54 protein-coding genes, 1 tRNA gene and 2 pseudogenes (1 of these 57 only partly in view) are annotated in these 55,074 nt (G+C 66.4%); 34 read left to right on the top strand and 23 right to left on the bottom strand.

What is annotated here, in order from left to right; genetic code table 11:
• The 9 genes from rplO to AC3WQR_RS09515 all read left to right on the top strand — a co-directional run.
• On the top strand, positions 1 to 213 hold the 3' portion of the coding sequence (rplO, locus tag AC3WQR_RS09555) for a 50S ribosomal protein L15 (RefSeq protein WP_056576982.1). It extends 219 nt beyond the left edge of the window; the window shows 213 of its 432 coding nt (coding positions 220-432); its start codon lies off the left edge, out of view; its stop codon occupies positions 211 to 213.
• Positions 214 to 240: 27 nt separating this feature from the next.
• Positions 241 to 1,554 carry a preprotein translocase subunit SecY gene (gene secY / locus AC3WQR_RS09550; RefSeq protein WP_056576979.1) on the top strand — a complete coding sequence of 438 codons (1,314 nt, stop codon included), beginning with the start codon at positions 241 to 243 and terminating at the stop codon, positions 1,552 to 1,554.
• Between the two features lie 66 nt (positions 1,555 to 1,620).
• Positions 1,621 to 1,734, top strand: a complete 114-nt coding sequence (rpmJ, locus tag AC3WQR_RS09545) for a 50S ribosomal protein L36 (RefSeq protein ID WP_013544106.1) — start codon at positions 1,621 to 1,623, stop codon at positions 1,732 to 1,734.
• Positions 1,735 to 1,757: 23 nt separating this feature from the next.
• Positions 1,758 to 2,123: a 30S ribosomal protein S13 gene (gene rpsM / locus AC3WQR_RS09540; RefSeq protein WP_013544105.1), complete on the top strand. Its 366-nt coding sequence runs from the start codon at positions 1,758 to 1,760 to the stop codon at positions 2,121 to 2,123.
• A 12-nt stretch (positions 2,124 to 2,135) separates the two neighbouring features.
• Complete coding sequence (gene rpsK / locus AC3WQR_RS09535) at positions 2,136 to 2,540, top strand: 30S ribosomal protein S11 (protein ID WP_009124825.1); 405 nt, start codon at positions 2,136 to 2,138, stop codon at positions 2,538 to 2,540.
• 130 nt (positions 2,541 to 2,670) lie between these two features.
• Positions 2,671 to 3,294, top strand: a complete 624-nt coding sequence (rpsD, locus tag AC3WQR_RS09530; RefSeq protein WP_056576976.1) for a 30S ribosomal protein S4 — start codon at positions 2,671 to 2,673, stop codon at positions 3,292 to 3,294.
• A gap of 142 nt (positions 3,295 to 3,436) precedes the next feature.
• On the top strand, positions 3,437 to 4,426 hold the full coding sequence (locus AC3WQR_RS09525) for a DNA-directed RNA polymerase subunit alpha (protein WP_056576973.1): 990 nt from the start codon (positions 3,437 to 3,439) through the stop codon (positions 4,424 to 4,426).
• Positions 4,427 to 4,521: 95 nt separating this feature from the next.
• A complete protein-coding gene (gene rplQ, locus AC3WQR_RS09520; protein WP_056576970.1) occupies positions 4,522 to 4,920 on the top strand; it encodes a 50S ribosomal protein L17 in 399 nt (132 codons plus the stop codon).
• Between the two features lie 18 nt (positions 4,921 to 4,938).
• Positions 4,939 to 5,015 (top strand) — tRNA-Met (locus AC3WQR_RS09515).
• A 203-nt stretch (positions 5,016 to 5,218) separates the two neighbouring features.
• Here AC3WQR_RS09515 and AC3WQR_RS09510 read toward each other — a convergent pair.
• Genes AC3WQR_RS09510 through AC3WQR_RS09485 form a run of 6 tightly spaced genes read right to left on the bottom strand, consistent with a single transcriptional unit; the run spans position 5,219 to position 12,162 of the window.
• Positions 5,219 to 5,617 carry a RidA family protein gene (locus AC3WQR_RS09510; protein WP_056576966.1) on the bottom strand — a complete coding sequence of 133 codons (399 nt, stop codon included), beginning with the start codon at positions 5,615 to 5,617 and terminating at the stop codon, positions 5,219 to 5,221.
• Complete coding sequence (locus AC3WQR_RS09505; RefSeq protein ID WP_492741846.1) at positions 5,614 to 7,242, bottom strand: AMP-binding protein; 1,629 nt, start codon at positions 7,240 to 7,242, stop codon at positions 5,614 to 5,616. The genes AC3WQR_RS09510 and AC3WQR_RS09505 overlap by 4 nt, the downstream gene beginning before the upstream one ends.
• 4 nt (positions 7,243 to 7,246) lie before the next feature.
• The gene (locus AC3WQR_RS09500) at positions 7,247 to 8,440 is read right to left on the bottom strand and encodes an acyl-CoA dehydrogenase family protein (RefSeq protein WP_492741845.1); all 1,194 of its coding nucleotides are present in this window, start codon (positions 8,438 to 8,440) and stop codon (positions 7,247 to 7,249) included.
• Between the two features lie 5 nt (positions 8,441 to 8,445).
• Positions 8,446 to 9,300, bottom strand: coding sequence for an enoyl-CoA hydratase family protein (locus AC3WQR_RS09495; protein ID WP_354347742.1), 855 nt, complete (start codon positions 9,298 to 9,300; stop codon positions 8,446 to 8,448).
• Positions 9,297 to 9,776: a MarR family winged helix-turn-helix transcriptional regulator gene (locus AC3WQR_RS09490; protein ID WP_101491458.1), complete on the bottom strand. Its 480-nt coding sequence runs from the start codon at positions 9,774 to 9,776 to the stop codon at positions 9,297 to 9,299. Before AC3WQR_RS09490 ends, AC3WQR_RS09495 begins: the two co-directional genes overlap by 4 nt.
• A 1-nt stretch (position 9,777) precedes the next feature.
• Positions 9,778 to 12,162 (bottom strand): bifunctional salicylyl-CoA 5-hydroxylase/oxidoreductase, encoded by a 2,385-nt coding sequence (locus tag AC3WQR_RS09485; RefSeq protein WP_492741844.1) that lies wholly within the window; start codon positions 12,160 to 12,162, stop codon positions 9,778 to 9,780.
• A 118-nt stretch (positions 12,163 to 12,280) separates the two neighbouring features.
• Between AC3WQR_RS09485 and AC3WQR_RS09480 the strand changes: the two genes are divergently transcribed.
• Positions 12,281 to 13,549 carry a class I SAM-dependent methyltransferase gene (locus AC3WQR_RS09480; RefSeq protein ID WP_062474832.1) on the top strand — a complete coding sequence of 423 codons (1,269 nt, stop codon included), beginning with the start codon at positions 12,281 to 12,283 and terminating at the stop codon, positions 13,547 to 13,549.
• Positions 13,550 to 13,566: 17 nt separating this feature from the next.
• Positions 13,567 to 13,896, top strand: coding sequence for a DUF1840 domain-containing protein (locus tag AC3WQR_RS09475; protein WP_062474835.1), 330 nt, complete (start codon positions 13,567 to 13,569; stop codon positions 13,894 to 13,896).
• 18 nt (positions 13,897 to 13,914) lie between these two features.
• Here AC3WQR_RS09475 and AC3WQR_RS09470 read toward each other — a convergent pair whose 3' ends face one another.
• Together AC3WQR_RS09470 and AC3WQR_RS09465 are read right to left on the bottom strand one after the other, a co-directional pair.
• Complete coding sequence (locus tag AC3WQR_RS09470; RefSeq protein ID WP_492741843.1) at positions 13,915 to 14,952, bottom strand: Bug family tripartite tricarboxylate transporter substrate binding protein; 1,038 nt, start codon at positions 14,950 to 14,952, stop codon at positions 13,915 to 13,917.
• Positions 14,953 to 15,023: 71 nt separating this feature from the next.
• The gene (locus AC3WQR_RS09465; RefSeq protein WP_492741842.1) at positions 15,024 to 15,953 is read right to left on the bottom strand and encodes a LysR family transcriptional regulator; all 930 of its coding nucleotides are present in this window, start codon (positions 15,951 to 15,953) and stop codon (positions 15,024 to 15,026) included.
• 123 nt (positions 15,954 to 16,076) lie between these two features.
• Between AC3WQR_RS09465 and AC3WQR_RS09460 the strand changes: the two genes are divergently transcribed.
• Positions 16,077 to 16,850, top strand: a complete 774-nt coding sequence (locus AC3WQR_RS09460; protein WP_095950399.1) for an SDR family oxidoreductase — start codon at positions 16,077 to 16,079, stop codon at positions 16,848 to 16,850.
• Here the strand turns inward: AC3WQR_RS09460 and AC3WQR_RS09455 are convergent.
• The 11 genes from AC3WQR_RS09455 to AC3WQR_RS09405 form a co-directional block, all read right to left on the bottom strand.
• On the bottom strand, positions 16,838 to 17,287 hold the full coding sequence (locus AC3WQR_RS09455; RefSeq protein ID WP_492683425.1) for a MarR family winged helix-turn-helix transcriptional regulator: 450 nt from the start codon (positions 17,285 to 17,287) through the stop codon (positions 16,838 to 16,840). The two genes, AC3WQR_RS09460 and AC3WQR_RS09455, sit on opposite strands and share 13 nt — an antisense overlap.
• 21 nt (positions 17,288 to 17,308) lie before the next feature.
• The gene (locus tag AC3WQR_RS09450; RefSeq protein ID WP_492741841.1) at positions 17,309 to 18,271 is read right to left on the bottom strand and encodes an alpha-ketoacid dehydrogenase subunit beta; all 963 of its coding nucleotides are present in this window, start codon (positions 18,269 to 18,271) and stop codon (positions 17,309 to 17,311) included.
• Complete coding sequence (locus tag AC3WQR_RS09445) at positions 18,262 to 19,284, bottom strand: thiamine pyrophosphate-dependent dehydrogenase E1 component subunit alpha (protein ID WP_492741840.1); 1,023 nt, start codon at positions 19,282 to 19,284, stop codon at positions 18,262 to 18,264. The genes AC3WQR_RS09450 and AC3WQR_RS09445 overlap by 10 nt, the downstream gene beginning before the upstream one ends.
• A 385-nt stretch (positions 19,285 to 19,669) precedes the next feature.
• Complete coding sequence (locus AC3WQR_RS09440) at positions 19,670 to 20,110, bottom strand: Mor transcription activator family protein (RefSeq protein ID WP_492741839.1); 441 nt, start codon at positions 20,108 to 20,110, stop codon at positions 19,670 to 19,672.
• A gap of 16 nt (positions 20,111 to 20,126) precedes the next feature.
• Positions 20,127 to 20,306, bottom strand: coding sequence for a hypothetical protein (locus AC3WQR_RS09435; RefSeq protein WP_492741838.1), 180 nt, complete (start codon positions 20,304 to 20,306; stop codon positions 20,127 to 20,129).
• Positions 20,303 to 20,923 (bottom strand): DUF3164 family protein, encoded by a 621-nt coding sequence (locus AC3WQR_RS09430; RefSeq protein WP_095950404.1) that lies wholly within the window; start codon positions 20,921 to 20,923, stop codon positions 20,303 to 20,305. Before AC3WQR_RS09430 ends, AC3WQR_RS09435 begins: the two co-directional genes overlap by 4 nt.
• Before the next feature lie 11 nt (positions 20,924 to 20,934).
• Positions 20,935 to 21,321: a hypothetical protein gene (locus tag AC3WQR_RS09425; protein ID WP_159274835.1), complete on the bottom strand. Its 387-nt coding sequence runs from the start codon at positions 21,319 to 21,321 to the stop codon at positions 20,935 to 20,937.
• Positions 21,318 to 21,743 (bottom strand): hypothetical protein, encoded by a 426-nt coding sequence (locus AC3WQR_RS09420; RefSeq protein WP_139700593.1) that lies wholly within the window; start codon positions 21,741 to 21,743, stop codon positions 21,318 to 21,320. The genes AC3WQR_RS09425 and AC3WQR_RS09420 overlap by 4 nt, the downstream gene beginning before the upstream one ends.
• Positions 21,740 to 22,159, bottom strand: coding sequence for a hypothetical protein (locus AC3WQR_RS09415; protein ID WP_492741837.1), 420 nt, complete (start codon positions 22,157 to 22,159; stop codon positions 21,740 to 21,742). The genes AC3WQR_RS09420 and AC3WQR_RS09415 overlap by 4 nt, the downstream gene beginning before the upstream one ends.
• Positions 22,159 to 22,311 (bottom strand): hypothetical protein, encoded by a 153-nt coding sequence (locus tag AC3WQR_RS09410; RefSeq protein WP_185993763.1) that lies wholly within the window; start codon positions 22,309 to 22,311, stop codon positions 22,159 to 22,161. The genes AC3WQR_RS09415 and AC3WQR_RS09410 overlap by 1 nt, the downstream gene beginning before the upstream one ends.
• A 112-nt stretch (positions 22,312 to 22,423) precedes the next feature.
• On the bottom strand, positions 22,424 to 22,687 hold the full coding sequence (locus tag AC3WQR_RS09405) for a helix-turn-helix domain-containing protein (protein WP_447747975.1): 264 nt from the start codon (positions 22,685 to 22,687) through the stop codon (positions 22,424 to 22,426).
• Between the two features lie 167 nt (positions 22,688 to 22,854).
• On the opposite strand from AC3WQR_RS09405, the gene AC3WQR_RS09400 reads away from it, so the two are divergent.
• From AC3WQR_RS09400 to AC3WQR_RS09300, 21 genes and pseudogenes are all read left to right on the top strand, one after another.
• On the top strand, positions 22,855 to 23,577 hold the full coding sequence (locus AC3WQR_RS09400) for an XRE family transcriptional regulator (RefSeq protein ID WP_235944289.1): 723 nt from the start codon (positions 22,855 to 22,857) through the stop codon (positions 23,575 to 23,577).
• Between the two features lie 225 nt (positions 23,578 to 23,802).
• Positions 23,803 to 24,267: a lysozyme gene (locus AC3WQR_RS09395; protein WP_492741836.1), complete on the top strand. Its 465-nt coding sequence runs from the start codon at positions 23,803 to 23,805 to the stop codon at positions 24,265 to 24,267.
• Positions 24,264 to 24,914 (top strand): hypothetical protein, encoded by a 651-nt coding sequence (locus AC3WQR_RS09390; protein ID WP_492741835.1) that lies wholly within the window; start codon positions 24,264 to 24,266, stop codon positions 24,912 to 24,914. The genes AC3WQR_RS09395 and AC3WQR_RS09390 overlap by 4 nt, the downstream gene beginning before the upstream one ends.
• Positions 24,911 to 25,183, top strand: a complete 273-nt coding sequence (locus AC3WQR_RS09385; RefSeq protein WP_235944287.1) for a hypothetical protein — start codon at positions 24,911 to 24,913, stop codon at positions 25,181 to 25,183. Before AC3WQR_RS09390 ends, AC3WQR_RS09385 begins: the two co-directional genes overlap by 4 nt.
• Before the next feature lie 174 nt (positions 25,184 to 25,357).
• Positions 25,358 to 25,837: a hypothetical protein gene (locus AC3WQR_RS09380; protein WP_307695125.1), complete on the top strand. Its 480-nt coding sequence runs from the start codon at positions 25,358 to 25,360 to the stop codon at positions 25,835 to 25,837.
• 66 nt (positions 25,838 to 25,903) lie between these two features.
• Positions 25,904 to 26,833, top strand: a complete 930-nt coding sequence (locus AC3WQR_RS09375; RefSeq protein ID WP_095950411.1) for a hypothetical protein — start codon at positions 25,904 to 25,906, stop codon at positions 26,831 to 26,833.
• A gap of 63 nt (positions 26,834 to 26,896) precedes the next feature.
• A complete protein-coding gene (locus AC3WQR_RS09370) occupies positions 26,897 to 27,247 on the top strand; it encodes a hypothetical protein (RefSeq protein WP_492741834.1) in 351 nt (116 codons plus the stop codon).
• Positions 27,248 to 27,264: 17 nt separating this feature from the next.
• The gene (locus AC3WQR_RS09365) at positions 27,265 to 27,615 is read left to right on the top strand and encodes a DUF1799 domain-containing protein (RefSeq protein ID WP_143599196.1); all 351 of its coding nucleotides are present in this window, start codon (positions 27,265 to 27,267) and stop codon (positions 27,613 to 27,615) included.
• Between the two features lie 88 nt (positions 27,616 to 27,703).
• Entirely contained in the window at positions 27,704 to 29,737 is a 2,034-nt protein-coding gene (locus AC3WQR_RS09360; protein ID WP_492741833.1) for a phage tail length tape measure family protein, read from the top strand.
• Positions 29,734 to 30,357, top strand: a complete 624-nt coding sequence (locus AC3WQR_RS09355) for a hypothetical protein (protein WP_095950415.1) — start codon at positions 29,734 to 29,736, stop codon at positions 30,355 to 30,357. The genes AC3WQR_RS09360 and AC3WQR_RS09355 overlap by 4 nt, the downstream gene beginning before the upstream one ends.
• Entirely contained in the window at positions 30,354 to 30,977 is a 624-nt protein-coding gene (locus tag AC3WQR_RS09350; protein ID WP_492741832.1) for a hypothetical protein, read from the top strand. The genes AC3WQR_RS09355 and AC3WQR_RS09350 overlap by 4 nt, the downstream gene beginning before the upstream one ends.
• A complete protein-coding gene (locus AC3WQR_RS09345) occupies positions 30,974 to 31,390 on the top strand; it encodes a DUF6950 family protein (RefSeq protein ID WP_139700579.1) in 417 nt (138 codons plus the stop codon). Before AC3WQR_RS09350 ends, AC3WQR_RS09345 begins: the two co-directional genes overlap by 4 nt.
• Positions 31,378 to 38,115 carry a phage tail protein gene (locus AC3WQR_RS09340; protein ID WP_492741831.1) on the top strand — a complete coding sequence of 2,246 codons (6,738 nt, stop codon included), beginning with the start codon at positions 31,378 to 31,380 and terminating at the stop codon, positions 38,113 to 38,115. Before AC3WQR_RS09345 ends, AC3WQR_RS09340 begins: the two co-directional genes overlap by 13 nt.
• Before the next feature lie 4 nt (positions 38,116 to 38,119).
• Positions 38,120 to 38,743 carry a DUF4376 domain-containing protein gene (locus tag AC3WQR_RS09335; RefSeq protein ID WP_492741830.1) on the top strand — a complete coding sequence of 208 codons (624 nt, stop codon included), beginning with the start codon at positions 38,120 to 38,122 and terminating at the stop codon, positions 38,741 to 38,743.
• On the top strand, positions 38,740 to 41,301 hold the full coding sequence (locus AC3WQR_RS09330) for a phage head spike fiber domain-containing protein (RefSeq protein ID WP_492741829.1): 2,562 nt from the start codon (positions 38,740 to 38,742) through the stop codon (positions 41,299 to 41,301). Before AC3WQR_RS09335 ends, AC3WQR_RS09330 begins: the two co-directional genes overlap by 4 nt.
• Positions 41,302 to 41,599: 298 nt before the next feature.
• A complete protein-coding gene (gene xylF, locus AC3WQR_RS09325; RefSeq protein WP_370680807.1) occupies positions 41,600 to 42,622 on the top strand; it encodes a D-xylose ABC transporter substrate-binding protein in 1,023 nt (340 codons plus the stop codon).
• A 138-nt stretch (positions 42,623 to 42,760) separates the two neighbouring features.
• Complete coding sequence (locus AC3WQR_RS09320; RefSeq protein WP_159274820.1) at positions 42,761 to 43,951, top strand: sugar ABC transporter permease; 1,191 nt, start codon at positions 42,761 to 42,763, stop codon at positions 43,949 to 43,951.
• A gap of 1 nt (position 43,952) precedes the next feature.
• Positions 43,953 to 44,756 (top strand): ATP-binding cassette domain-containing protein, encoded by an 804-nt coding sequence (locus AC3WQR_RS09315; RefSeq protein ID WP_492741828.1) that lies wholly within the window; start codon positions 43,953 to 43,955, stop codon positions 44,754 to 44,756.
• Position 44,757: 1 nt separating this feature from the next.
• Positions 44,758 to 45,924 carry an ROK family transcriptional regulator gene (locus AC3WQR_RS09310; RefSeq protein ID WP_492741827.1) on the top strand — a complete coding sequence of 389 codons (1,167 nt, stop codon included), beginning with the start codon at positions 44,758 to 44,760 and terminating at the stop codon, positions 45,922 to 45,924.
• 360 nt (positions 45,925 to 46,284) lie between these two features.
• Positions 46,285 to 46,539 (top strand): annotated as a pseudogene (locus tag AC3WQR_RS09305) (helix-turn-helix domain-containing protein); the annotation flags it as partial.
• A 121-nt stretch (positions 46,540 to 46,660) separates the two neighbouring features.
• Positions 46,661 to 47,836: pseudogene (locus tag AC3WQR_RS09300) on the top strand (IS3 family transposase).
• 6 nt (positions 47,837 to 47,842) lie between these two features.
• Here the strand turns inward: AC3WQR_RS09300 and AC3WQR_RS09295 are convergent.
• The 3 genes from AC3WQR_RS09295 to AC3WQR_RS09285 form a co-directional block, all read right to left on the bottom strand.
• On the bottom strand, positions 47,843 to 49,435 hold the full coding sequence (locus AC3WQR_RS09295) for a DUF6531 domain-containing protein (protein ID WP_492741826.1): 1,593 nt from the start codon (positions 49,433 to 49,435) through the stop codon (positions 47,843 to 47,845).
• Complete coding sequence (locus tag AC3WQR_RS09290) at positions 49,428 to 50,021, bottom strand: contractile injection system protein, VgrG/Pvc8 family (protein WP_492741825.1); 594 nt, start codon at positions 50,019 to 50,021, stop codon at positions 49,428 to 49,430. The genes AC3WQR_RS09295 and AC3WQR_RS09290 overlap by 8 nt, the downstream gene beginning before the upstream one ends.
• A gap of 266 nt (positions 50,022 to 50,287) precedes the next feature.
• Entirely contained in the window at positions 50,288 to 51,538 is a 1,251-nt protein-coding gene (locus tag AC3WQR_RS09285; RefSeq protein ID WP_492741824.1) for a helix-turn-helix domain-containing protein, read from the bottom strand.
• 143 nt (positions 51,539 to 51,681) lie between these two features.
• Here AC3WQR_RS09285 and AC3WQR_RS09280 point away from each other — a divergent pair, with 143 nt between their 5' ends.
• Positions 51,682 to 53,814, top strand: a complete 2,133-nt coding sequence (locus tag AC3WQR_RS09280; protein ID WP_095747139.1) for a PQQ-dependent dehydrogenase, methanol/ethanol family — start codon at positions 51,682 to 51,684, stop codon at positions 53,812 to 53,814.
• Positions 53,815 to 53,884: 70 nt separating this feature from the next.
• On the opposite strand, the gene AC3WQR_RS09275 is transcribed toward AC3WQR_RS09280, so the two are convergent.
• Complete coding sequence (locus AC3WQR_RS09275) at positions 53,885 to 54,868, bottom strand: helix-turn-helix transcriptional regulator (protein WP_095950425.1); 984 nt, start codon at positions 54,866 to 54,868, stop codon at positions 53,885 to 53,887.
• Between the last annotated feature and the right edge of the window lie 206 nt (positions 54,869 to 55,074).

Below are 55,074 nucleotides of genomic sequence, written 5' to 3'. Positions count from 1 at the left end.
AACGCCGAAGTCACGCTGACTGCTCTCGAGCAGCTCGGCCTGGCCGAAGTCGATGTCCTGGCGCTGAAGCAAGCCGGCCTCGTGGGCCAGCTCGCCAAGGTCGTCAAGATCATCAAGACCGGCGAACTCACCAAGGCCGTCAAGCTGACGGGCGTGGGTGCGACCGCTGGTGCCAAGGCTGCGATCGAAGCAGCCGGCGGCAGCCTCGCCTGATCACCTTCGGACTGAAAGAAGTTCTTCGTGGCAACTAACGCGGCAACGATCGCAAAAACAGGCAAGTTCGGCGACCTCCGTCGTCGGCTCGTCTTTTTGCTGCTCGCGCTCGTGGTCTACCGGATTGGCGCGCACATTCCTGTGCCGGGTATCAACCCGGACCAGCTGGCAGCGTTATTCCAGGGCCAGCAGGGCGGCATTCTGAGCCTGTTCAACATGTTCTCGGGCGGGGCGCTGTCGCGTTTCACCGTGTTCGCGTTGGGGATCATGCCGTACATCTCGGCGTCGATCATCATGCAGCTGATGACCTACGTGCTTCCGACCTTCGAGCAATTGAAGAAGGAAGGCGAGGCCGGTCGCCGCAAGATCACGCAGTACACGCGCTATGGCGCGCTCGGCCTGGCTCTGTTCCAGTCGTTCAGCATCGCAGTGGCCCTCGAATCGTCGGCCGGTCTGGTGATCGCCCCCGGTTTCGGCTTCCGCCTGACCGCCATGGTGAGCCTGACGGCAGGTTCGATGTTCCTGATGTGGCTCGGCGAGCAGATCACCGAACGCGGCCTGGGCAACGGCATCTCGATCCTGATCTTTGCAGGTATCGCGGCCGGTCTGCCCGGTGCGATCGGCGGCCTGGCTTCGCTGGTGACGACCGGTGCGATGAACCCCATCGTTGCGCTCTTCATCATCGCTGTCGTGGTGCTGGTCACCTACTTCGTGGTGTTCGTGGAACGTGGTCAGCGCAAGATCCTCGTGAACTATGCGCGGCGCCAGGTTGGCAACAAGGTCTACGGCGGTCAGTCGTCGCACCTGCCCCTGAAGCTGAACATGGCCGGTGTGATTCCTCCGATCTTCGCGTCGTCGATCATTCTGCTGCCGGCAACGGTGGTGGGCTGGTTCAGCGCTGGTGACGGTGGCTTCCGCTGGATCAAGGACATCGCCAGCGCACTGCGTCCGGGCGAGCCGATCTACGTGCTGCTGTACGCCGCTGCGATCGTTTTCTTCTGCTTCTTCTACACGGCACTCGTGTTCAACAGCAAGGAAACGGCCGACAACCTGAAGAAGAGTGGTGCGTTCATTCCTGGCATTCGCCCGGGTGACCAGACCGCTCGCTATATCGACAAGATTCTGGTTCGCCTGACGTTGGCTGGCGCGGTGTACATCACCTTCGTCTGCCTGCTGCCCGAGTTCCTGATCCTGAAGTACAACGTGCCGTTCTACTTCGGTGGTACCTCCCTGCTGATCATCGTGGTCGTCACGATGGACTTCATGGCCCAGGTGCAAAACTACATGATGTCCCAGCAGTACGAATCGCTGCTGAAGAAGGCGAACTTCAAGACATCGTAGGGCTGTGAGTTTCAGTATTGAGTCCGGGCGGTAGACCGCCACGTTAAACAGTTTTAGGAGAATGAAATGAGAGTTTCGGCTTCGGTCAAAACCATCTGCCGTAATTGCAAGGTCATCCGCCGTAAAGGTGTGGTGCGTGTGATTTGCACCGACCCGCGCCACAAGCAGCGCCAGGGTTGATTGAAGAGTATTAGAGGACGCACATGGCACGTATTGCTGGCATCAACATCCCGCCGCACAAGCACGCTGAAATCGGCCTGACCGCCATTTTCGGTATCGGTCGCACCCGCGCCCGTCAAATCTGCGAAGCGAGCGGCATCGAATATTCGAAGAAGATCAAGGATCTGACCGACGCCGATCTCGAAAAGATCCGCGACCAGATCGCTCTGTTCACGATCGAAGGCGATCTGCGTCGCGAGACGACGATGAACATCAAGCGTTTGATGGACATCGGCTGCTATCGCGGCTTCCGTCACCGTCGCGGCCTGCCGATGCGCGGCCAGCGCACGCGCACCAACGCCCGCACCCGCAAGGGTCCGCGCAAGGCTGCGCAGTCCCTGAAGAAATAAGGATAGACAAGCATGGCTAAAGCACCTGCAAACAACGCCGCACAGCGCGTTCGCAAGAAGGTTCGCAAGAACGTTGCGGACGGTATCGCCCACGTGCATGCCTCGTTCAACAACACCATCATCACGATCACCGATCGCCAGGGCAACGCCCTGTCGTGGGCTTCGTCGGGTGGCCAGGGCTTCAAGGGCTCGCGCAAGTCGACCCCGTTCGCTGCGCAGGTCGCTTCCGAAGTGGCCGGCCGTGCTGCTGTCGAACAAGGTATCAAGAACCTCGACGTCGAGATCAAGGGCCCCGGTCCTGGTCGCGAGTCGTCGGTGCGCGCACTGGCTGCGCTCGGCATCCGGATCAATTCCATTGCCGACGTGACGCCCGTTCCGCACAACGGCTGCCGTCCCCAGAAGCGTCGCCGCATCTGATCGTCAGTCCGCAAGGCGCAGCCAGCTTTCGAGCGGCTGCGCATTTGTTTTTTCACTAAGCCCACCGCCATCGGCACATCCGCCGACGGCTCCCGCAGGCAACTGCGGCAGATGACACCAAGGAAATACCGTGGCACGTTACCTCGGCCCCAAGGCCAAACTTTCCCGCCGTGAAGGCACCGACCTGTTCCTGAAGAGCGCCCGCCGTTCGATCCAGGACAAGGCCAAGTTCGACTCCAAGCCCGGCCAGCACGGCCGCACCTCGGGTCAGCGCACCTCCGACTACGGTCTGCAGCTGCGTGAGAAGCAGAAGGTCAAGCGCATGTACGGCGTGCTCGAGAAGCAGTTCCGCCGCTACTTCGAAGAAGCCGATCGTCGCCGTGGCAACACCGGCGCCAACCTGCTGTTCATCCTCGAGTCGCGCCTGGACAACGTGGTCTACCGCATGGGCTTCGGCTCGACGCGCGCCGAAGCACGCCAACTCGTGTCGCACAAGGCGATCACCGTGAACGGCCAGTCGGTCAACATCCCGTCGTACCTGGTCAAGACCGGTGACGTGATCGCCGTGCGCGAAAAGTCGAAGAAGCAGAACCGCATTGTCGAAGCGCTGCAACTCGCCCAGCAAGTCGGCATGCCGGCTTGGGTCGATGTGAACGCCGACAAGGCCGAAGGCACCTTCAAGAAGGTCCCGGATCGCGACGAATTCGCAGCCGACATCAACGAATCGCTGATCGTCGAACTGTACTCGCGTTGATTTTCTCTACCCGCCTGCGCGTCTTTGCGCCGGCGGGAGATTGATATTGTTGTTCACGTTCCTGCTCCGCACTCTGTTGCGGATCAGGCGCTTCACCAGCCTTACCGGTGTAACGAGCCGGGGGTATTGAGAGGAAGTCTGCATGCAAACCACCCTGCTGAAACCCAAGACCATCCAGGTCGAGCAACTTGCCGCCAACAAGGCCAAGGTCACGCTCGAACCTTTCGAGCGCGGCTACGGCCACACGCTCGGCAACGCGCTGCGTCGCGTTCTGCTGTCGTCCATGGTCGGCTACTCGGCCACCGAAGTCACGATCGCTGGCGTTCTGCATGAGTACTCGTCGATCGACGGCGTGCAGGAAGATGTCGTCAACATCCTGCTGAATCTCAAGGGCGTGGTGTTCAAGCTCCACAACCGCGACGAAGTCACGCTGAGCCTGCGCAAGGACGGCGAAGGCCCGGTCCTCGCATCGGATATCCAGACCCCGCACGACGTCGAGATCATCAACCCCGACCACGTGATCGCGCACCTGTCGCAAGGCGGCAAGCTGGACATGCAGATCAAGGTCGAAAAGGGTCGCGGCTACGTGCCTGGCACGATGCGCCGCTACGCGGACGAGCCGACCAAGTCGATCGGCCGCATCGTCCTCGACGCATCGTTCTCGCCCGTCAAGCGCGTGAGCTACACCGTCGAAAGCGCCCGTGTCGAACAGCGTACCGACCTGGACAAGCTGCTGGTCGAGATCGAGACCAACGGTGCGATCAGCGCCGAAGATGCCGTTCGCGCATCGGCTAAAATCCTGGTCGAGCAGCTCGCCGTGTTCGCGCAGCTCGAAGGCGGCGAACTCGCTGCATTCGATGCACCCGCACCGCGCAGCGCCCAGCAATTCGATCCGATCCTGCTGCGCCCTGTCGACGAACTCGAACTGACGGTGCGTTCGGCCAACTGCCTGAAGGCCGAAAACATCTACTACATCGGTGACCTGATCCAGCGCACCGAGAACGAGCTGCTCAAGACCCCGAACCTGGGTCGCAAGTCGCTCAACGAAATCAAGGAAGTGCTCGCCTCGCGCGGTCTCACCCTTGGCATGAAGCTCGAAAGCTGGCCGCCGGCTGGTCTCGACAAGCGTTGATTTGAATTTTTGAGAAATCGGCCCCCTGAAAAGGGCCAGTGCACCGGACAGTACCTGACACGGCTGTCTGTTTTTATAAAGTAAAGGAAAGCACCATGCGTCACGGACACGGACTCCGCAAACTCAACCGCACCAGCTCGCACCGCCTCGCGATGCTGCAGAACATGATGAACTCGCTCATCGAGCACGAAGTCATCAAGACCACGGTCCCTAAGGCCAAGGAACTGCGCCGCGTCATCGAGCCGATGATCACCCTGGCCAAGAAGCCCACGCTCGCCAACAAGCGCCTGGCCTTCGACCGCCTGCGCAGCCGCGACAGCGTCGTCAAGCTCTTCGGCGAACTCGGCCCGCGTTTCGCAGCGCGTCCGGGCGGCTACACCCGCATCCTGAAGATGGGTTTCCGCGTGGGCGACAACGCGCCGATGGCGCTCGTCGAACTGGTCGACCGTGCTGAAATTAAAGATGCTGGCGCCGAGCAAAACGCCGCTGAATAAGCTATAATTTATACTTGCCGCGCGATGGAGCAGCCTGGTAGCTCGTTGGGCTCATAACCCAAAGGTCGCAAGTTCAAATCTTGCTCGCGCAACCAATTTAAAAGGCCCTTTGAGAAATCAAAGGGCCTTTTTCTTTGGCCGAATTCTTTTGGAAATTTCTGGTCGAAATTCGGCACAAAAAAGCCCTCGCGAAGAGGGCTTTTCTGTTTCTGGACCCGCCCCGCAAAGAGGCCGGTTTCGAGAACGTGCGCCGCAGCGGCGCCTGAAGACTGCGCTGACGCGCAGCCCAAGCGCAGGATCAGTCCGGAATGACCGCCGTCACCTCGATCTCCACCTTCGCGCGGTGCTCCACCAGCGCCGCCACCTGCACGCAGGTCATGGCCGGGAAGTTGCGGCCCAGCGCGTCGCGGTAGACCGGGCCGAGCTCGGACAGGCGCCGGCTGTACTCGTCGCGGTCCGTCACGTACCAGGTCATGCGCACCATGTGCTCGGGGCCGGCACCGGCTTCGCGCAGCACCTCAGCAATGTTGCGCAGCGCCTGGCCGCACTGGTCGATGAAGTCGTCGGATTCGAACTGCTGCTGGGCATTCCAGCCGATCTGGCCGCCGACGAACACCTGGGTGCCGCGCGCCGCGATGCCGTTTGCATAGCCCTTCGGGGGCAGCCAGCCCGGGGGCTGAATGAGTTTGTTCGTCATGATGGTGTGTTGCTGTTGAGTTGTCTCAATTTGAAGCGCTGGAGTTTGCCGGTTTCGGTGCGCGGCAGCGCCGTCACGAACTCGATCTCCCGCGGGTACTTGAAGGGGGCGATGGTGGCTTTCACGTGGTCCTGGAGGGCCTTCGCCATCGCCGCGTCGCCGGTGTTGCCGGGCTTGAGCACGCAGAAGGCCTTCACGATCATGCCCCGGTCAGTGTCGGGCTTGCCGATCACGCCGCACTCGGCCACGGCCGGGTGCTTGAGCAGCGCATCCTCCACCTCCGGGCCGCCGACGTTGTAGCCGGCCGTGATGATCATGTCGTCCGCACGCGCCTGATAGAAGAAGTAGCCGTCGTCATCCTGCACGAAGGAGTCACCGGGGTAGTTCCAGCCGTTCTTCACGTAGTCGGCCTGGCGCGGATCGTCGAGGTAGCGGCAGCCGACCGGGCCTTGCAGCGCCAGCTTGCCGACCGTGCCGCGCGGCACTTCGTTGCCCTGGTCGTCGACCACCTTGGCCGTGAAACCCGGCACCGCCTTGCCGACGGCGCCGCGGCGCACCTCGTCGCCGGCGGCCGAGATGTAGATGTGGAATACCTCGGTGCCGCCGATGCCGTCGAGCATCTCGATGCCGGTGGTCTCCTTCCAGAGCTGGCGCGTGGCGTCGGGAAGCGCCTCGCCTGCGCTCACGCAGATGCGCAGGCTCGGCGCCCCGTGCTGTCGGACGAAGGGCGCCATCTGGCGATAGAAGGTGGGCGCGGTGTAGCAGATGGTCGCGCCGACCTCGTTGATGAGCTTCACGAGCGCTTCGGGCGAGAAGGCGCCCTCGGGAAAGTACACCGAAGCCCCGGCCCACATCGGGAAGATCAGCAAGCCGCCGAGCCCGAAGGTGAAGGCCAGCGGCGGCGTGCCGACCACGATGTCGTCGCTGCGCGCGCGCAGCACGTGGCGCGGCCAGGTCTGGCACATGGCGACCACGTCGCGGTGCGTGGTGACGGGCGCCTTGGGCTTGCCCGTGGTGCCCGAGGTGAAGGCGAGCAGCGCGATGTCGTCGGCCGCCGTGGGGCAGGCGGTGAACACGCCGCTCTTGCTTGCCGCGCGGCCCGACAGCGAATCGGGCGCGTCCGGCTGGTTGAAGGCAACCACCGTCGCGAGCACCGGGTGCGCCTGCTGCGCGGCCACCAGCTCCTCGAGCAGGCGGCCTTCGCACAGCGCGGCCACGGGCTGTGATTTCTCGATGATCTCGCCGAGCTCCTTGGCGCGCAGCAGCGGCATGGTCGCCACTGCGATCAGCCCGGCCTTGACCACGGCCAGCCACGACAGCGCCATCCACACCGAGTTGCCGCCGCGCAGCAGCACGCGGTTGCCGGGCACGAGCCCGAGATCCTCGACCAGCACCTGGGCAATGCGGTTCACCTCGATGCCCACCTGGGCGTAGGTGAGCACGCCGGCGGGCGAACGCAGCATCGCCCGGTCGCCGAAGCCCTTGGCGACCGCCTTGTCCAGCAGCTCCTCGACCAGGTTCAGCTGGTCGGGGAACTGCAGTTCGGGCAGGTCGTAGCGAAAGACCGGCAGCTGCGCGGCAGGCGGCAGGCGGTCATGAACGAAGCGATCGACTTGGGCAGACACGGTTTCACCCCCGCAAAACGGATTTGCCGATGATCAGTTGCTGGACTTCCGTCGCGCCTTCGTAGATGCGCAGCGAGCGGATGTCCCGGTACAGGCTTTCGATCTTGGTGCCGACCTTCACGCCGAGGCCACCATGCATCTGCAGCGCCATGTCGATCACGCGGCTCGCGTTCTCGGTGGCGCACATCTTGGCCATGGCCGCAGCGGCCGACACGTCGCCGACCGCCGGCGCGCCGCGGCGCTCGGCGTCGTCACGCATCCAGGCGGCGCGGTAGGTGAGCAGTGCGGCGCTGTCGATCAGCGCGGCCATCTCGCCGAGCTTGGCCTGCGTGAGCTGGAAGTCGGCCAGCGTCTGGCCGAACATGCGGCGGCCCTTGGCATGCGCGATGGCTTCGGCGAGCGCGCGGCGCCCCATGCCGAGCGCGGCCGCGGCGACCGAGGCTCGGAAGATGTCGAGCGTGCGCATCGCGAGCTTGAAGCCGCCGTTCAGCGTGCCCAGCTGCGCCGCGCGCGGCACGACGCAGTTGTCGAAGCGCAGGGTGGCCAGCGGGTGCGGCGCCATCACGTCGATGTGGGCCGAGGTGTCGAGCCCCGGCGTCGTCGCGTCGACGATGAACACCGTGATGCCACGCGTGCCGGCCGTGGGGTCGGTCTTGGCGAACACGCAGTAGAAGTCGGCGATGCCGCCGTTGCTGATCCAGGTCTTCTCGCCGTTCAGGCGCCAGCCGTCGGCGGTGGGCTCGGCGCGCATCGCCATCGCCGCCACGTCGGAGCCGGCCTCGGGTTCGCTGAGCGCGAAGGCCGCGATCTTCTTGCCCTTGCCGACGGCCGTGAGGTACTGCGACTGCTGCTCGGGCGTGCCGTCCAGCGTGATCGCACCGCTGCCCAGGCCCTGCATCGCGAACGCGAAGTCGGCCAGTGGCGAGTGGTAGCCGAGCGTTTCGCGCAGCAGCACGAGCGCGCGTGAATCGAGGCGCTCGAGCGCGCCGCCGGCACTGCCGGGCACCGCGTAGCGCAGCCAGCCGGCGTCGCCGAGACGGCGCACCCATTCGCGGCAGGCCGCGCGGTCGTCGCGCTCATCGATCTCCTGGGCGGCACACCAGGGCAGCAGGTCGTTGGCGAGCGCGCGGTGCGCGTCGTCGAAGAACGGCAGCGCGAGGTGCGCGGTCGACGGTGGGGCGGGGATCTTGGTCATCATGCGCGTCAGTCTCCGCCGAACACCGGCTTGCGCTTGGCCGCGAAGGCCTCGTAGGCACGCTTGAAGTCTTCGGTCTGCATGCAGATCGCCTGCGCCTGCGCTTCGGCCTCGATGGCCTGGTCGATGGTCATCGACCATTCCTGCGACAGCATCGTCTTGGTCATGCCGTGCGCGAAGCTCGGGCCTTCGGCCAGGTCGCGCGCGACCTTGGTGGCGGCGTCGAGCAGCGAGGCGCTGTCGTGCAGTGCGTTGAAGAAGCCCCAGGCCTGGCCTTCGTCGGCGGTCATGGCGCGGCCGGTGAACAGCAGTTCCGAGGCGCGGCCCTGGCCGATCACGCGCGGCAGCAGTGCGCAGGCGCCCATGTCGGCACCGGCCAGGCCCACGCGGGTGAAGAGGAAGGCGGTGCGCGTGGCGGGCGTGCCGTAGCGCAGGTCGCAGGCCAGCGCGATCATCGCGCCGGCACCGGCGCACACGCCGTCGATCGCGCCGACGATCGGCTGCGGGCAGTTGCGGATGGCCTTCACGAGGTCGCCCGTCATGCGCGTGAACTCGAGCAGCTCGGGCATGCGCATGCCGGTCAGCGGGCCGATGATTTCATGCACGTCGCCGCCCGAGCAGAAGTTGCCGCCGGCACCGGTGACGACGATCACCTTCACGTCGGTCGCGTAGGTCAGCGCGCGGAACAGGTCGCGCAGCTCGGCGTACGAGTCGAAGGTCAGCGGGTTCTTGCGCTCGGGGCGGTTCAGCGTGATGGTGCCGACACCGGCTTCGTAGCGCCAGGCAAAGTGCTCGGCTTTGTAGTCGGCCTTGGGTTCGAATTGCGCGCGCATGGGATTGCTTGCGCCGATGTAGTGCTTCATGCGGTCTCCGCCAATTGGCTGCTGTGGGAATGTTGCTTGACCTTGCCGAGCAGCTTGTGAAGCTGCGCGATCTCCTTGGGGTTGAGGCTCGAGAAAGCCTCGACGATCCAGTCTTCGTGCTGTTGCGCCATCTCGTTGAAGAGCTTGCGCCCGCGCGGTGTGAGGCGCACGCGCCAGGCGCGGCGGTCGCCCTCGACGTTGATGCGCTCCACCAGCCCTTCGGTCACGAGCTGGTCGGTGATGCCGGTGACGTTGCCGCCCGTGACCATCATGCGGCGCGAGAGTTCGTTCATCTTCAGGCCGTCGGGCGAGCGCTCGAGCTGCGACATGAGATCGAAGCGCGGCAGCGTGGTGGCGAACTGCGCGCGCAGTCCGTTGCGCACCTGCTTTTCCACCAGCTGCGTGCAGGTGAGCATGCGCAGCCAGAGGCGCAGCGCCTCCGGGTGCTCGCTGTGGGCGCGTGCTTCGAGGTCCATGTCAGTGGGTCTCTTCGGTGTCGGCCGCGCGGCCCGCGGCAGCGGTGGCCGCGGCGATCTGCTGCTGCTTGGCGATCTCGCGGTACATCTGGTCGCGGCCGCTCAGGTACTGCTTGGGCCAGTCGACGTCGCGGCTTTGCAGCTTGGCGGCTTCGTGCAACGTCCAGGCCGGGTCGGCCAGGTGCGGGCGCGCCACGGCGCACAGGTCGGCGCGGCCGGCCGCGATGATGCTGTTGGCCTGGTCGGCGTCGGTGATGGCGCCCACCGCGATGGTCGAGATGCCGACCTCGTTGCGGATGCGGTCGGCGAACGGCGTCTGGTACATGCGGCCGTACACGGGCTTGGCGGCGCGCGTGGTCTGGCCCGAGGACACGTCGATGAAGTCCGCGCCGGCCTCCTTGAGGAGGCGCGCGACCACCACGGCGTCGGCGTCGGTGTTGCCGCCGGGCGCCCAGTCGTGCGCCGAGATGCGCACGCTCATCGGCTTGTCGGCCGGCCACACGGCGCGCATCGCGCGGAACACTTCGAGCGGGTAGCGGCAGCGTGCTTCGATGTCGCCGCCGTACTCGTCGGTGCGCAGGTTGGTGAGCGGGCTGATGAAGGCCGACAGCAGGTAGCCGTGCGCGCAGTGCAGCTCGAGCCAGTCGAAGCCGCACTCGACCGCGCGGCGCGTGGAATCGACGAACTGGTCGCGCAGCGTGTCCATCTCGGCGCGCGTGATCGCGGCCGGCAGCTGGTTCTGTTCACCGTAGGGCAGGGCGCTCGCGCCGAGCACGGGCCAGTTGCCGCTTTCGAGTGGCTCGTCGGTGCCTTCCCAGCCCACGCGGGTCGAGCCCTTGGGGCCGCTGTGGCCGAGCTGGATCGCGATCTTGGCGCTGGACTGCGTGTGCACGAAGTCGACGATGCGCTTGAACGCGGCCTGCTGCGTGTCGTTGTACAGACCCGTGCAGGCCGGGGTGATGCGGCCTTCGGGCGTCGGGCTCGTCATCTCGACGCAGACCATCGCGGCGCCGCCGAGCGCGCGCGCGCCCAGGTGCACCAGCAGGAAGTCTTGCGGCACGCCATCGACCGCGCTGTAGGTGGCCATCGGCGAGACCACGATGCGGTTCTTGAGTTCGAGCCCGCGCACCTTCAGCGGCATCAGCATCGGCGCCACGGCCTTGCCGCCCGCCAGCCACTGCTCGTAGCCGCCGAGCCATTGCGTGTCGCGCACGCGCAGGTTCTCGTGGCTGATGCGCTGCGAGCGCGTGAGCAGCGAGTAGGCGAACTGCTCGATCTCCATGCCCGTGTAGCGCGGCACGTTCTCGAACCACTCGGTGGAGTTGCGCGCGGCGTTCTGGATCTTCAGCACCTCGACGCTGCGGCGTGCTTCATAGCCTTCGAGCACATGGTCGACGGTGCCGCCCTGCGCGAATTCGTTGGCCAGGTCGATCGCGTCCTCGAGCGCGAGCTTGGTGCCCGAGCCGATCGAGAAGTGCGCCGTGTGCGCGGCGTCGCCCATGAGCACGACGGGCACCGAGCGGCCGTCGACGTCGATGCGGTGCGTCCAGCGCTCGCACACCACGCGCGGAAAGCGGATCCAGTTGGCCGAGCCGCGCAGGTGCGTGGCGTTGCTGATGAGCGCGTGGCCGCCCAGGTACTTGGCAAACAGCTTCTCGCAGAAGGCGATGGCCTCGGGCTGTTCCATCTGGTCGAGGCCGTGGGCCTTCCACACGGCTTCGGGCGTCTCGACGATGAAGGTGGAGGTCTTGTCGTCGAACTGGTAGGCATGCGCCTGGAACCAGCCGTGCTCGGTCTCCTCGAAGGCGAAGGTGAAGGCGTCGAAGGTCTGGTGCGTGCCCAGCCACACGAAGCGGCAGTTGCGCAGGTCGATGTCGGGCTTGAACACGTCGGCATAGCGCTGGCGGATGCGGCTGTTGAGGCCGTCGCTGGCAATGACCAGGTCGGCCTTGTACTGCGCGGCAATGGCCTGGTCGTCGGTGGCGTCGGTTTCGAACACCAGCTCCACGCCGAGTTCGAGGCAGCGCTCCTGCAGGATGTTCAAGAGGCGCTTGCGGCCGATGCCGCAGAAGCCGTGGCCGCCCGAGCGCACCTGGCGGTCCTTGAAGAAGACCTGGATGTCGTCCCAGTGGTGGAACTCGTTGCCGATGAGCGCGGCAGTCGGGCCGTCGGCTTCGCGCAGGTTGCCCAGCGTCTGGTCGCTGAGCACCACGCCCCAGCCGAAGGTGTCGAAGGGGCGGTTGCGTTCGACCACGGTGATCTGCAGCGCCGGGTTGCGGGCCTTCATCAGCAGGGCGAAATACAGGCCGGCTGGACCCCCACCGATGCACAGGATGCGCTGGAGGTCCGAGGCGGGCGCGAGGCGGGGGGAGGTCAAGCTGTTCATGGTTGAATAGTTTAGGCATAAACAATCTGTTGTCAACGAGGGCTTCTCTGCAGAGGCCCTGGGCCCGCGCGGCGCGTGATGTCATGCAAATCCTTGGAAAAATCAATACCATGGACGCATGCAACACTTGATACCCAAGATCGAGTCGCAGCTGGCCTCGCTGCCCGTGCCCATCGCACTGGAGCTGCCCGACGGGCGCCGGGTCGCCCAGGCGGGTTCACGCGTGACGCTGGCTTTCAAGGAGTGGTCGGTGCTGGCCAAGCTGGCCGGCCGGCAGGTCGGGGCCATCGGCGAGGCCTACGTCGAGGGCAAGGTGCAGATCGAGGGCGCCATGCGCGACCTGATCGACGCCACCGTCGGCCTGTTGCCCGGCAACCCGGCCGAGACCGACACCACCTGGTGGAGCCGCCTGCAGCGCCGCGCCAAGTCGCGCGGCTCGCACTCGCTGCGCAAGGACGCCGCGCAGATCGAGTTCCACTACGACGTCTCCGACGATTTCTACGCGCTGTGGCTGGACCCGCGCCGCGTCTATTCATGTGCCTACTTCCGCACACCCGAGCTCACGCTGGCGCAGGCGCAGGAGGCCAAGCTCGACCACATCTGCCGCAAGCTCATGCTGCAGCCCGGCGAGCGCTACCTGGACATCGGTTCCGGCTGGGGCGCGCTGCTGCTGTGGGCGGCCGAGCACTACGGCGTGGACGCCACCGGCATCACGCTGTCGAAGAACCAGCACGCGCATGTGCAGCGGCTCATCGAAGAAAAAGGCCTGCAGGGTCGCGTGCGCGTGGAACTGCGCGACTACCGCGAGCTGCCCGACGACCAGCCCTTCGACAAGATCTCGTCGGTGGGCATGTTCGAGCACGTGGGCGCGGCCAACATGCCGACCTACTTCCACAAGATCCACACGCTGCTCAAGCCGGGCGGGCTGGTGCTCAACCACGGCATCACCTCGGGCGAGCTGAACTACCGCCAGCTCGGCGCGGGCATGGGCGACTTCATCGAGAAGTACATCTTCCCCGGCGGCGAGCTGCTGCACGTGACGCACGTGCTGCGCGAGACCGCGGCGGCCGGGCTGGAGATGGTCGACACCGAGAGCCTGCGCCCGCACTACGCGCGCACGCTGTGGGCCTGGTCGGACGCGCTCGAGGCGCAGCTCGATGCCGCGCGCGAGGTGCTGGGCCGCAGCGGCGGGCGCCAGGGCGAGAACGCCGAGCGCATCCTTCGCGCCTACCGCCTGTACCTCGCGGGCTCGGCGATGAGCTTCGAGCAGGGCTGGATCTCGCTGCACCAGATGCTGTCGACCAAGCCCGACGGCAAGGTCGAACACGGTGCCTTGCGCGGTGCGCAATCGGTGTACCCTTTTGCCCGTGACTACATCTACAAATAAGTGAGGACACCACCACCATGCTCTACCGCTTCAAATCCCGGGCCGCCCCAGACTTCGTGATGCTCGAGGTGCACGCGCGCCAGCTGCTCGACATCGTCGGCAAGCCGGCCGCGCCGCAGGGCATCATCACGGTCGAGCAGATCCCCAGCGCCATCGCTGCCCTCGAAGCCGCACTGGCGCTCGAAAGCAGCAAGCCTGCGCCGCACAACCACGACGAACACGTCGTCGAAGGCCACGACGCCGACGCCGAGAAGCAACATGTCGGCCTGCACCAGCGCGCCGCACCGCTGCTGCACATGCTCAAGGACTCACAGGCCGAGAGCAAGGATGTGACCTGGGGGACCTGAGCCCCCCGGTCCGGACGATCAGTCCACCTTCGCGCCCGAATCTTTGACGACCTTCGCCCACTTCACGTGCTCACTCGCAATGAGCTTCGTGAAGTCCGCCGGCGAATTGCCGCTCGGGATCGCGCCCTGGGCCAGCATCTTTTCCTTGATCGCCGGCGTGCCCAGCGACTTGGCCACTTCCTGCTGGATGCGGTTCACGATCTCCGGCGACGTGCCGGCCGGCGCCAGCAATCCGAACCATGAGCTCGCCTCGTAACCCTTGAGCGCGGGGCCGCCGGCTTCTGCCACCGTCGGCACATCGGGCAGCGCGGGCGAGCGCTGGGCGCTGGTCACGGCCAGCGGCGTGAGCTTGCCGCCCTTGATCTGCGCCATCGACGAAGGCAGGTTGTCGAACATCAGGTCGGCGCTGCCGCCCACCAGGTCGAGCAGCGCCGGGCCCGAGCCCCGGTACGGGATGTGCGTCATGAAGGTGCCCGTCATGCTCTTGAACAGCTCGCCCGCCAGGTGGATCGACGTGCCACTGCCGCTCGAGGCCATGTTGAGCTTGCCTGGGTTGGCCTTGGCGTACTTGAGGAAATCCTGCACGTTGCGGATGTTCAGCGACTTGGCTTTCTCGGCGTTCATCTCCATCACGTTCGGCACCGCGGCCACCAGGGTGATCGGCACGAAGTCCTTGATCGGGTCGAAGGGCAGCTTGGGGTACAGCGCGCGGTTGATGCCGTGCGTGCCCACCGTGCCCATCAGCAGCGTGTAGCCGTCGTTGGCCGAGCGCGCGACGATCTCGGCGCCCACGTTGCCGCCGGCGCCCGCGCGGTTGTCCACGATGAACTGCTGGCCGAAGGCCTTCGAGAGCTCGGGCGCCATCGCGCGCGCCAGGATGTCGGTGGTGCCGCCGGCCGCGAAGGGCACGACGATGCGCACCGGCTTGGTCGGCCAGGTGGCCTGCGCGTGCGCCGCGCCGCCCAGCAGCGTGAGGGTGGCCGCCGCCGTGGCGACGAGCGCGAAGCGGCGGGTGGAGGACGTGACGGAAGAAGAAGAGCGGGAGATGGAAGTCATGCGCGCCTTTGTACAGGGGGGCGCCAAAGGCGTCGCGAGTAAAAACCCCGGCCTTCGATGGACATCGCCGCTCAGCCCACCTGCATCCGCTGCGCGAAGCGCGCCTCGCGAAAGCGCGCCAGCACGAAGTCGACGAACACCCGCGTCTTGGGCGGCAGCAGCTTCTTGCTCGGGTAGTAGATCCACACGGCGCCCGAATCCTGGTACCACCCGGGCAGCAGCCGCACCAGCGCGCCGCTGCGCAGGCCGCGTTCCACGAAGGGCATCGGCAGCATCGCCACGCCGAGCCCCAGCAGCGCCGCCTGCGCGATCGCCTCGGGGTCGTTGAAGATCGCGCGCGGGCGCGCCGGCAGGTCGACCATGGTTTCCTCGCCGTTCGCGTGCCGCAGCGTCCAGGGCCGCAGCCGGCCCGTGGGCGAGGAGCGGCGCAGCAGCACGTCGAAGCGCGCCAGCTCGGACGGGTGCGCGGGCAGCGCGCGCCCCGCCAGGTAGGCCGGCGCCGCCACCGCGACCACGTGGATGCGTGCCAGCTCGCGCGCCACCACGCCGGGCGACAGCGCGATGCCGCCGCCGATGGCCGCGTCGAAGCCCTCGCCGACCAGGTCGACCTGCTGGTTGTCGAAATGCCAGTCGGGCACGATGCCCGGGTAGCGCGCCAGGAAGTCGCCCATGAACGGCAGCACATGCTCGCGCCCGAAGGCTTGGCCCATGCTCACCTTCAGCGTGCCCGAGGGCTGGCCGTCGTCCTGCGCGAGGCCGGCCACCGCGTCCTGCAGCGTGGCCAGCGCGCCGCCGACCTGCGCCAGGAAGCGCTCGCCGGCCTCGGTCAGCGTGAGCCGGCGCGTGCTGCGCTGGAACAGCCGCACGCCCAGCCGCGCCTCGAGCCGCGCCACGTTCTTGCTGACCGCCGCGGGCGTGAGCCCCAGGCGCCGCGCGGCCGCCGAGAAGCTGCCGCCCTCGGCGCTTTGCACGAAGGATTCGAGGTGATTGAGCGGTTCCATGCCGCCATTCTGGCGTTCATCTTCAACTTTGGGTTGAATCTGATCGGGCCGATTGATGGCTACCACGAAGGGAATGGAATTCCGACACTGAAGGCCTTCCTCCTCCAACTGATCGGAAAAATCATGGCTTCCACCTCTGTTTCCTCCTCCTCTTCCCCCGTCCTGGCCGGCAAGGTCGCCTTCGTCACCGGCGGCTCGCGCGGCATCGGCGCCGCCATCGTGCGCCGGCTGGCGCGCGACGGCGCGGCCGTGGCCTTCACCTACGTCAGCGCGCAGGCCGAGGCCGACAAGCTCGCTGGCGAGATCCAGGCCGCCGGCGGTCGCGCGCTGGCCATCCGTGCCGACGCCGGTGACGCCGCCGCGCTGACGGCCGCCATCGCCCAGGGCGCACGTGCCTTCGAGCGGCTCGACATCCTGGTGAACAACGCCGGCGTGTACCTCGGCGGCGAGCTCGACACCTTCTCGCTCGAAGACTTCGATCGCACCATCGACGTCAACGTGCGCGCCACCTTCGTGGCCGTCCAGGCCGCTGCGCGCCACATGGGCGACGGCACGGGCCGCATCGTCAACATCGGCAGCATCAACGCCGAGCGCGTGCTGGACGCGGGCGCCAGCGTCTACGCGATGAGCAAGGCCGCCATCGTCGGCCTCACGCGCGGCCTGGCGCGCGACCTCGGCGCGCGCGGCATCACGGTGAACAACGTGCAGCCCGGCCCCATCGACACCGCCATGAACCCCGCCACCGGCCCGCGCGCCGCCTCGATGCACGACGTGATGGTGTTGCCGCGCCACGGCCGCGCCGAAGAAATCGCCGGCATGGTCGCCTACCTCGTGGGCCCGGACGGCGGCTTCGTCACCGGCGCCAACCTGAGCGTGGACGGCGGCTACACCGTCTGATCGGCCGCGCCGGGGTCGGGCGCGCGCTCCACCGCGCGGATCAGCGTGTCGAGCGTGTCGCTCAGGCGGGCCAGCTCGCCCGCATCGACGCCCGCGAACAGCTCGGCCTCGCGCTGCCGGCCCAGCGCGCCGACGGTGGCGTGCAGCGCCTTGCCGGCGGCCGTGAGGTACAGGCGGCTGCAGCGCTGGTCGGTCGGGTCGCTGCGGCGCTGCACGCGCTGGTGGCGCTTCAGGCCCGCCAGCGCGCGGCTCACGGCCATCTTGTCCAGGCCGGTGAGGTCGGCGACCTGCGTGGCGCTGAGCCCCGGCTGCGCGGCCAGCACGGCCATTGCGCGCCACTCGTTCAGCGTGAGCTGGTGCTCGCGCCCCACGCGCTCATGGAACGGCCGCGCCGTGAGGTTGACGACCCGCACCAGCTTGAAGAAGAGCGGGTCCATGGCCGTTCGTGCTTTTGTGGTTCAGCCGGCCAGCTTCTTCGCCGCCGCCACGATCGCGTCCACGCCGACGCGCGACTGCGCCTCCAGCACCGGCGCGTAGCCGACCGGAATGCGCGGCGCGCCCAGCCGCGCGACGCGGCAGCCCGTGGCCTCGGCCGCGCTCGCGGCGATCTCGGCACCGAAACCCGCGGCCTGCACCGCCTCGTGCACCACCAGCAGCCGCCCCGTGCGCGCGCACGACGACAGCACCGTCTCGCGGTCCCAGGGCCACAGCGTGCGCAGGTCGATCAGGTCGACCGCGATGCCCTCGGCCGCCAGCGCGTCGCAGGCCGCGGCGCAAGGCTGCATCTGCTTGCTCCAGCTCACGAGCGTGAGCGCGTTGCCCTCGCGCACGCGCGCCGCCTTGCCCAGCGGCACGGCCAGCGTGTCGTCCACCTCGCCGCGCAGGCCCCACAGCGTCTTGTGCTCGATGTAGACCACCGGGTCGCCGCACTGCAGCGCCGCGCGCAGCAGGCCGTGGTTGTCCTGCGGTGTCGACGGGCTCACCACCACCACGCCCGGCAGGTGCGCGAACCAGGCCTCGAGCGACTGCGAATGCTGCGCGGCCGAGGCGTCCCAGATGCCGCCCGGCATCCGCGCCACCAGCGGCACGCGGCCCTGGCCGCCGAACATGAAGCGGTTCTTCGCGGCCTGGTTCACCAGCTCGTCCATGCCGCACAGCGCGAAGTCGACCACGCGCATCTCGACCACGGGGCGCAGCCCCGCGAGCGCCATGCCCACGCCGGCGCCCATGATCGCGGCCTCGCTGATCGGCGTGTCGATCACGCGCTCGGTGCCGTACTGCTGCTGCAGCCCCTTGTACTGGCCGAAGATGCCGCCGCGGCCCACGTCCTCGCCGAGCACGACCACGCGCGGGTCGGCGTCCATCTCCTGCTGCAGCGCGCGCACGGCGGCTTCGGAATAACTCAGCGTCGTCACAGCCATTGACCTGCTCCCGTGGTCTGCACGTCGGTGAAGGCGGCGCTCGCCTCGGGCCAGGGCGCCGCGTCGGCCACGGTGAGGGCCGTGTCCACTTCGTCGCGCGCGGTGTTCTCGATGGCGTCCAGCGTCGCGGCGGCCACGCCGGTGTCCAGCAGGTGGCCGCGGGCGCGCGCGATCGGGTCGGTCTCCAGCGCGGCCGCCAGCTCGGCCGGATCGCGGTAGGCCGCGAGATCGACCGACACATGGCCCTTCACGCGGTAGGTGAGCGCATGCAGCAGGCGCGGCCCCGCGCCGCTGCGCACCTCGGCCACCAGCCGCGCGGCGGCGGCATGCACCGCGAACACATCGTTGCCGTCGACCTGCGTGGCCGCGATGTCCATCGACGCGGCGCGCGCCGAGGCGCCGTCGCCGGCCGTCATCGGGCCGCTCGCGGTCGTGGCGCTCCAGCGGTTGTCCTCGCAGACGAAGAGCACGGGCAGGTCGTACACGCGGGCCCAGTTCAGCGCTTCGAGGAACGGGCCGCGGTTGATCGCGCCATCGCCGAAGAAGCAGACCGTGATGTCGTCGCTGCGCTTCAGGAGTTTTTGCGCATGCGCCGCGCCCACGGCGATCGGCAAGCCCGCCGCGACCACGCCGTTGGCGCCGAGCATGCCCACCGAGAAATCCGCGATGTGCATCGAGCCGCCCTTGCCGCCGTTGAAGCCCGTGGCCTTGCCGAACAGCTCGCACATCATCCGCGTGAGGTCCGCGCCCTTGGCCAGCGTGTGGCCGTGGCCGCGGTGCGTGGAGGTGAGGTAGTCGCTCGCGCGCAGGTGGGCGCACACGCCCGCTGGCACCGCTTCCTGCCCGGTCGACAGGTGCAGCGGCCCGCGCACCTTGGCGGCGCCGCCCGCCTGCTGGCCGTAGGCGCTGACCCCGCCCTGGCTGGCGGCTTCGGCGGCGTTCTCGAAGGCGCGGATGCGCACCATGACGCGGTACAGCGCCTCGCCGGCGCCTGGGGGGTTGCTCGGGTCCATCTTGTCTCCAACGCCCTGGGGGTCGGCGCTTTGAGAAAAATCGTATCAACCGAGACGGATTCGACCTACCGGGCTAACCCTTCGACCCCCGCCCGGCCCCTTTTTCGGGCGCGGGCTTCCTGCTCTCTTCTCTATTTATTCTTCTTATTTAAGTTAGTAGTAGTAGATAAGGGTAAACCCGCCCTGTGGACAGGGCACTTTTTCCCTTGCCTGACAACAACTTGTCACACCCCAGACACTGTGTGCTCCTGTGCTTTCGCGGTGCTATCAAAACAGGAACAACTTGGGCGGGGTCGCTCCCGCTGTGGATAACAGGGGGCTTGTCCGGAAACTGTCCCCAGAGTTTTCCTGTGAGGAGGCCGGGCCCTGCCGCCCGGCCTCCGGGTCAGAGCGAAATGTCCGCGACGATGCGTGAGACCTGGCGTTCCACGAGGCTGTGTTCCGCGGCCAGCGCGCGGATGGACTTGCCCGTGCTGTAGTCCGTGCGGATCTGTTCGTTGCGGATGGCGTCGAGGGCCCGTTGGGCCTTGGGCAGCACGAAGCGAAGCCCCGTGCCGTCGACGGCGTACTCGGCGCTGAGGGCGCGCAGGTTGTCGAAGCCGATCAGCGCGGCGAACGGATGGTCGGGGGCCGGGTTCGCCGGAATGTAGATCCGCAGGCCGCCGTAGCGCGCGACGAAGGACATGGTGGCCGACAACCCGATCAGGCGGGCGAACTCCCGCAACCGGGGCGGCAGCAGGTCGCGCGCCGGCGCGGCCCTGCGCGGCCACGGCGCGATCGTGTGCGTTGGAAACGGCACGGTGCTGACGAACTCGGGAGGGCTCATGGGATGGGGCTCCGTTTCAGATGTCGGTGGGACCGATCTGCACCTTGGCGGGCGGGCGCTCCCGCATCGCCGAAGGCTCGATCAGGCCCGCGGCTTCGAGCTGCGGCCGGCACGCGTCGCAGGCGATCTCGTGCAGGCTGGCGCCGGGCGCCATGCACCAGGCGCAGAAAGAGGGCTCGGTGATGCGCATGCTCATACGGCGGCCACGTCCAGGTTGATCGGCGTGTACTCGCCGGTGACGTCGTTGCGCTCGTAGAAGCGGATGTAGGGCTTGGTGCTGGCGATGCGCATGCTGTCGCCGATCGCCCTCATCGCCTGCTGCCACTTCGCGTCGGCGATGTCGTGCCGGCGCAGGCCGAGTACGCGGGCGGTGCTGATCTTGCCCTGCTGGTCGACGTGGAATGCATCGTTCACCAGCACCTTGATGTTGGCGTTGCTGCCCTTGCTCCAGCTCTGGATGCACTCGTCGATGAGCGCCTTGGCCGCCTGCAGCCGTTCGTCGAAGACGACGGTGTCCTGCATCCGGCGTTCCACCTTGTGCTTGCCGTCGAAGCTCACGAGCGTGACGTTGCCCTTGCGGCCGCCCTGCTTCACGTCGTAGGCCGCCAGGCTGCGCTCAATGAACGCGTGCACCGCGTTCATGGCGGCCACCTTGAAACCGATCAGCGCCGCGCTCTGCTGGCGGGCCTGCTCGCAGAGTTCGCTGACGACGGCATGGCGGTCCTTGTCGATGGGCTTGATCTTCGACACCGGGATCAGCGCGTCGTTGGCGTCTTTCCAGTAACCCGGGTGGTGTGCGATGGCTTCTTGCATGGAATGTCCTCTCAGGAGTTGGCGTTGTTCTTTGGGGTGTCGTTGTCGGAAAGGGCGAGCTGCCCGAGCAGGGCCGCCAGCGACACCTGGCGCAGCCGGCTTTCGATGCGCAGGCCGGAGACAGCGCGGCTGCGCAGGTAGCGGCAGGTCTCGTCGAGCTCGGCCGCCGTGGCGGCCATGAAGTAGCCGGTGTCAGGCTTGCCGCAGATGTGCTCGCCCTGCAGCCGCAGCGCGGCGACGTGTTCGCGCGCGCGGCGTTCCTGGGCGGGCGCCGGTGTCGAGCGGCCGGTGATGCGGGCGACGAGATCGCGCACGTGCAGGCCGTGCGCGCGCCCGACGCAGGTCCGCAGTTCGGCCAGCACCTGGGCGGCGGTGAGGGTCGGGTCGGTGCTGCTCATTGCGCGGACCCCCAGTAGCCGAACCGCGTGCCGAGCAGCAGGCTCGGCACCCGCGTGAAGTCGAGCGCGCCCGGCCGCACCACGGGGCTGTGCACGGGCATGTAGACGCTGGTGTCGAGCCGCGTCACGCGGCGCGCCGAGGCCATGCGCTCGGCCACGGGCCCGGGGCCGCATCGCCAGCGCCGCCGGCCGCCGACCGTCACGGCGTGGACGTGGCCGCCGTCCGCCAGCCGCGCCAGTTGCCGGCGAAGCGCCGGGCTGCCCGGCTCGGGCCGGTAGCCCGCGAGGTGGTGCGCCAGCATGCGGTCGAGTTCCCCGGCCGATGCCGTGCCGTGCGCTTCGAGGTGCGCTGCAACGGCCCGTGCGAGTCGCTGCTCCCATGCGCGATCCGTGCGATCTGCCTGATCCGTGGTGTCGTTCATGCGGGGTGTCCTTCCCTTGCCGTGCGTTGCGGCGGCGTGGCGCCCACGTCGCGCTGAAGCACGTAGCGTTTCAACCCGTCGACGCGGCGCGCGCCGATGCGCACGTCCTTCGGGCGCTGCCGCGACCAGGACAGCATCAGTGCGCCGGCCTGGCGCCGGGTCTCGGCCACGTCGTCGTCCGCATCGCCCAGCAGGCTCGCGGCTTCGTCGGCGGTCAGTGCGCGGCGGATGCGCAGCAGGCGCCACAGGCGTTCGGCGAAAGGGGCGCCGTCGCCCGCCATCGACTCGGCCGGGGTGTCGTCGGGCGGCGGTGGCGGCGCGGCCGCTTCGGCCTGCGCGTTCGCGATGCGCTGCTCGGCGAGTGCCAGCAAGGCCTTGGCGACGAACCATTCGGAGGAAGAGGCGGTGTCCTGCATCACGCACCTCCTGCCAGTCGTTCGAAGCGCATCGCGCCGTCGAACGCGGTCTTTTTCTCGGTCTTGACGAAGCCTTTTCTCACAGTACATTTCTCCTCGCTCGTGGCACTGCTCAGTTCACTGGCACGCCCGGTGAAGGCTGCAACCTTCATCGGGCACTCTTGAAATCACGCGTTTCTTCTTCCTCCTCCGCACACGCCAGACCCTGGCGAGCCAAGCCGGGCAACCCGGCCAGGTCCCGTGCGGTGCGCCTGCTGGCCAGGCTCAGTCCGGCCCTTCGCCGGGAGGCGCCAGCGCATGCGGATTGCGCGTCATCGCAATGCCACGGTGGCGCGGGCGCAGGTAACGGCTGGGCCAGATCGCTTCGGGTTCCAGCGCCAGCGCGCGGGCCACGATGCGCTCCGCCGCAACCCAGGGGCGGTACAGAACTTCATTGATGTGCGCGTATTTGTGTTCTTTGGCCAACTTCGACAGGTTGGTTCCGACCATTGCAAGTGCAGCTTTAACCTGAGCCGGGTGCCAGTCCATCGAAAAATCTCGTTTTGTGTTGATGGCATCGATTATGCACACAAAACAGGTTTTGACAATCTAAAAAAACACGCAGGGCGATATTTTTTGTCGATGAAACACTTTTTGGGTTGAGAAAGTACCTTTGTGTGTTTAATATGTGCGCCTTCGCACAAAGCAGAGTGATCGTGACGTCGCCCACCCCTACCCCTTTCGACGACACCCAGGTGACCGCCCGCGTCAACGAGCTGGCCCTTGCACAGGGCGCGCGGTTGCGGGATCTGCGCAAGCGCAAGGGCCTCACCATCGACGACCTCGCGCAGCGCAGCGGTCTGCACTTCAATACGGTGGGGCGCATCGAGCGGGGCGTCAGCGACGCCAGCCTCGCGCAGCTGTATGTGATGGCCCTGGCGCTGGGCGTGGATCCGGCGGAGCTGAATCCCTTCCAGTCCGCCCCGCCGGCCAGCCCGCTGTCGAACGGGCTCGACGACGAGACCTTCGTGCTGGTGGAGCTGCTCGACGTGCGCGTGAGCGCCGGCGGGGGCTCGTACAACGGCTCGCAGGAAGACATGGGCCGCTTCGCGTTCAACCGGGCCTGGATGGCGCGCAAGGGCGTGAAGCCGGCCTATGCCCGCATCGTCCATGCGCGCGGCGATTCGATGGCCGACAAGATCAACAACGGCGACATCCTGCTGGTCGACACCGCCACCAAGTCGCTCGACCAGGACGGCGTGTACGTGATCCAGCTCGACGGCCACGACTACGTGAAGGTGCTGCAGCGCGACTTCTCGACCGGCGGCCTGCAGATCATCAGCTACAACCCCGCCTACAAGCCGCAGGTGCTCAGCGCCGAGCAGGCGGCCGAACTGCACATCAGCGGCCGCGTCGTCTGGCACGGCGGCGAGATCTGACCCGCGCGTTCCCGCGATCGGCGGGCATGCCAGTGTAGGCAGCGCCCCGCGCGGAAAAGGAGGTTGGCGGATGTCGACCTCAGCCGATCGGCCCCCGCGCCCGACCATCAGGGCATGGGCAATGACATCTTTCGAAGGTTCCGGCGGCGACCTGCGTCCGCCGAAAAAGGGGGCGCGTCCCCGCGCCAACTGCTGACCGTCCTTACGCTCAGCGCGGCCGGGCTGGTGGGCATCGTCGCGCGCGAGGGCTACAGCGACAAGGCGTACCCCGATCCCGTGCATGGCACCGCGGTGCCGACCATCGGCTTCGGTACCACCGGCGGCGTGCGCATGGGCGACACCACGGCGCCCGTGCCCGCACTGCAGCGCGCGTTGCGCGATGTGCAGACGTATGAAAGCGCGCTCAAGCAGTGCGTGCAGGTGCCGCTGCACCAACACGAGTACGACGCCTACGTGAGCCTGGCCTACAACATCGGCGCCTTCAACTTCTGCACGGGTGGCCGCGCGGGCCACACCTCGGTGCTGGTGCAGCGGCTCAACCGCGGGGACTACGCAGGCGCATGCGACGCCATCCTTGGCTGGAAGTACGCGGGCAAGACCGATTGCTCCGCGCCCGGCAACAAGACCTGCGGCGGACTCTGGCAAGACCGTCTGCGCCTGCATGCGCAATGCCAGGGGAATGCGCCATGACCTTCGGCACACGACTTTCCGTGATCGCCGTGGCCGTCGGTGCGGGCGCACTGTTGCTCGCCGTCGGCGGATGGGCCGTGCACGACGCAGGCCGTACCAAGGAGCGCGTCCTCTGGCAGGACAAGGAAGCGCAGCGCGCCGCGCAATTCGCGAAAGACCTCGAAGCCGAGTACGCGCGCGGGCGCGCCGCATCGACCCGCTACCAGCTCGGCGCCAGCGCCCTGCAGGCCCGCTACTTCACCCTCGAAGGCCCGTTCCATGATCTACGCCGGCGCGTTTCTCTTGTCGTTCCTCCTGCTGTTCCTGATCGCCGCGCTGAGCGGCCTGGCGATCCTGCGCGACCTGTCGCGCCGCGAGCGGACCCGGATGCTGTCGCGCCTGGCGATGCACAGCGCGACCCTGTCGACCGCGGTCATCGCCTCAGCCTTGCTGCTGTCTGGCTGTGGAACAGCGCCCTCGCGGGCACGGACGTTCCCGCCGGTGCCTGCGGACTTGCTGACACCTCCGTCGAAGCCTGTGCTGCTGACGCCGGCCTCACCGTCGACGACGCCTGGGACAACCACCACCTCAACGCGAAATCCTGCGCCGCCGATCGCCTCCGGCATCGCGCGCTGATCGAGTTCATCACAGAAAGGCCCGTCCCATGAGCGACTCCCACGCCCGCGCACAGGAACTGCTGTTGCTCGGCCAGATCCACGGCCTCGTGCAAGCCCTGAAGGAGGGGCAGGACCAGCAGAACCGGCGCATGGACAGCTTCGATGCGCGCTTCGATGCACTCGACGGAAGGCTGCGTGCCGTCGAGCAGCGCGCGGCCGTGTTCGGTGCCGCCTCGGGCGGCGCGATGGCCATCGGCACCGCGCTGCTCATCGAGGCCATCAAGCAGTGGTTTCGCGGTGGGGGTCCCGGTGCGAACTGAACGCATGAACGAAGGCGCGCGCCGCCGTCTTTTCGCAGCAGGGGCCGACAGATGTCGGCCTTTTGCATTTTGGGCCCGGCCGCGACAGTTGATTCACCAACCAACGCAGCAAACGATGCACACCACTTCCATCCACACGATCTTCACGCCGCAGCATTCGGCCGGAGCCGCGGCATGAGCGGCCTCGACACCTTGCGCGCGGCCATTGTCCAGACGCTGAACGGCGTGCCGCAGATCGGCCGCGTTCACGACCGCGAGCGCTTCGCGAGCGACGAGGCCGCGCTGCGCGCGCTCTACCTTCACACGCTGCCCGGCGGCGCGCAGCAGCTGCGCGGCTGGTGGCTGCGCCGCGACGCCACCGAGGAGCGAAGCCTCAATGTCGGACGCACCCTCAGCGTCGACACCTGGACCTTGCACGGCTACATGGCCGTCGACGACACCGCTGCTTCGGAGCTCGCCTTCGACGCATTGATCGAGGCCGTGCGCGACGCCGTGCGCGCCGACCCGGGCTTCGGCGGCGCATGCGCCCCCAGCCCGATCAAGGACGAGAAAGCCACCGACGGCATGCAGGTCGGCGGCACCGGCGCAGTCAGTTTTTGCGGCGTGCAGTGCCACGGCGCCTCCCTGCAGTTGCGGACCTGGCGCTACCTCTGAGCCAGGCCCCTCTGTTCATTCCCCTCCCTTCATCCATCAACCAACCAACCTACGGAGAACGCCGACATGGCAAAACTCATGCGCAAGATGGCCATCCTGGCCAAGGCTGAAACGGTACGCGGTACCGACGCCCTTCCGACCGGTGCGGCCAACGCCATCCTGGTCAGCGAAGTCACCCTGACTCCCATCGAAGGTGATGTGGTCCAGCGCGACAACGTGCGGCCCTACTTCGGCTCGCGCGGCTCCGTGCTGGTGACCCAGTACAGCAAGATCGCCTTCTCGGTCGAGATCGCGGGCGTCGCTGCAGCCGGTGATGTGCCGGCCTACGCTGCGCTCATGCGCGGCTGCGCCATCGCCGTCACCACGGCCGCCGGCGTCAGCACCACCTTCGCACCGGCCACCGACGGCCTCGAGTCGCTCACCATCTACGGCAACGTCGACGGCACCGTCTACAAGATGACCGACGCGCACGGCAACGTGAAGGCCACCATCGACGCCAAGGGCATCCCGAAGTGGCAGTTCGAGTTCACGGGCCTGTTCGTGCCTGCCGCCGACGCACCGCTGCCCACGGCCGACTACACCAAGTTCATGGACCCGCTGGGCGTGAACAAGGCCAACACCACCCTCATGCTCGACGGCCTGGGCGTGGCGGCCAGCGCCTTCAGCTTCGATGCCGGCAACACCGTCGTGAAGCGCGATCTCATGACCGTCGACTCGGTCGAGATCACCGCGCGCGTCTCCACCGGCTCGGTCACCTTCGAGAACACCTCGGTGGCCACCAAGGACTGGATCGGCATGGCGCGTTCGAGCAAGCGCGTGCCCCTGGCCCTCAAGCACGGCCAGGGCGCGACCAACGTGGTCGAGTTCCTCTCGCCGCGCGCGCAGATCGGCAAGCCCACCTACAGCGACGTCGACGGCGTGCAGATGGTCACCGTGCCGCTCGAGTTCGTGCCCAGCGGCTCGGGCAACGACGAGTGGTCGATCGTCGTGCGCTGAGCACGGCCTTCTTCTTCATTCGCTGACCCACTCATTCATTCAAGACTCAAGGAAGAGAACCCGATGCCCCAGAAGCTCAAGATCGCCGTGAAGCCCACCTTCATCGCCCCCGTGGTGATGCGTGTGCCCGGTGACGGCCAGGTCGAGGAGGTGCGTTTCGACGCCGTCTTCAAGCGCCTGTCCAAGACCGACAACGAAACGCTGCAGGTGCGGCTGGACGCGCGCAGCCTCACCGACCGCGAACTGCTCGACATGGTGCTGGCCGACTGGAAGGGCCTGGAGGGCGAAGACAACGCGCCCTTCATCTGCACGCCCGACAACCGCACCGCGGCAGCCGAGGACTGGCCGACCTTCGAGGCGGCCATTGCCTACAGCTACTTCGAGCACGCGTACCCGGCCGCCGTAAAAAACTGAGAGGCGCCGCGCGCTTCGTGCTCGGAGTCGCGCATCGCGTCCATGACGAGCTGGACGACGATCTCCGCAGCCAGTGCGCGTCGCTCGGCCTCGACCCGAGAAAGCTCGTCTCCTCGATGGCGAACGGGGACGGCCCGCCGCCATTCGAGCTCTGGCCGGAACACCAGGAAGCCTTCGAGGTGTTCCACGCCTGCCGCACGCAATGGCGAGTGGTCGCCGGTGCGGCAGGCGCGTGGTTCCAGGGGCTCGACTTCGGCGCGGTCGACGTGGCGATGCGGCGCCTGGGCATTCCGCGTGTGCGCCAGCGTGAAGTGTTCCTGCAGTTGCAGGTGATGGAAGACGAGGGCATTGCGGTGCTGAACGTCTAGCGCGAGGAAGGCCGCAGGCGATTGAAGAAGCATGAGGCCGGCGAATGTCGGCCTCATTTTTTCCCCCTACCGAACGGACCATACAGACATGGCTGCTGAACAAAAAACAGGAATCCCCGCAACGACAGGCGCTTCGCTGGTGCTGAAAGAAGCGCCCGCCGCAACGCAAGCACTGAAAGACCTCACCGGCGCCGCCAACTTGGCGAACCTGGCAATCAAGAAAATCCCGGGAGGTCCAATTGTCAAGGCCGGTCTCAAGACGGCGGAGTATCTGGGGAAGCGCACCATCGAAGGCTTGAGGGAGGACGCGGCGTATTCCGAGGCGAGGACGCTCAGCAACAACTACGCAGGCGTGACGAATGACCAGTTGCGAAGGATCGAGCGTGAGAACGCAGGCGCCACCGGGTCTCGTGCGAAAGAAGCACAGGCGTTGCAGATGCTCGTTGCAGATGGGCACGTGCAAGGCCAAGTTCTAAAGGAGACCGGAGCCGCCCTCACAACCCTGAACCGAGTATTGGGTACGCCCATGAAAGAGGTCGCGGACGAGTTCCGCGAACTGGCGAATGAGCCATTCAAGAAATCCGCTGAGCTCAACAAGAAGTACGGATACCTCAGTGGAGCAGAACTCACGGAGATCGGCCGGCTAGAGGACGCAGGGCAGCGCCAGGCCGCAGAGGCCCTCGCGCAAAGGTCGTATGCCGTCGAAAGGACCCGCAGAGCCAAACAAGGCGAGAAAGACAGGCTCTTGGTCGATCGCGTGAAGCCGTGGGTGACCGATTTTCGAGATTTCTTAGAAGATATTCCTCGCAACCTAGGGCGCGGAAGCACGTTGCAGGAGAAAGCGGAGCAAGCCTCGAAAAAACTCGAAAACCGTCGTCGCCGAGATGGCGGGGCGGGAACTCCGTTTGCTGAAACAGGGGAAGGGGCTGCTGTCGGCCTCCTGGTGCGTCCCATGTCTTCGACATGGAGCGATCGGGCTGAAAACCTAAGGGAAATGCAACGGCATGACGCCAAGTCTGCGGCGACGCAGGCAGCAAATGCCAGCACCAAGATCTCTGAAACCGATGCGGTCATGAAGGAGCGCACGGAAAGTGAGCAGAAAAAGAATGCGGTAGAGAGTGCGAAACAGGTTGTTGTTGAGCTGAAGAAAGAGGGCGCACTTGTTCGATCAGGATCTGCTTCGGTGGGCCGCGTCGAAGGGTCACCTCGGAACCCGGCTGCTTCTCGTGGCTCGAGCGCCGGCATTCAGCAAGCTCAGATCGCGGGTCTTCAGTTGCAGATCGAGATTGCTTGTGCGCCTTGCAAAGAAGAGTCAGGGAGTTCTCGTCAAGATTTTTGCTCCGCGCTTCAAGGCACTGAAGAGACGAAAGACGAGAAATGGACGGGTGAAAACGTCCTGTCTGAGAGGAATCGTCTGAACATGCCCAGCGACACCGAAGGTGTCGAAGCGGGTGACAAGGCAAAGAACCAGCGGGACGAAAAAAGCCGCAAGCTGTCGGACGACCTGAATGGGGCATTCCGAGAGGGTTTTACGGGCTTTCTGCAGGGCGACGACAAGGCCTTCGACAAGATGGGCGAGTCGCTCAAGAAAAAGATCGTTTCGTCGATCGCGGACGCGCTCTACGACACATCGCTGAAGCCAGCCGTCGAGGCATTTTCCGGATGGTTCTCGGGCCTGTTCAAGGGCGGATCTTCGGGTGGTGGGGCTCTTGGAGGCGAAAGCTCCGGCAGCAACTGGTTGGGCAGCCTCGTGAACGGCGTGATGAAGTTCTTCGTCACGAGCGCCAACGGCAATGTCTTCTCCTCCCCCGGCCTGCACACCTATGCCAACAGCGTGGTCGGCAAGCCCACCTTCTTCCCCTTCGCCAACGGCATCGGCCTCATGGGCGAGGCCGGGCCCGAAGCCATCATGCCTTTGCGCCGTGGTTCCGACGGCCGCCTTGGCGTGAGCGCTCAAGGTGCGAGTAGCGGCGGCGCGCTGCACTACGCACCCTCCACCGTCTTCCACATCGATTCGAGGTCCGATCGCGGCGCCGTGATGGCCGATCTGGACCGTGCACTTCAAGCAAACAACCAAGGCCAAATGGAACAACTCAAGCGTATGCGGGTGGTGCCCCAATGAGCATCATCACCTTGCCCCCCACCTTGCCTGTCAAGCGGCAGGACTTCGGCATCCAGACCTTCGACCTGAGCTTCAGCAGTGGCGACACCGGCTCGTCGCAGGTTGCCGTGCTGGCACCGCCGCGCCGTACCTGTGCGCTCGTGAGCGAAGAGCGCATCCCTCTGATGAACGAGGCCGCGATGTGGCGCAGCCTGGTGCATGCGCTGCGCGGCCAGGTCAACGTGCTCGCGGTCAGCGACATGTTGCAGCCGGCCCCGCGCGGTAGCGCGCGGGGCACATGGACGGCACTGGCCGCTGCAGCGGGCGCGTCGTCGCTGTCGATCCAGATGGGTGCGGCCCAGGCCGGCAAGACCCTGCTGCAGGGCGACTGGATCGGCGTCAACCAGGGATCGATCCAGCGACAGCTGCTGCACGTGCAGGCCGATGCCGTGGCGAACGCGTCGGGGCTGATCGTGGTGTCCGTCGAGCCGGTGTTGCGCGTGGCCGTGGCCGCCGGCAGCGCCGTGGTCTGGGATCGCCCGACCTGTCTCATGCGCAAGGTCGATACCAAGAACAACTGGTCATCGGAGTCGCGCACGCAGGGCGGCTTCAGCCTCGATCTCATGGAGTCCTGGGAATGACAGTCACCACCAACAGCGGCTTTCAGGCCACCGCCAGCGCCGGCGCCTATGGCGAGCTCGCACTGGTCGAACTGCAACTGCGCTCGGGCACGGCGCGCTTCACGAACTGGCCGCTCAGCGTCCAGGTCATGGGCGAGATCTGGCAGGGCGTGGGCAACCTCGGCTCCATCGGCGAGCTGCACGAGAGCGAAGACGGTGCGGCCGAGAAGCTCACGCTGACGCTCTCGCCGGTGGACATCGGCACGCGTGCCTTGGCGCTGGGCGATCCCGCCGACTACCAGGACCGTCGTGTGCGGGTCTGGATCGCCATGCTCGATGCCAACACGCTGCAGATCACCGGCGCGCCCGTGCTGCGCTTCGTCGGCGTGATGGACCAGATGAAGATCGCTCGCGATGGCAACAACGCCTCGATCAGCATGGACTGCCGCACCGCCAGCTACGACGTGCGCAGCAATCCCGCCGCGCTGCGCATGAACAACGCGCAGCACCAGGCACGGCATCCGGGTGAGCTGGGTTTCGTCTATCTCACCAGCTTGATCGGCAACCCGGCCGTCTGGGTCGGCAAGTGGCTGCAGGCCAATCTTCAATATCGACAGAACCTGGGTGTGCACAGCAAATGAGCATTGATCTCGACACTTTCATCGACGCGCGACGCCACATCGGCTTCGCCTACTTCGAGCACGACTGCGCGACCATTGCAGCGGATTGGGTGCGCGAGCAACGCGGAACCGACCCGCTCGAGCCGCTGCGCGCGCAAGGCGGCGCGTTGGCGCCCAAAAGGCTGCTGACGGCGCTCAGGCACGTGCGTGCGGTCGGCGGCTTTCAAGCCGCTGCATCCACCCTTCTCGGGCCGGCGCTGCCCGGCCTGCGGGCTCAGCGCGGAGACGTGGTGCTGGCGCGAAGCGGCGGCCGTGTGGGCCGTGTGTCGGGCCACAGTTTTGGCATCTGCACCGGCTCGAACATCGTGGCGCCTGGCAAGGATCGCCTCCAATTTTTGCCTTTGACGGCGGGGGTGGCAGCATGGCGCGTCTGATTCGTTTTTTCTTGGTCCTTGGCGCCCTTCTGGGCGTCTGTACCGCCGCAATGGCGGATCCTGTGAGCTTCTTTGCGGCAATCGGTACGGCTGTTGGCGCCAGTGCAGGGGCGGCGGCCGCGGTTGGCGGATTGATCGTCAGCACCGCGATTTCCATGGTCAGCAACGCCTACGCGTCCTCGCAGGCCAAGAAGAAGGCGCGACAAGCCGCTGCCCGCAAGTTCGCGGAAGACGTGGCCAACTTGCGTGACCGTACGGCCACGCTGGTCAGTTCGGAAGCGCCTTGGGCCACGGTCTACGGCGCGCCCGCTCGTGTCGGCGGATCCATCGTTGCGGTGCTCGACAGCGGGCCGATGGCTCAGTTCAAACACATCGTGATGGTCTTCGCATCGCACGAATGCGAGGCGATCGACGAGATCTTCATCGACGGCACATCGGTGGGGCGGCCCAATGAGTTCGGTTGGACCGACGGCTCCGAGTTCCAGATGCCACCGCTGTTCACGGGCTGGCCTTCGGAAGGCCCGGCAGTGAACGTGCAGTTCCACACGTCGCCTGGCGGCGTGGACACAGCCGATGCGTTCCTTCGCTGGAATGTCGACCAGACCCTTCCGGGTGCCAATCTCTGGACGGAGCAGCACAAGCTGAGTGGCTGCACCTATGCCGTGGTGACGCTCAACATGCTGTTCGAGCGTTTCCAGGGCGGCCTTCCCGAGATCACGGCCAGGCTGCGCGGCAAGAAGGTCTACGACCCCCGCACCGGCCAGACCGCCTACTCGCGCAACCCGGCGCTGTGCCTGGCAGACTTCCTTCGCTCGGAGACCGGCTACCTCGCGGCCGCCGACCAGATCGACGAAAACGCGCTGATTGCAGCGGCCAATGCCTGCGACCAAGAGGTCTACAGTGCCGTCGATGCCGTCAACCACGGTGGCTCCAAGGCGCGGTATGTCTGCGACGGCATGTTCCGTTCGGACCAGGACCGCGAGTCGACACGGCAACAGCTCGAGGATTCGATGGCGGGCTTCAGCCTCGAGTCGGGTGGTGTCTGGCGCATCCAGGCCGGTGCCTGGTCGACACCGGTGCTCAACCTCACCGACGAGGACATGCTGGCGCCCACGACCGTGATGCAAACCTCCAACCCTGGCGCGAGCCGCTTCAACGGCATGCGCGGCACCTATGTCAACGCGGCGCGCAACGGGGTGAGTGAAGACTTCACGCCCTACCAGAACCAGGCCTTCCGTGCGCTCGACGCCAAGGACAAGTTCACCGACATGGCGCTGGCCTTCACGACCTCGCATGTGCGCTGCCACCAGATCGCCCGCGTGGTGGTCGAGCAGAGCCGCGGCGGCTTCGTGTTGCGCATCCATCCGAAGATGCTGGCCTGGCATCTGCAGCCCGGCGACCGCATCGTGCTCTCGAGCGCGCTGTACGGCTTCACCAACAAGACCTTCCGCGTCACCGACTGGACCTACGCGCGCAACGCACCGCTGTCGCTGCTCGTGATCGAGGACGTGCCGGCCTACTACGACCTGGCCGACGAGGTGCTGGCCGACGCGGCGCCGAACACCAACCTGCCGAGCCCGTTCCTGCAACCGCAGGCACCGTTCGACTTCAAGGTGGAAAGTGGTCCGTCGCAGATGTCTCTGCAGGACGGCGGCATGGTGGCGCGCGCCCGCGTCTCGTGGGCGAAGTCGAACGAGCTCAACATCCTGAAGAACGGCGCGGTCGAGGTGCAATGGCGCTCGCTGGCACCGGTGAGCGACTGGCACTCGTCGCAACTGCCGGGCGATGCCACCGAGACCTTCCTGTTGGGCCTGTCGGTGCGCAGCCTCTACCAGGTGCGTGCGCGCTTCCGAACGCCCTACGCATCGAGCCCGTGGGCCACGGCCGAGCACACGCTGGTCGGAAAGGGCGGCGTGCCTGGCGACGTGGCGGGGCTCACACTCGACGTGACCGACGCCGGCATCGTCGCCACCTGGGGCCAGCCGATCGGGCTCGACCTGCTCGACTGGAGCACGACCCGCGTGCGCATCGGCGCCAGCTGGGAGCTGGCCGACGAAGTGTTCTCCGCCAAGGGCGTGGCGGCCAACCTCGGATGGCTGCGCGCCGGCACCCAGCGTGTCTGGGCTTCGCATGGCAGCACGTCCAACCAATGGTCGGTGCCGGTCTCCGCGTCCATCGACATCGCGGCGCCCGCGCAGCCACTCGTGAACGGCACCGTCTGGCGCAACGAGATCGACCTGGCCTGGCAGGACTGCAAGACCATGCAGCCGATCGCGTACTACGAGCTGCGCCGCGGCGCCACGCTCGAGACGTCCGAAGAGATCGGACGCACGGCAGAGCGGACCTTCGTTCGCACCGAAGCCACGGGCAGCTGGCGCTACTGGGTGCGCGCCGTCGATGCCGGCGGCAACGGCAGCGCTGCCGCGTATGTACAGCTCACGGTGCTGCCCGGCATCGACGAAGCGCTGGAAGAGCTCGAAAAGGGCCTGAACGAAGCCGTCGACGAGCTCAAGGCCGTCGACCAGGCGCAGGGCCAGGCGCTGACGAAGGAAACGCAGGATCGCGCGCAGGCCCTGAGCGCCGAAGCGGCTGCGCGAACGGCCGCCCTTGCGGCAGAAACGGCCGCGCGCTCGGCGGCGTTGGTGTCTGAGGCCCAGCAGCGAACGCAACAGGTCACGCAGGTGACGAACGCGCTCACCGCCGAAGCCACCACCCGCGCTGCGGCGGACCAGGCCGAGATCACGGCACGTGTGGCGGCCGTCTCGCAGGAGGTGGCCGACCGGAAGGCCGCAGTGACGGCCGAGGCCAGCACCCGCGCCACGGCGATCACCGCCGAACAGAGCGCGCGGGCGGCAGCGCTGCTTGCCGAAACCAATGCCCGCAGCGCCGCGATCGCAGACGAGGCCACGGCGCGGCAGACCGCGGACGAGTCGCTGTCGTCACGCCTCACGACGCTGAACGCATCGTTGAGCACCGCGCAGGCGGCACTGCAGACCGAAGCCACGACGCGCGCCAGCGCCGATGCGGCGGAAGCATCGGCACGCCAGCAACTGGCCACGCAGCTGCAGGCCGCGGACGCGTCGCTGACTGCCGCCATCGGCAATGAAGCCTCGGCGCGCAGTGCCGCGGACGCGGCCGAGGCCCGCAGCCGCGAGTCACTCGCGGTCGCGCTGGTGGGCGCGACGGATCTCGCCGCCACCTTGGCCTATGTGGATGGCGCGTCGCTGGACATCGGGTTTGCCGAGCAGAGCTACGGTGTGTGGCAGGCGCCGGCGTTGGGGCAGGTGGGCAGCGGCCTGATCGCCGAAGAGCGCCAGGCGCGCGTGGCGGCCGACGCCGCAGAAGTCAGCGCGCGCGAGACGCTGCAGGCGCAGCTCACCGGTGGCTACGGCGGGTCGGACCTGTCGCAGGTGGTCAGCGGCCTGATCTACCAGGAGCGCAGTGCGCGCGCCACGAGCGACGAAGCCCTGGCACAGCAGATCACGTTGATCTCGGCAGGCGTGGGCGAGCAGTTCGACTACGCAAAGATCTGGTACTTCGATTCCGGCCTGGAGGCCTGGACGGGCAATGGCACGCCCTCCGTGGCAGCGGGATGGATCCGCCCCGCCAACCATGCGACCGATCCCTTTATCGTGTCGCCTGTGGGCATTGCCGCGAACGGCTCGACCTACGGCCAGATCCGCATGCGTGTGCGCAAGGTCGGTGCGCCCGCATGGGACGGCGCGCTGTCCTGGCGCGCGGCGAGCGACAGTGGCTTCGATGCGTCGCGGCGTGTGACGATGACGGAGCCGACCTACGACGGCGCAGGCATCGGCATGGTCACGGTCAGCCCCGGCTGGGATGTGGCCATCGACCAGCTCCGGATCGAGCTGTCGGCGGCGCAGACTGCCACGGCGTACTTCGAAATCGACTGGGTCGCCATCGGACGCCCATCGCCGGGTGCTTCGAACGCCGCGCTGCAGAGCGAGATTGCTGCGCGTGCGAGTGCGGATGCCGCCGAGGTCTCGGCGCGCGAGAACCTCGCGACGCAACTGCGCGGCGCCTACAACGGCAACGACATCGGCGCACTGAGCTCGGGCCTCCTGGCATCGGAGCGCGATGCACGGGTGAGCGCGGACAGCGCCGAGGTCACGGCCCGGCAGCAGCTCGCAGCCACCGTGGCCAGCAACAAGACGAACGCGGATGCCGCGCTCGTGGCGGAGCAGACGGCGCGCGCCAACGCTGATGCCGCCGAGGTCACGGCCCGCCAGGCACTGGCCGCGACCGTGGCCGGGAACCTGGCCACCGTCAATGCTGCGATCAACGCCGAACAGAGCGCGCGCGCCACGGCGGACACGGCGGAAGTCACGGCGCGCGAATCGCTGGCCACGCAGGTGCGCGGTGCCTACACCGGCACCGACGTGGGGGCTGTCAGCTCGGGCCTGGTCTACAGCGAGCGCCAGGCACGCATCGCCGCCGACAACGCGGAGATCACGGCTCGCACGGCGCTGGCGGCCACGGTCGCGGGCAACAAGACCAGCGCCGATGCCGCGCTGGTGACCGAGCAGAGCGTGCGCGCCACCGCCGACACGGCCAATGTCAATGCGATCACCGCATTGCAGGCGACCGTCACCGGCAACGCCACGGCCGGCTCCGCAGCGCTGCAGGCCGAGGCGGTGGCACGGGCGCAGGCGGACAGCGCAGAGGCGATCCAGCGGCAGGGCTTGTCCGTGGCGCTCACGGGCGTTCCCGACACCTCGGGCAGCCTGGACACGGTGATCGGGGCGTCGCTGGTCAACGACTTCGTGAGCAATGCCTTCGAAGTCTGGGAGAAGCCGACGGGCCCGACGCTCGCCAGCGGCCTGATCTACGAGGAGCGCCAGGCGCGCATCACGGCGGATGCGGCCGAGGTGTCTGCACGGCAAGCGCTCGAAGCGGTCGTCAACACGAACAAGGCAGATGCCGCCGCAGCCGTGACGGCCGAGCAGAGTGCCCGCGTCACCGCGGACACGGCGAACGCCAATGCGATCACGGCGCTGTCGGCGACCGTCAACCACACGACGAACGGCCTGCCGAGCAAGGCCAGCAACACGGCCCTGACCGCATTGACGACGCGCGTCACGAATGCAGAGGGCCTGATCACCTCGCAGGGCGATGCGATCACCAGCATCAACAGTGGGCTGGAGCTGGGGCGTGCCGATTCGCAGGCCAGCCTGACGGCAGACGAGAGCCTGGCGAATGCGACGGCATGGCGCAGCCACTACGGCACCAACCTGTCGACGTTCTTCGTCACGACCACGACCGGCAAGGTCGCCACGACGGTGTGCCGTTCGCCCGTGGGCGGCGCGAACTTCTGGAACTACTCGAAGAGCAAGGTGGTGATCGACCCGGCGCGGACCTACCGCCTCACGGCATGGGTCCGACGCGTGGATGCCAACGGCACGCACTATTGGACCTGGTGGCGCAACACGTTGGGCAACTACAGCAACAGTCCCATCGCGATCGGCAGCTTGCCCAACAACGTCTGGACGCAGATCTCGCTGGACCTGCTCGGCAGTGCCTTCGGCGACACCTCGGTCAGCCCCGGTTTTGCCCTGAACCACACCGGTGGCACAACGGGGTACACGGAGATTCAGGGGTTCCGCTTCGAGGATGTCACGGACAGCTTGCGGATCACCAAGGCGGAGACCACGAAGGCGGATGCCAGCGCGGTCAATGCGCTGACCACGCGAGTCACCAGTGCCGAAGGCTCGATCACGGCCCAGGCCAATTCGATGACTTCGTTGACCGCTACGGTGAACGGTCACACCTCGTCGATCTCGACCAACGCCTCTGCTATCGCAACACTGGATGGCACCGTCAAGTCGCAATGGCGCCTGAACGTCAACGCGGACAAGAAGGTCGCGGGCATGATCCTCAACAACGACGGCACGAAATCCGAGCTGGTCGTGCTGGTCGACAAGTTCGCCATCGCGCAGGACGGTCCGGGCGGCGTGCCGACGTTCCCTTTCGTTGTCGGCAGCATCGGTGGCACACCTTCGGTCGGGATCAACGGCAACATGTTCGTCGACGGGTCGATCAAGGCTCGTTCGCTGGATGTGGAGCAGTTGACGGCTTCGATCTCGAAGCTGGGCTACATCACTTCCGGTCAGATCGCGATCAACGGGGACATCACGGGAACCGGTTGGGGCTACATCCGAAGCCGTGAAAAGTGGCGCGATGCCTCTTCGGGCTGGGTCCTGGCGCAGCACCCCAACGGTGACATGTTCGTCGACTTCAATCTCGGCGGCTGCGGGCTTGTGATGCATTCCATTCCCGCGAGTTCGTACGCAGGATTTCGTCTCTGGGGGCCTGGTTTCAATCTGGATCAGAGTGGACTGACGATCGGAAGGGCGGTGATCGACACGCTGAGCATCCGAGGTGGGGCCGTCACGCTGCCCAATGCGAAGCAAGCCGAAAACGGTGGCAGTGGAACCACGATGTGGTTCACCGTGCCAGACAACGAGGGCGAATGGGTGCAAACCTACATCACGGCGACAACCTTCGTGAACCCCTTTGGCTTCGGCGTCGGAACACTAACCATTCGTGTGGATGGCAACTCTGAATGGCTGGGCGTCGGCTTGGAGGGAACAACGATCACCGGTGCAATCGTCCGATATCTGAAGCCCGGCGGACACAGCATCGAAGTTGTAGGGACGTTCAATTGCACGGGAACTTCCGTATTTTCTTTGGGATGTAGGAGATAAAGAGATGCCTGTTTACACGGTCTACGACAACACATCGGGTCGCGTGCTTGCGAGCGGATCCGCGCCCACAAACGAGGATTGTTTGATGCAAGCCCGGGAGACGCACGAAAGCGTCTTGCTGGGGCAGACGGTGCCGCAGGGGCACTACCTTCATGTGGCCACGCTGAAGCCCATTCCGATGGGCGACAAGCCTAGCCAGCATCATGTGTTCGACTGGACGCAATACGGCTGGGTCGATCCTCGATCGACCGAAAAGCGGCGCCAGGATCTGCGTGCACTTGTGACGGCGCGTCGATGGGAAATCGAAACCGGCGGCATCACGTTGCAGAACGGCGTGCGCGTTCTCACGGGCAAGCCCGACCAGGACCGCATCACGGCGGTGATCGTCAACGCCGACATCGCAGGCATCGACGCCGTCGACTTCAAGGCCGACAGCGGATGGGCTCGCCTGACCCTCGACGAACTTCGCGGTGTGGCCCGAGCGATCGGCCTGCATGTCCAGGCGTGCTTCAGTGCCGAGCGCACGCACCACGCCGCCATCGACCAACTCCGGACAGAGGCCGAGACCGAGGCCTACGACATCTCCGCGGGATGGCCCCTCACCAACAACAGCATTGAAACGCAATGACCACCACGCTCACCGAAAAAACGTTTGCCGAATTGTTCACCTACGCGGGGGCGGCACAAGGCACTTTCACGAACGCCCAAGGATGGATTCAGCCGAAGCCTGCCGGCGCTGTGCCCCGCTACGACTACGACCCCCTCACGAAGGCGCCAAAGGGCCTGTTGATCGAAGGATCACGCACGAACGTGCTCTTGGGTTCATCTCGCTTCGAGACCTCCTCCTGGGCTAAATCGAACGTCGTGGTAACCCCGGGCGCTGCCATCGCACCGAACGGTCGTTGGGACGCCTGCAAGCTGACGTTGATCAATGGTGCTAATGCTGGCGCTGGGCACACCATTCAAACGACCGCAAAAGGCGAGGCAGCCGGCACCTACGCCTTTTCGTTCTACGCAAAGGCTGCCGGCTCGTCCAATGGATACCTCTACGCACGCGGCGCATCAACGGCCAACAGCATCACCATCGGATTCAATTTGGCCACGATGACGACCACGGGCTCCACTATTGGCGGGTTCGTCGAAGTGTCCCGGAAGATCATTGATATCGGCAACGGCTGGCGCAGGGTCGAGGGCGTCTTCACGACCGATGCGACTGCAGTGCTGGGGGCTGCCATTTACCCTGGATCGGCGGCAGGTACTGGGCCTGGCGACGGTGTCGTGGGCATCTACATATGGGGCGCGCAACTCGAAGTGGGTACGTTCCCCAGCACTTACATCCTCAATGTGGAGACGTTCAATAGTCGCGCCTCCATTGGCGGCTACTACGACGCCAACGGCGTCATGCGCTATGCCGCGGCAGGCGCGGCGCGCCACAGCTACGAGCCGTCGAACCTGACGCTGCCGCCTATGCTGATGACGGAAGAGCAGCGGACGAACGTCTTGGCCAAGAGCAGCGATCTGCACCTGTCGCCGTGGGTAGGCAGTGGGCTCACGCGTATCCCTGGAAAGCTCGCTCCGGACGGGACTTTGCGGGCGGTAGAGTTTTCGGGGGCATCGATCGGCCCGTTCACCCAGCAGGTGACCGCGACGGCGACCGTGATGACCTACTCTATCTACGTCAAGAATGTGTCGAGGACTGCTTCCATCGAGCTGCTCTTGCGGAACGACACCACTGCCACCAATGGGGTGTATGGCATCGTCTCCCTACACACGGCGACTCCGACTATCACCGGTGCTGGCTGGGAAATGCGTGACGTGGGGAACGGCTGGTTGCGGTGCGCCTACACGTCGGCGTTCCCGATTGCGGTCGGGGATTTGGTGAGGTTCTATACGGTGGTCACGGGAGCACGGGCTGATGCCGGAGCGTGTCTTGCCTGGGGCGCTCAGCTCGAAGCCGGCGCATTCGCAACCAGCTACATCCCGAACACCGAGACCTTCACCGGCCGCGCTTCCATCGGCACCTACTTCGACTCAACGGGGGCGATGAAGACTGCGGCGGCGGGCGTTGCACGGATGACCTACAACCCGGCCGACTTGACCATTGCGCCGTGGTTGTTGCTGGAAGGCGGGAGCACGAACCTGTTGCTGAACAGCCAGATCACGCTCGGCGTCGCGGAAGGGAGCACGCCGCCCACGGTAGCGGGAACGACTGTCGATGGCGAGGCGTGCGTCGCCGTGACGTTTACATCGGCCAGCGCCGTTGGCTATGCAGGCAGTCGCGTCCGAGGCGGCACAGGCATCTACGCAGCTATCACTTCTGGGACCGCCTATTCGATGAGTGCCTATCTGAAGCTGAGCAGACCGTTGACTGGGACCGAGGCAATCAACCTGTACTACACCGGCGCATCGGGAATGGGGGGCTTCTCCATCAGCGCAGCGAATTCAACCCAGTTCGTGGACCGGTTCTCTCGGACGATCACTCAAAACATTGCACCGTCTGCCACGGGGGCGATTTACCCTGTCGTTCACACCAGTGGAGCCCTTGCCAGCAACCTCACGGTGTGGATCTGCAAGGGCCAAATCGAAGAAGGCCCGGTGGCAACCAGCTACATCCCGACAACGTCGGCGACCGTCACCCGGGCTGCAGACGTGTCGACGTCGGCCGTCACAACCCGCCTGGGCGACTCCTTCACTTCAGTGGCCACGACACGCGCCGGCGACGGCGTTCGGGTCGACACCTCCAAGGGCTGGTGCAATGCGGCTGAGGGCACCATCTTCATGGAATTCGGACGACCGAGAGAAGGAGATGTGACGACAAGGAATCTTGTCGAGATCGGCACCGCAGTCGGGAATCGCCTGGGTATCGGGTTCACTGCATCGGCGCTCGCCTATGCGTACTCGGCTGTCAACGGCCCGTCCGGGCCGAACACGGTCTCCACCGGGCTCCTGGGTACACCTGTGGGAGGCCCGGTCAAGGTCGCCCTCAGCTATGGCGCCGATGGACTCCGGTTCGCGTGCAACGGCCAACTCCTCAAGGCCGCCATGCCGACGGTCCCGCCGTTCGCCAGCCTTGGCATTGGAAATCTGTCCTATAGCGGCGGCAATCAACCGTTTTTCCACGTTCGCGCGGTGCGCTATCAACCGCAGAAGCTGACGGATGCGGAAGTGGTGGCATTGACGACATAAGGAGGGGCTCTGGTAAGAAGGGCAGTGCGAAAAGAGCAATCACCACCAGGCCCTTCGGGGCCTTTTTCACGCCTGCTTGCGTACCCACGCCATCTTCACGCAGTCCTTCTTCGTACTGCCAACCTCCTTGGCATCCGCTCCCAAAGCGCGCGGAGCGCTTCCCACGCCTGCGTCTCGGGGAATTCCCGGGTGCCCGGAATCTCCCCCCAATGGGATAGTTAGTTCGCCACTCAAACTAACTACCCCGGTCCGCCAGCTCACGCTCGGCACACCGTTCTGAGGAGAGACACCGATGCAACTGACAACGAAACACACCCTGGCCGCCCTGGCGTTCGGTCTCACGGCCGTGGGCGCGATGGCGCAGACCGTGGTCGGCGTGAGCTGGTCCAACTTCCAGGAAGAACGCTGGAAGACCGACGAGGCCGCGATCAAGGCGCAGCTCGAGAAGCTCGGCGCGAAGTACATCAGCGCCGACGCGGGCGGCTCGCCCGAGAAGCAGCTGGGCGACATCGAGGGGCTGATGTCCAAGGGCGCGAAGGCGCTCATCGTGCTGGCGATGGACAAGGATGCGATCCTGCCCGCCGTCACGAAGGCCACGCGGCAGAAGGTGCCGGTGGTGGCGTACGACCGGCTGATCGAGGCGCCGGGCGTGTTCTACATCACCTTCGACAACGTCGAGGTCGGGCGCATGGAGGCGCGCGAGGTGCTCAAGGTCAAGCCCAAGGGCAACTACGTGATCATCAAGGGCTCGCCGAGCGACCCGAACGCCGACTTCCTGCGCGCCGGCCAGCAGGAGGTGCTGGACGCCGCGATCAAGAAGGGCGACATCAAGATCGTCGGCGACGAGTACACCGAAGGCTGGAAGCCCGAGGTCGCGCAGAAGAACATGGAGCAGATCCTCACCAAGAACGGCAACAAGGTCGACGCGGTGGTGGCGGCCAACGACGGCACGGCCGGCGGCGCGGTCGCTGCGCTCACGGCCAAGGGCCTGCGCGGCATTCCGGTGTCGGGCCAGGACGCCGACTTCGCCGCGCTGAACCGCGTGGCGCTGGGCACGCAGACCGCGACGATCTGGAAGGACTCGCGCGAGCTCGGCCGCGAAGCCGCCACGGCGGCGGTCTCGCTGGCGGCCGGCAAGCCGGTCGAGAAGGCCGCGCCCTGGGCCGGCGGCGCCAAGAAGATCTCGCTGTCCTCGCGCCTGCTGACGCCGGTGCCGATCACGCGCGACAACCTCGACGTGATCGTCAAGGCCGGCTGGATCAAGAAGGACGAGCTCTGCAAGGGCGTCTCAGGCGCGAACGCACCCGCGGCCTGCAAGTAACGCCGCAACCACCGGCGCGTTCGGCCTCGCCGCCACACGCGTCCACTCATCCTCGCAACACAGCCTCCGATGGGCCCGTAAGGGCCTGCCGGTGGGCGGTTGCGCACCTGTAGTCCGTCCTGAGGGGGCTTGAAAAAAATGAGCGATCCAACACCCGGCTGGTGGCGCCGCACCGGCATCGACCTGCGCCTGATCCTGATGTGCGTGCTGCTGGCCGTGATGGCGGTGGCGTTCAGCGTCATGTCGGGCGGCGTGTTCCTCTCGCCCGAGAACCTCTACAACGTCGCGCAGCAGACGGCGGTGGTCGGCATCGTCTCCACGGTGATGGTGCTGATCATCGTGGCGCGCCACATCGACCTGTCGGTGGGCTCGGTGATGGGCTTCGTCGGCGTGCTCATCGCCTACCTGCAGTACACCTCGGGCTGGTCGTGGCCCACGGCCTGCCTCGCGGGGCTCGCGGTGGCGCTGCTGGTGTCGATCTACCAGGGCTGGCTCACGGCGGTGCTGGGCGTGCCGTCGTTCGTGGTCACGCTGGGCGGGCTGATGTCGTTTCGCGGCGCGGCTTTCCTGGTGGCCGACGGCAAGACGCAGCCGGTGAACGACGAGTTCTTCCAGCGCCTGGGTGGCGGCTACGACGGCGGCATCGGCGTCACGGCCAGCTGGGTGCTCGCAGGGCTGGTGGCGCTGGTGCTGTTCGGGCGCATGGTGCAAAAGCGCCGCGCGCGCCAGCGCTACGACATGCCGACCGAGGCGCTGTGGCTCGACGTGCTGCTCACGGCGGTGCCCGTGGCGGTGGTGGTCGGCTTCGCCTGGGTGATGAACAGCTACCAGATCTCGTCCAAGAGCGAGCCGCAGGGCATTCCGATCCCGGTGCTGATCTGGGCGGCGGTGGCGATCGTGCTGTCGTTCATCGTGCACCGCACGCGCTTCGGCCGCTACGTGTTCGCGATGGGCGGCAACCCCGACGCGGCGGCGCTGGTGGGCATTCCGGTGCAGCGCGTCACGCTGATGCTGTTCGCGCTGCTGGCGGTGCTGGTGACGGTGGCGGCCATCGTGTCGATCGCGCGGCTCAACGCGGGCACCAACTCGCTGGGCACGGGCATGGAGCTGTACGTGATCGCGGCGGCCGTCATCGGCGGCACGGCGCTGGCGGGCGGCAGCGGTTCGATCTTCGGCTCGGTGCTGGGCGCGCTGATCATGCAGTCGCTGGACAGCGGCATGCTGCTGCTCGACGTGCCGATCGGCAAGCGCATGGTGATCATCGGCCAGGTGCTGATCGTCGCCGTGGTGTTCGACGTGCTCTACCGCCGCAAGTTCGGGGAGAACTGATATGGCCGACATCGACAAGACAAAACCGCTCGTCGAGCTGCGCGAGATCCGCAAGGCCTTCGGCGGCGTGAAGGCCGTGGACGGCGTGAGCATCAACCTCTACCCCGGCGAGGTGGTCGCGCTCCTGGGCCACAACGGCGCGGGCAAGTCCACGCTGATGAAGATGCTCGCGGGCGCCTACCCGATCGATTCGGGCGACACGCTCATTGCCAGCGAGAAGGTCCACATCCGCACGCCCGCCGAGGCGCAGGCGCAGGGCATCGAGACCATCTACCAGACGCTCGCGCTGGCCGACAACCTCGACTCGGTGGCGAACCTCTTTCTCGGTCGCGAGAAGATGACGGCGTGGAACACGCTGGACGACCACTTCATGGAAGTGCAGGCGCGCAAGGTGTTCCAGCGCCTGAACAAGAACTTCACCAACATCCGCATCCCGGTGCGGCGCCTGTCGGGCGGGCAGCGGCAGGTGGTGGCGATCTCGCGCGCGCTGTACTTCAACGCGCGCATCCTCATCATGGACGAGCCCTGCGCCGCGCTCGGCCCCGAAGAGACGGCGATGGTCGGGCGCCTGGTCAAGCAGCTGAAGGACGACGGCGTCGGCATCTTCCTCATCACGCACGACATGCCCGACGTGTTCTCGCTGAGCGACCGGCTCGCGGTGATGAAGAACGGCAAGCTCGTGGGCACCTACCGCACGGCCGACGTGACCGAGGACGAGGTGCTCGGGATGATCATTGCCGGCAAGCGGGCCGAGGGGCGGGAACAGGCGCACCACGCAGCAACCGCGGCCACCGCAGCGGCATGACATGAAGACCATCGGCGACCAGCAGCTGCTCAAGCGCCTGAACCGCAGCGTGCTGCTGCGGTTGCTGTGCGCGCAGCCGGGCTTGTCGCGTGCGCGGCTCGCGAGCGAAAGCGGGCTCACCAAGTCGACCGTGAGCCTGCTGGTGCGCGAGCTGCTCGACGAAGGCTGGCTCAGCGAATCGGGCGCCGCCGTGGCCGACGGGCTCGGGCGGCCGTCCACGCCGCTGCGGATCAACGTCGGCGTGCGCGCGCTGATGGGCGTGGAGATCGCCGTCGAAACGCTGCGCCTGGTGTGCGTCTCGCTGCAGGGCGAGGTGCTGCACGCGCAGGCCGAGCCGCTGGATGACGGCACGCCGGCCCGCGTGTGTGCGCAGCTTGCGCGCATGGCGGCGGCGGCGCACGCGCAGCTCGACCAGCGCGGCCTGCGCCTGTCGAGCATCGGCGTGTGCGTGCCGGGCGCGGTGGACGACTGCACGGGCGTCGTGCGCTTCGCGCCCAACCTCGGCTGGCGCAACGTGAGCCTGCTGCCCGCGCTCGAAAAGGCGCTGGCCGCGGCGGGCCTGCCGGGCGTCACCGTGCAGCTGCAGAACGACGCCGATGCGGCCGCGCTCGGCGAGTACGAGTTCGCCGCGGGCGAGGGCGAAGACCCGCTGATCTTCGTCAACAGCGACGTCGGCGTGGGCGCGGGCGTGGTGCTGAACGACCGCCTCTTCACCGGCGCGCAAGGCATGGCCGGCGAGATCGGCCACACCATCCTGCAGCTGGACGGGCCGCTGTGCTCGTGCGGCCGGCGCGGCTGCGCCGAGGCCTTCTTCGGTTCGCGCGTGCTGGCGCGCGAGGGCGCGGACATGGCGCGCGCCGCTGCGTTCTTCGGCGTGCTGCTGCAGAACCTGTGGGTCACCTTCAACCCGCGCGCGATCGTGCTCGGGGGCAAGGTCTGCGCCGAGCATCCGGAGTTCGCGCAGGCGGCGTTCGAAGGCGTGAAGGGGCACGCGGAGCGTGCCGGCATGCCTGCGCCGGAACTGCGTACGGCGCGGTACGAAGCACTCGCGCCCGCGGTGGGGGCGGCGGCGTTGGCGCTGCACGAATACTTAAGGCCGCTGCAGCCCGACGCCCGCACGCGGCGTGCGCGCGCCGCGCAGGGTCTCGCCACCGCGGCCCGAGCGTAATCGTTGGTCTAGAACCGACGAGCCGCAGACCAGTCCTCAGTCGAGCTGCAATCCCGCTTTTTGCGCTGCCTTGGGCAGGTTGTGGCGTTCTGTGCAGCGCCCCGCTCCACAACGGATCCCGCGCGAGATCATAGCTGCCGCCATTGCGTCATCAACGTTTTTACGCCTGACGCTCAGTGGCCCTTGGTGTTCATGGGTTACCAGAGCTTGAGATGAGGAGTGCAGAAGCCGCGGACAACATCCAACACCTCAAGTGTCGGTTGCCGCCAAAAATTGACCCTCTTAATGCAGTAATTTCCGTCTAAGACTGATCCACGTAGAACCCTATCCTGCTGATTTTTAGAACAGGGGGTCCTAGGAGTGATAGACGTGGCGACATTGAGTGTCATCAGACGCTGGACCCTGCGTGAGCAGATGTCCATTCGCGAGATTGCAAGGCGTCCAGGCCTGTCTCGCAACACCGTAAAGAAGTACCTGCGAGCCGACGATGAAGAGCCGCGTTACGCCAACCGGGCGAGTTCAAGCAAGCTCGATCCCTATGCCGAGAAGTTCGCGACTTGGCTCGCGATCGAGGTAACCAAATCGCGGAAACAGCGGCGCAATCTGCGGCAGATCACACAAGGAGTACATCAACCACTTATCCACATAGTGAAGCCTTCAGGCTCACAAAGTGTGACCTTGCCCCCGAAAAACGTCCCCCTTGCCGAGTGTTTCAATACAAGCAAGGAGAGTCGAAATGACGAAGACGGCAAGAGCGCGCTACACGCTCGAATTCAAGCTTGAGGCAGTGCGACTGGTCGAGGGCGGCCAGAGCATCGCGCACCTTGGGCGTGGTCGAGCAGACCTTGTTCAACTGGGTCGAGGCCCAGCGCCAGGGCAAGCTCACTGGCGCTGACAGCAAGGCGGTGAGCGCCGAGCAGATGGAGATCAGCCGGCTGCGTGCCGAGCTGGCGCGCGTGAAGATGGAGCGCGATATCTTGGAAAAAGCCACAGCGTACTTCGCGAAAGTGCAGCGGTGAAGTACGCCTTTGTCCAACGCCACCGACGTGTGTGGCCGATCTCGGTGCAATGCCGGGTGCTGCGAATCAGTTTGACGGGATATCACGAGCACTTCGTGCGCAAGGCCAGCGGCGCGCAGCGACGTCATCTGAGCGACGATGCCTTGCTGGTGCACATCAAGGCCATCCATGCCGAGACACGTGGGGGCTACGGCTGGCCGCGCATCTGGAAGGAGTTGCTCGCACGCGGCATCCGCGTTGGCAAGGACCGGGTGCAAAAGCTCATGCAACGCCACGGCATACGCGCCCGAGGCAAGCGCCGCTTCAAGGTCACCACCGACAGCCGCCACGATCTGCCGATCTCGCCCAACCTGCTGAATCGCGAGTTCACCGTGAATGAACCCGACCGGGTGTGGGTGGGCGACATCACCTACATTGCCACCGACGAGGGATGGTTGTTCCTGGCGGTGGTGATCGATCTGTTCAGTCGCCAGGTGGTGGGTTGGTCGCTGCGCCAGGACATGACGCGCGATCTCGTGATCGACGCGCTGCGCATGGCGTGGTTCAAGCGGCACCCGAGCAAGCAGGTCGGTCTGATCTTCCACAGCGATCGGGGCAGCCAATACGCCAGCCACGACTTCAGGGACGTGCTCAAGCAGTACGGCATCACCAGTTCGATGAGTCGCAAAGGCAACTGCTGGGACAACGCCTGCAGCGAGACCCTGTTCGGCTCATTGAAGGTGGAGCGGTTGCACGGGCAACGCTTCAAGACCCAGCGTGAGGCCAAGGACGAGACCGTCGCGTGGCTGCTCTGGTACAACCGTGCTCGACTGCATTCGACGCTGGCCTATGTCAGTCCGATGCAGTTCGAGCAGGACTGGCTTGCCAATCAACCAAGGCAAGCCAACTCATGAGCTCAGCTATGGGGTACGGATTCCAGGGGCAAGGTCAGTGTGTGGGTCAGTATTCGATGGAAATCTAGGGTCAGAGATCGGCGGAATCCAACAGTCACGCCCATGGCTCAGGACGAGCAGGCCGGCATTGCCTCGCCCGAGGGTGAGGTCTTCAATGGCATTGTGGTGAGTCTGGCCGGCCTTGCCATCTTCAGGTTCGGCCAATTTGGGGAAGCGATGCTCGCGGCCATCGGCCGCGAAGTAGCTCAGCGTGCCATCTGCGGCCTGATCGATGCGGGTGGTGTAGGGACTGGTCCACCGGGCACCAAGGTAAGCGCTGGTGCCGGCCTGTCCGGATTGCTGCACCAGTGGGTCGTAAGCTGACAGGCGCGAGTGGTACGTGCGACTCCAGACGATGGGCATGTGGCCCGGCAAGGTGAAATCGGTATGGGTGAAGGTCTCGCTGCCGGTTGCAAAGCTGATGGAGCCGGGCGTTCGAGCGGCCGTTTCACAGTCCTTGCAGCGGTTGGCATCCTGTATTCGTCTCGTGCGCTCGGAGCCCCCTGTATCCAGTTCCCCTTCCGGCTTCTTCTGATCGTGCTTTCCGGTCGTCGTTGGGTTGACTGTGGCGCCTCCCGTCTTGCCCTTGGCGCGAAAGCGCAAGACAGCGTCCTTGAGCCTCTTGAGAAGCCAACCGATGGACATGTCGGCACGCGCATCGCCCAACGCCTTGATCTTCGTCTTCGCCGTTCTGCCCAGATCGTCGAGCAAGTCGGCGTAGGTGTTCATCAGCTTGGAGGCCTTGCCGCCGGCTTCGGTGTTGCGCATGGCCAGGCCGACGCCGGCATTGCTTGCAACCTTGGCGCCTTGCACGACCTTCCCGCCGACATACCCGGCTCCCTCTGAGATCCCCTCTCCGACATCGTCGGCAATTCCTTTGATGGCTCCCCAGACACCGCTCTCGTAGGTGGTCTTGGGATCGCGCTTCAAGGAGATTTCTGGCGCCGGTGCGCTGGTATCGAAAGGCTTGCCCGATGCGAGCTTGCGCAATGCGCTGCCCAATCCGGAGATCAGGTCATGCGCCATGGAGGCGGCTTCTTCCAGAATGCCCTCGAGCTTCTTGATGGCCTCGTCCACGAACTTGTCGATCTCACCGGCCAGCGTGGCATTGAGGTGGTCAACAAGCAGTGCGACGAGGGCATCGTCGAGGCCGTGGCCGACGGTGCGCAACTTGCTTCGCACAAGATGCAGCGCAGGTCTCAGGCTGGTGCGCGCCGCAGCCATGGTCGGAGGGAACGGAATGATTCCAATCAGGTTGGTACCAAGGCTGACCCAGTTGAGTCCCTTCTCGACGCTGCTGGAGGTCTTGTTCTGGACAAGAACGATGATGTCGCACACGGCATCGATGGCTGCCAGGATGTTGCCGAGAATGGGAACGGCACTGGCGACAGCCATGACTCGGTCCACCGTGACGTAGTTGCCGCTGATGCTCTTGAGCCAGTCGTTGACAACCTTCTTGGCGCCCGGAAGCTCTGCGGGATCGATCTGATCCAACGGCTTGACGAATATCTCCTGTTCGTCTTCTTTCTTCGCCATCTCCGCTTGCGATAGGTCAGCCATGCTGGGACTCCCTGAGCCGCTTGGCTCGTGTCGATTTTTTTATGCACTGCATGCACGCAATGCGCGCATATGCGGCTTGAGCTCTAGACCGTGGTGTGAGGACCTGCCGCGCCGGGTGGCAAGCGACATCGGTCATGCCCGCAATGCCGGCTGCATCGATTGCCAACCTGGCGAGCTGACCGTCGGCCATCGCGGCTGTCGCCCAGTCGGTACTCACGGGCGCCAGATGCAGCCAGGGACGCAACGTGAGCTTGTCTTGAATGTGGCGACCTTCTTCACCCCACAGCTGCGCGCCGGCGATGAGCGCATTGATCTGCCGGGCGTCGGCGCCCAGCCCGCCTGCGTTGCCGCCCACCACGCCGGCCACAAACTCCCCCGTGTCATCGAGTTCGATCGCGTAGCTGATCTCGCAGCCGATGAGGGCATCCAGGTCGATGTCGGCCACCTGGCTGAAGCTGAGTGCATCGGGAGGTTTGAGCGCAAGCTCGTATTCGAACAAGGCATTGAGGCCTTCGTGGCCCGACAGGCGCACGGGTTCGAGGGCATCGGGCAGCACAGGGCTTGTGACCGCAAGGGTGTGAGACACGTGGTGGACCTCTGACAAAACAGGGATCCAAAAAGTCTGTGGCACACCCGCGCCGCACCGTTGCAAACAATGGTCAACCAGCGCTCACGCGTGCAACTGGCGCAGCGTGGCGTGAAAAATTCGTGGAACTGAGTTCGAGTGAACTGGAGCGAAGAGCGATTCGCGGCCCAAGGCGGCCACCGCTCATCCGATTGGCCGGATGGCTGCACGATCATTCAGGCATCGTGTTCTCAACCTCTCTGCAATGGGCAGACGATGCCCGCACTTTATTCGGCCTGAGGCTGCTCGCTGTCGCGCCAGCCGCGCAACCGCCGGTACAGCGTGCCGCGCGACACGCGCAGCTGCCGCGCCGCCTGAGACACGTTGCCGCCATGCGCCGCGAGCGTGTCCTCGATCAGCTTGCGGCTGTGCTCGCGCAGGGTTTCGGTGGGCGGTGTCTCGCTGGCGGGTGCAAGCGCCACGGGCTGCTCCGCCTGCACGTCGATCGCCACGGGCGCCTCGACCTGTGCGCTCGCCATGTCCGGCATCGCCACCGCGTGGCGGAAGTCCGCGCCGTCCGCGCCCTTGAGCTGCGCCTGCATCCACACGCCGAGCCCGCTGGCCAGCCGCAGCGGCTGCGCGGCCTCGCGCCGGCCCAGCCGCAGCAGGCTCGCGAGGTCGTGGCCCAGCAGGCATTCCACGTCGCGGTCGTCGGGGGCCTCGGGCAGCCGCCCCAGCAGCCGCGCGCCGGCGTTGTTGAGCCACGCGATGGTGCCGTCGGGCGCGATGCCCGCGAGCGCCTCGAGCGGCGTGCCCAGCAGCGTGGGGCTGGCCTGGAAGCGCAGGATCAGGTGGTCGCGCGACTGCGCCTGCAGCAGCCGGTTCTCGATGATGGTGGCGTGCAGCGCCACCATCGAGGCCGCGTCGAAGCCGAAGCGCCGCGCCTCCACCGTGAGGTCGAGCACGCCCGCGAGCCGGCCGCTCACGTCGCGGATCGGCGCCGCGGCGCATTGCATGTGGCACAGAACGTCGTAGTAGTGCTCGGCGCCGTCCACGGTGCAGGCCTGCCCGGTGCTGGCCACGATGCCCGGCGCCGTGGTGCCCACGACGCGCTCGGAGATGTTCACGCCCAGGCGTGCAGTCTGGCGCAGCACGGGCTGGTGCGTGCCGGCGGGCTGGCTCGTGACGTGCACCACCACGCCGTCGCGGTCGGTCAGGATCACGCGGCAGTCGGTGCCCGCGAGCATGTGCTCCATCTGCACGAGCTCGTGCCGCGCCACGTCCAGCAGCTCGCGGTTGCGCGCCAGCGTGGTGTGCAGCCGGCTGGGCGTGACGGCGTCGAAGGCCACCACGCGCTGCCGGTCGGCGTGGGTGCGGCTGCAGCGCATCCACGACTGGATGACCGCCTCGCCGACCAGCCCCGAGGGGCGCACGCCTTCTTCGAAAAACTGCTGCCGCGCCAGCGCCACGCGCTGCGCCGGCGTGCTGGCAAAGAGTTGGCGCGGCGCATCCGCCGTGCCGAGCCTGTCGAGCGCCATGGGTTCGCCGCCTCTTCCGGGTTCAGGGACCCTCTCGAATGTGTTCCGCAATGGAACAAGGCTTGATTGGGGAAATCCCGGGGGTGAAGGCCGATGCTGTGCGAACGATCCTTGGGGCAGAACGAAGAAGGAGACAGACCCCGATGAAGACGACAACGACACAGCCTCTTTCCGGGCGGCGCCTGCTTGCGGGCGCCTTGCTGTGCCTGGGCCTGACGGCCCCGGCGCTGGCCCAGACGGCCGCCAGCCCGCAGGACCGCGCCGGCGCGGCCGCCAAGCGCGTCGACGGCAACTTCGTGCGCGCCAACGCGGCGAAGAAGACGCCCGACTGGCCCAGCTACGGGCTGGACTACGCCGAGTCGCGCTTCAGCAAACTCGACCAGGTCAACACCGGCAACGTGAAGCAGCTCGGGCTGGTCTGGTCGTACAACCTCGAATCGACGCGCGGCGTGGAAGCCACGCCGCTGGTGGTCGACGGCATCATGTACGTCACGGCCTCGTGGAGCATCGTGCATGCGATCGACACGCGCACCGGGCAGAAGATCTGGACCTTCGATCCGCAGGTCGACCGCACGAAAGGCTTCAGGGGCTGCTGCGACGTGGTCAACCGCGGCGTGGCGCTGTACGAGGGCCGCGTCTACGTGGCGGCCTACGACGGCCGCCTGATCGCGCTCGACGCCGCCACCGGCCAGAAGGTGTGGGAGAAGAACACCATCGAGGGCCAGAAGGGCAGCTACACCATCACCGGCGCGCCGCGCGTGTTCAAGGGCAAGGTCATCATCGGCAACGGCGGCGCCGAGTACGGCGTGCGCGGCTATGTCACCGCCTACGACGCGAAGACCGGCGACCAGAAGTGGCGCTGGTTCGTGGTGCCCGGCGACCCGAGCAAGCCCTTCGAGGACGAGTCGATGGCGCGCGCCGCCAAGACCTGGGACCCGAGCGGCAAGTACTGGGAGGCCGGCGGCGGCGGCACCGCCTGGGACAGCTTCGCCTTCGACCCCGAGCTCAACCTGATGTACGTGGGCACCGGCAACGGCTCGCCCTGGGCGGCCAAGGCGCGCAGCCCCAAGGGCGGCGACAACCTGTACCTGGGCTCGGTGGTGGCGCTCGACCCCGACACCGGCAAGTACAAGTGGCACTACCAGGAGACGCCCGGCGACAACTGGGACTACACCTCCACGCAGTCGATGATCCTGGCCGACGTCAAGCTGAACGGCAAGGCGCGCAAGGTGCTGCTGCATGCACCCAAGAACGGCTTCTTCTTCGTCATCGACCGCACCAACGGCAAGTTCATCTCGGCGAAGAACTTCGTCGCGGTCAACTGGGCCACGGGCTACGACAAGAACGGCCGGCCCATCGAGGTTCCCGCCGCGCGGCAGAACGAGAAGCCGGGCGACAGCATCCCGGGCCCGTTCGGCGCGCACAACTGGCACCCGATGTCCTACAACCCGCAGACCGGCCTGGCCTACCTGCCCGCCCAGCACGTGCCGATCAACCTGATGGACGACAAGGCCTGGAAGTTCGACGAGAACGCACCCGGCCGGCCGCACGCGGCGCTGGGCTGGAACCTGGGCAAGTTCGCCAACGTCGAGCCGCCCACGAGCAAGCCCTTCGGCCGCCTCGTGGCCTGGGACCCCATCAAGCAGAAGGAAGCCTGGGGCGTGGACTACGCCTCGCCGTGGAACGGCGGCACGCTGACCACCGCCGGCGACCTGGTGTTCCAGGGCACGGCCGACGGGCGCCTGGTGGCCTACCACGCGAAGACCGGCGAGAAGCTCTGGGAAACGCCCACCGGCACCGGCGTGGTGGCGGCGCCCGCGACCTACATGGTGGACGGCAAGCAGTACGTGTCGGTGGCCGTGGGCTGGGGCGGCGTGTACGGCCTGGCGCAGCGCGCCACCGAGCGCCAGGGCCCGGGCACGGTCTACACCTTCGCGGTCGGCGGCACGGCCAAGATGCCCGCGTTCGTCGAGTACCGCATGGCCAAGCTGGTGCAGGGCGTGAAGTACGACCCCGCCAAGGTCCAGGCCGGCACCATGCTGTACGTGAGCAACTGCGTGTTCTGCCACGGCGTGCCGGGCGTGGACCGCGGCGGCAACATCCCGAACCTGGGCTACCTCGACCCGGCCTACATCGAGAACCTCGACAAGTTCGTGCTCAAGGGCCCGGCCATGTCGCGCGGCATGCCCGACTTCACTGGCAAGCTCTCGGGCGACGACATCGAGAGCATCAAGGCCTTCATCCAGGGCACGGCGGACGCGATCCGGCCGAAGTAAGCAGGGCGCACCCGCGCAAGCAAAAAGAAAAGGCGCCATCGGCGCCTTTTCTTTTGGGGCAGGGCGGTGGTCAGCCTGCGAGGCGCAGCTCGTGGATCAACCCCGCCACGTTGCCCACCTGCAGCTTGTCGTAGATCGACTGGATGTGGTTGCGCACCGTGGCCGGCGAGCGGTTCAGGATGGCGGCCACTTCCTTGTGGGTGTCGCCGCGCGCCAGCAGTTCGGCGATGGTGTGCTCGCGCGGCGTGAGGCTGTCGGCGCGGCAGCGGTGGCGGCACTTGAGGAACAGCAGGCGCTGCTCGACGCGGTGCGTGACCACGATCTCGCGCCCGTTGAAGCGCGCGTGGCCCTGCAGGAAGTGCTGCAGCAGCGCATCGGGCAGCGTGCGGCCGTGCCAGGCCGGCCACTCGGCCTTCAGCATCGCCTCGAACAGCCGGTCGGCGTGGTACAGCACGCCGCGCAGGTCGCCGATGGCCGAGCCGCCGGGCGACACGCTGCCCGCTTCGAGGCGGTCCAGGTGCATCACGCGGTTCAGCGCCAGCGCCTGCATCACGTGCGGCGCGAGGCTGGCGAGCAGTTGCCGCTCTTCCTCCGTGCCGTGGGCTTCCGGGTCGGCGCGGAACAGACTGAGCCAGTGGACGAAGCTCGTCTGCGGGTTCGAATCCGAGGTGATGAAGAAGTTGGCCTGCTCGAAGCGGCGGCCGTAGTCGCGCAGCTCGGCCTGGTCGTCGCGGCAGAACCACGCCTGCGCATTGAACGCGAGCGTGGCGTTCGACTGCTTGGCCACCTCGCCAGCGGCCGTGTCCATGTGCTTGACCTGCTCGTAGGCCGTGACCATCTCGAGCGGCTGGTTGTGCAGGTGGATCGTGTGGATGTCGATGCCGTGGTCGGTGCGGGTGGCGGTGCCCCACATCGACGAGTCGAAGGGCAGCACCGGCTTGAGGAGGTCGAGCGCGGCGTCCTGGAAGGCGTCGATGGGCAGCTCGTGCGAGAGGCGGTACAGCCGCAACAGGAGGTCGCTGAAGTCGCGCGGGACACCGGCCGTGAAGGTCATGCGGGGAGTCTTCCAGTCCCGGCGCCGCATGCCCATCCCATGTTCCGGTGACGCGCGCGGGGCTCGGCCGCGCGGTTTCAAGAATGGTGCATTTGCATCATTTGATTTCCAAAAGCGAAAGCTATTGTTTGCAGCGCCCTCGGTTGCTGACCAGGCCCTTTCCCTTTTCGAGAGACCCACGATGCCCCACCCCACCTCCAGAATCC

The sequence above is a fragment of the Variovorax sp. FW305-3-2-15-B-LB1 genome, assembly GCF_058787635.1.
The sequence above is the reverse complement of the archived record's forward strand: the minus strand, read 5'-3'. Positions and strand labels throughout refer to the sequence as shown.

What these genes read in the sequence shown, in the direction of transcription:
- AC3WQR_RS09315 (WP_492741828.1), top strand. Translation starts at nt 43,953, where the DNA reads ATGGCCGACATCGACAAGACAAAACCGCTCGTCGAGCTGCGCGAGATC.
- AC3WQR_RS09375 (WP_095950411.1), top strand. Translation starts at nt 25,904, where the DNA reads ATGGCAAAACTCATGCGCAAGATGGCCATCCTGGCCAAGGCTGAAACG.
- AC3WQR_RS09525 (WP_056576973.1), top strand. Translation starts at nt 3,437, where the DNA reads ATGCAAACCACCCTGCTGAAACCCAAGACCATCCAGGTCGAGCAACTT.
- rpsM (WP_013544105.1), top strand. Translation starts at nt 1,758, where the DNA reads ATGGCACGTATTGCTGGCATCAACATCCCGCCGCACAAGCACGCTGAA.
- AC3WQR_RS09385 (WP_235944287.1), top strand. Translation starts at nt 24,911, where the DNA reads ATGAGCGACTCCCACGCCCGCGCACAGGAACTGCTGTTGCTCGGCCAG.
- AC3WQR_RS09335 (WP_492741830.1), top strand. Translation starts at nt 38,120, where the DNA reads ATGCCTGTTTACACGGTCTACGACAACACATCGGGTCGCGTGCTTGCG.
- AC3WQR_RS09455 (WP_492683425.1), bottom strand. Translation starts at nt 17,287, where the DNA reads ATGGACCCGCTCTTCTTCAAGCTGGTGCGGGTCGTCAACCTCACGGCG.
- AC3WQR_RS09360 (WP_492741833.1), top strand. Translation starts at nt 27,704, where the DNA reads ATGGCTGCTGAACAAAAAACAGGAATCCCCGCAACGACAGGCGCTTCG.
- AC3WQR_RS09405 (WP_447747975.1), bottom strand. Translation starts at nt 22,687, where the DNA reads ATGGACTGGCACCCGGCTCAGGTTAAAGCTGCACTTGCAATGGTCGGA.
- AC3WQR_RS09275 (WP_095950425.1), bottom strand. Translation starts at nt 54,868, where the DNA reads ATGACCTTCACGGCCGGTGTCCCGCGCGACTTCAGCGACCTCCTGTTG.
- AC3WQR_RS09340 (WP_492741831.1), top strand. Translation starts at nt 31,378, where the DNA reads ATGGCGCGTCTGATTCGTTTTTTCTTGGTCCTTGGCGCCCTTCTGGGC.
- AC3WQR_RS09510 (WP_056576966.1), bottom strand. Translation starts at nt 5,617, where the DNA reads ATGACGAACAAACTCATTCAGCCCCCGGGCTGGCTGCCCCCGAAGGGC.
- rpmJ (WP_013544106.1), top strand. Translation starts at nt 1,621, where the DNA reads ATGAGAGTTTCGGCTTCGGTCAAAACCATCTGCCGTAATTGCAAGGTC.
- AC3WQR_RS09295 (WP_492741826.1), bottom strand. Translation starts at nt 49,435, where the DNA reads ATGGCTGACCTATCGCAAGCGGAGATGGCGAAGAAAGAAGACGAACAG.
- AC3WQR_RS09350 (WP_492741832.1), top strand. Translation starts at nt 30,354, where the DNA reads ATGACAGTCACCACCAACAGCGGCTTTCAGGCCACCGCCAGCGCCGGC.
- AC3WQR_RS09320 (WP_159274820.1), top strand. Translation starts at nt 42,761, where the DNA reads ATGAGCGATCCAACACCCGGCTGGTGGCGCCGCACCGGCATCGACCTG.
- rpsK (WP_009124825.1), top strand. Translation starts at nt 2,136, where the DNA reads ATGGCTAAAGCACCTGCAAACAACGCCGCACAGCGCGTTCGCAAGAAG.
- AC3WQR_RS09310 (WP_492741827.1), top strand. Translation starts at nt 44,758, where the DNA reads ATGAAGACCATCGGCGACCAGCAGCTGCTCAAGCGCCTGAACCGCAGC.
- AC3WQR_RS09435 (WP_492741838.1), bottom strand. Translation starts at nt 20,306, where the DNA reads ATGAGCATGCGCATCACCGAGCCCTCTTTCTGCGCCTGGTGCATGGCG.
- AC3WQR_RS09485 (WP_492741844.1), bottom strand. Translation starts at nt 12,162, where the DNA reads ATGAACAGCTTGACCTCCCCCCGCCTCGCGCCCGCCTCGGACCTCCAG.
- AC3WQR_RS09285 (WP_492741824.1), bottom strand. Translation starts at nt 51,538, where the DNA reads ATGGCGCTCGACAGGCTCGGCACGGCGGATGCGCCGCGCCAACTCTTT.
- AC3WQR_RS09470 (WP_492741843.1), bottom strand. Translation starts at nt 14,952, where the DNA reads ATGACTTCCATCTCCCGCTCTTCTTCTTCCGTCACGTCCTCCACCCGC.
- rplQ (WP_056576970.1), top strand. Translation starts at nt 4,522, where the DNA reads ATGCGTCACGGACACGGACTCCGCAAACTCAACCGCACCAGCTCGCAC.
- AC3WQR_RS09420 (WP_139700593.1), bottom strand. Translation starts at nt 21,743, where the DNA reads ATGAACGACACCACGGATCAGGCAGATCGCACGGATCGCGCATGGGAG.
- AC3WQR_RS09330 (WP_492741829.1), top strand. Translation starts at nt 38,740, where the DNA reads ATGACCACCACGCTCACCGAAAAAACGTTTGCCGAATTGTTCACCTAC.
- AC3WQR_RS09355 (WP_095950415.1), top strand. Translation starts at nt 29,734, where the DNA reads ATGAGCATCATCACCTTGCCCCCCACCTTGCCTGTCAAGCGGCAGGAC.
- AC3WQR_RS09490 (WP_101491458.1), bottom strand. Translation starts at nt 9,776, where the DNA reads ATGGACCTCGAAGCACGCGCCCACAGCGAGCACCCGGAGGCGCTGCGC.
- AC3WQR_RS09475 (WP_062474835.1), top strand. Translation starts at nt 13,567, where the DNA reads ATGCTCTACCGCTTCAAATCCCGGGCCGCCCCAGACTTCGTGATGCTC.
- AC3WQR_RS09410 (WP_185993763.1), bottom strand. Translation starts at nt 22,311, where the DNA reads ATGAAGGTTGCAGCCTTCACCGGGCGTGCCAGTGAACTGAGCAGTGCC.
- AC3WQR_RS09450 (WP_492741841.1), bottom strand. Translation starts at nt 18,271, where the DNA reads ATGGCTGTGACGACGCTGAGTTATTCCGAAGCCGCCGTGCGCGCGCTG.
- AC3WQR_RS09440 (WP_492741839.1), bottom strand. Translation starts at nt 20,110, where the DNA reads ATGAGCCCTCCCGAGTTCGTCAGCACCGTGCCGTTTCCAACGCACACG.
- AC3WQR_RS09415 (WP_492741837.1), bottom strand. Translation starts at nt 22,159, where the DNA reads ATGCAGGACACCGCCTCTTCCTCCGAATGGTTCGTCGCCAAGGCCTTG.
- AC3WQR_RS09500 (WP_492741845.1), bottom strand. Translation starts at nt 8,440, where the DNA reads ATGATGACCAAGATCCCCGCCCCACCGTCGACCGCGCACCTCGCGCTG.
- AC3WQR_RS09345 (WP_139700579.1), top strand. Translation starts at nt 30,974, where the DNA reads ATGAGCATTGATCTCGACACTTTCATCGACGCGCGACGCCACATCGGC.
- AC3WQR_RS09480 (WP_062474832.1), top strand. Translation starts at nt 12,281, where the DNA reads ATGCAACACTTGATACCCAAGATCGAGTCGCAGCTGGCCTCGCTGCCC.
- AC3WQR_RS09495 (WP_354347742.1), bottom strand. Translation starts at nt 9,300, where the DNA reads ATGAAGCACTACATCGGCGCAAGCAATCCCATGCGCGCGCAATTCGAA.
- AC3WQR_RS09370 (WP_492741834.1), top strand. Translation starts at nt 26,897, where the DNA reads ATGCCCCAGAAGCTCAAGATCGCCGTGAAGCCCACCTTCATCGCCCCC.
- AC3WQR_RS09280 (WP_095747139.1), top strand. Translation starts at nt 51,682, where the DNA reads ATGAAGACGACAACGACACAGCCTCTTTCCGGGCGGCGCCTGCTTGCG.
- AC3WQR_RS09430 (WP_095950404.1), bottom strand. Translation starts at nt 20,923, where the DNA reads ATGCAAGAAGCCATCGCACACCACCCGGGTTACTGGAAAGACGCCAAC.
- AC3WQR_RS09390 (WP_492741835.1), top strand. Translation starts at nt 24,264, where the DNA reads ATGACCTTCGGCACACGACTTTCCGTGATCGCCGTGGCCGTCGGTGCG.
- AC3WQR_RS09460 (WP_095950399.1), top strand. Translation starts at nt 16,077, where the DNA reads ATGGCTTCCACCTCTGTTTCCTCCTCCTCTTCCCCCGTCCTGGCCGGC.
- AC3WQR_RS09380 (WP_307695125.1), top strand. Translation starts at nt 25,358, where the DNA reads ATGAGCGGCCTCGACACCTTGCGCGCGGCCATTGTCCAGACGCTGAAC.
- AC3WQR_RS09425 (WP_159274835.1), bottom strand. Translation starts at nt 21,321, where the DNA reads ATGAGCAGCACCGACCCGACCCTCACCGCCGCCCAGGTGCTGGCCGAA.
- AC3WQR_RS09465 (WP_492741842.1), bottom strand. Translation starts at nt 15,953, where the DNA reads ATGGAACCGCTCAATCACCTCGAATCCTTCGTGCAAAGCGCCGAGGGC.
- AC3WQR_RS09445 (WP_492741840.1), bottom strand. Translation starts at nt 19,284, where the DNA reads ATGGACCCGAGCAACCCCCCAGGCGCCGGCGAGGCGCTGTACCGCGTC.